Origin of the sequence: uncultured Hymenobacter sp. (genome assembly GCF_964242765.1) — a bacterium.
Taxonomy (GTDB): domain Bacteria; phylum Bacteroidota; class Bacteroidia; order Cytophagales; family Hymenobacteraceae; genus Hymenobacter.
On the sequence record NZ_CAXTBM010000008.1, the window covers coordinates 77,988 to 129,247 of the forward strand.

A 51,260-nucleotide genomic window follows, 5' to 3' on the forward strand; every position below is an offset into this window, starting at 1 on the left:
GTACAGGAGCCTACGCTGTTCGTTATCAAAAAAGGCATCCCCGGAGGCCGTAGCGGCCGGAGATGCCTTTTTAATAGATGCAAATTGCTGTTAAACTATCGGGCTCTACTTATGACTGCCAGCCGTAGAGCCCGTGATAGGAGGATTTTCGCCGCGGCGTAAGCCTTGCTTGTCGCGAGGTCCTTCGTCTATTTCGTCTTCCTCGTCGGTAGTGACGTATTCGTTGCTAATTGGGCCAAGGCCGCCGGTATTGGCACTCAGTTCGGATTCAGCTTGTGCGTGTTTAAGGTTGAATAATGGGTCGCCAGGTTGCAACTGATCTTCTTGGTTTTTCGACTTATTGGCCATAGACAGCAGATGTCAGCCGGAATGTGAACGGTTGACTTTAACTTGGTACGGCGGCACGGCACAGCAGGTTGATGCAGAATCTTGGCCTAGAGTGGAGCTTCTGGTATATAGCTGGCAAGAAGCATAAACGCGCCCCTGTCCCCACTAAAACCCTTTCTTTTAAGGCACCACGCTGGCAACCTTGGCAGGTTTATTTCCTTGCGCAAGGCTAGCAAATAGGAAACTTTCGATTCGGCCTGCGTAGAGCTTACAACAGCATTGGCAAAATAAAAGGGGCTGCCGCCTTCCAACGCAACAGCCCCTTTAATATAATTGCGTCGGATGATCATAAAAATCATCCACCCTACTCCTAGGACCATTCCGACGCTGCGCGAGCGAAGCCTTCCTTTCCACAAATACCCACCCGCGCTATAATTGAGTATGACAAAACTACTTACTATCAATCGGTTATCTACATACTTTTTGGTCAATCAGCCGATTTACCCGGTCAACTAGCTATTCTGCCCGATGGACACTAAAAACAGAGTACAGCCTTACCTTTAGCCTGAATTTCAATCTCTCTATCATCCTACTATGTCCACTTCTAAACCTCAACTAGACGAAAACCATAACCCTTGGCAAGTTTTGAGCACTGAGGTGAAATATCATAATCCCTGGATAAGCGTCCGCGAAGACCAGGTAATAAACCCAGGCGGTGGCCGGGGCATTTATGGTGTTGTCACGATGAAAAACAAGGCCTTGGGCATCGTACCGGTAGATGCCGAGAGCAATACGTGGCTAGTAGGCCAATACCGTTATCCGCTCAACGAGTACAGCTGGGAGATTCCTATGGGCGGCGGCCCTGTTGAGCTGGACATACTAGAATCTGCGCAACGGGAGTTACGAGAAGAAACAGGCCTCTTGGCTCGCCGCTGGACCAACATCGCTCGTCTCCATACCTCTAACTCCGTGACCGATGAAGAAGGCTTCGTCTTTCTAGCTGAAGACCTAGAGCACGGCGAAATAGAGCCCGAAGAAACCGAAGATCTCCGGCTTTGGAAGCTCCCGCTAACCGAGGCGGTGCGCATGGTGATGAACAATCAGATTACGGATGCCGTGAGCGTGGCAGGCTTGCTAAAAGCAGAAAAGGTAATCGCCAGTCGAGCAAACAACTAATGGATTGAGCTACGAATGGTCGCGGCCGCAGCTGCTCTCTTTACGGTAGCGGCTTAATCACTCAGCAAAACGTTCTTTAAACATCGTCACACAACTTCCTAACTTTGCCATATGCGGCACCTCCTGCGCTACATCGGCCATCGACTCTACACCACTTGGGCGACCTTCTGGTTTGTGACGCCGTTTATAGTGATGTATCCGGCGCAATGGGCGTTGAGTCGGCGGCCACAGTGGCACCGTCACTTGCACAGTCTCAACCGGGGGTGGAGCCGGCTCTTCATCTGGATGTGGGGCATGCCAGTGGACGTAATTAAGAAAAACCCACTGCCGGCCGGCCAGCCCTGCGTGTACGTAGCCAACCACAGCTCTTACATCGATATTCCGCTGCTGTTCAAAGCTATTCCCGGCTGGCTGAATATCATGGGTAAAAGCTCTTTGGCTAAAGTACCCATGTGGGGACCTATTTTCGGTCGGGCCTATATCGTTGTCGACCGGGATAATGCGATGAGCCGGGGCCGAGCCATCGTGCAAGCCCGCCGCTCCTTGGAAGCAGGTCGGCCAGTAATTATTTTTCCGGAAGGCTCTATTTCTAAAAAGCCCGGCGAGCAGTTGGAAGAGTTCAAGGATGGGGCTTTCCAACTCGCTATTGCAGCTCGTGTGCCCTTGGTGCCGATTACAATGACGCTGAACCACCATTTTCTGCCGGATGTTGGAGGACTGCGCGTGCGCTACTCCCCGTTGCAAATCATCCTGCACGAGCCCATTTCTACTGCTAGCCTCACGGTGGCTGATGCGCCAGCTCTCAAAAAACGGGTTGCCGACATTATTGCCAGCGCATTCCGGCCAGAAGCGGCCGGGATTCCGGCACCCAGCTTTTGGCGGCAGTTGAAGTCGCCGGGTGCTAGCGGTTCGGTGAAAGCTTCCGTGACTTCAACTGAAAATTCCTCGGAGTTGGCTTTACCCAATTCATAATTCATCATTCCTAACCTACCACTCCCTTGAGTACTGACCTTGCTACCTTGCGCCAACTAGCGCACCTTTCCCGCTTGGAACTCGACGAATCGAAAGAGCAACAGATGCTAGGGGCCCTTAACGAAATCTTGGATTGGGTGGACCAACTGCGTCAGCTCGACACCACTAATGTGGAACCACTGGTGCATCTGTCGCACGAAATAAACGTGCTGCGGCCCGATGAAGCGCAGAATACCGTTAGCCACCAAGATGGCTTGCGCAATGCGCCACGTAAGGATTCGGATTATTTCCGCGTACCCAAAGTGCTGGAATAACTGCTGGTGCCCACAACTTCTGCTTCCCGCGCCGCTAACTGGCGCAGTCCATTCCTGCTAGGCCTACTGGTGCTGGCTATTGGGGCTATTGTTTTAGCTATATATCATTATTTCACCGGCGATGATGCCGCGCTGCCCGTACAGGCAGTAGCGCAACTCAAGCCTGTGCCTACCACGTTGACGGCGGTCCGCGTAGGTCTTGCCGAATTGCCAATTCGGGTGAACAGCTACTTGCTTACCCAGACTTACGATATGGTAGGGCCTTACGTCCGTCCGGAGGCGGCGTGGGCGCTGCTAGGCTTGCTGGCGGCGGCACTAGCGGCCTTTCTGGCGGTGGTCAGCACGCTGGAAAGGCCAGCTTTTGTGGCGAGCATGGCTGGAGTAATTTTCCTACTGATGTCGCTTAATGCGGATTTGTTGGGTTTGTTCGATTCGCAGGAGCAGTATTTCCTAATCCTGACGCTAGCAGTGTTAGGGTTGCCCGCCTATGCGTTTCATGCCTTCTGGACAGAGGTACCGCTAGGGCGCCGTTTGCTTGTTTTTGGGGTGCTGGTTGCTGGCCTGAGTGCGCTGTTACTAACTGGCTCCAACTTTTCGCCGGATGAAACTGGGCTGCACCTCACCAGCTTTGCGACCCTTGGTGGCGCGGTGATAGTGGGCTTGCTGGTGCTGTGGGTGGCGTTCGAGAATATCCAGGGGTTGCTGTGGTTTAATACCCAAGCTGAAAATCCTGCCAGCCGTTTCGGACTACTCCCTTTCGTAGCTTCCAGCGTACTCTATTTGGGCATTCTGGGCATGTATCTATGGAATGGTGGGGAACTGCTGATTCTGCCCGGTGTGCGCTTCGACCCCTTAGTGTTGTTGCTGCCAGCCGTGGCAATTGGCTGGTTAGGCTTGCAGCGTCGGGCAGCTTCTTACGGTGAGGTGCTGCCTTATTGGCCTGCGGCGGCGCATTTGTATTTGATTTTTGTGGTATTGGCCGCTGGCTTTTTGGGCTATGCTTTTGCCACTGCCAACGACCCGTTGTTGTTGGCAGCCCGTCAGTTTACGGCTCTCGCGTTGCTAATTGGTGGGGCAGTGTTTCTGCTGTATGTGCTGGTCAACTTCGGGCCGCTTATCCGGCAACGGCTGCGCGTGTACCGCGTGGTGTATGAGCCGCGCCGCCTGCCTTTGTACGCGGTGTACGTGCTAACTATAGCTGGCTTAGCAGCCTTTGAATTTCGCTACAACCTCGAAACGCTGCACCAAGTACAAGCCGGCTACTACAACAACCTCGGCGACCTGACCCGCTTGCAAAGTGAGCTAGACCCTAAGGGCGACGCATTGGCTTTATTAGCAGAACGCTACTATGCTGAAAGCGACGTACTAGACGAGCACAACCACAAAGCCAGCCTGGGTCGCGCTGCCTTATATCGATACCGGTTGCAGCGCCAAAACGAAATCAACATTCTGCGTCGTGCCCTGAGCCGTCGCCCCTCCGAGAAAGTATCCTTGCGCCTAGCGGCTCTTTACAACGAGCCTGCCGATTTCTTCGACCGGTTGGCCGCCTTGCGTGAGGGCTTAAAAAGTACACCGACCAGCGCTAGCCTTAACAACGACCTTGCGCAGCTTTATACCCGCTCCACTCTCACTGATTCGGTGGTGTGGTACCTAAACCGGGCCGAAGCCGCTGCCCCCGCTAGCCTTGTAGTGCAAGCCAATCGGTTGGCTTATCTGTTGCAGCTCAAACAGTTTGAAGAGGCGCAAACGTTGGTGCAACAGCAGAGCAGAGTTACTGATGCCGCTTGGCAAAGCAATGTGTTGCTCTTAAACCAACTCTATCCAACCGGCACGCAACCCATGCCAGTCCGTACGCCTGACGCGGCCGCTAACCTCACTGTACCAGAGTTTGCTCGGCTCTACCACGCCACTTTGCGCCAAGTGCAACAGCAAGATACCAGCTACTTGCAGGCTCTCACGAGATTAGCGCAACGACCAAGCAACGGGGCTTATTTCGAACAGCTAACTTTTTTGAAGGCGCTCATGCAGCACTATGGCGGGCAGGAAGTACTCGCACGAGCCACCTTGCTGCCGCTTGCTGTAGGTGCCACACCTAGCGCCGCCTATTACCAGAACATACAAGGCCTGTGGCTTCTCGAACAGCGTGCTTATAGCTCGGCCGCTTCCCGCCTTGCCGAAGCCGGCCGCAATGGGTACACCGAAGCACGCTTGAACCGGGTATATGCTTTAGCCCTAAACGAACAGTTGGATTCGGCACGCGTAGCTGTTCGAGCAGTGGTTCAAGGACCAGATTCCAGCTTGCACCAGCCAGCTCAGCTACTGCAACGAGTGCTAACGTTAAATTTTAATTCAGAATATACTAGCACTCCTGATTCCGTTAAAACACAATTTGTTGTATTGCGCGGCAACTCGCCTTATCTTGATAGTTTACTACATTATGCTGTTAATCTAACAAATTCCCGATACCGAGAAGTGGCTTTGCTGGCGCAGTTGCCGCGGGCGCTACAAGCTGGCCAGTTGGCCGCAGTTCAGCAAATTTTAACACGCTTTTACCCCAAGACAGCCCAAGAGAAGGGACCAACTGCTTCCGCCTGGAATGTGGTGCGTGGCGAGTTGCTGCTACGCCAGAAGAAGGCAACAGAATTGCGTCAATTAGCTGCAAACAGCTTTTTTTCGCCATCTGATCAGCCTAAGCGGTTGTACTATCGGGCCGCGGCGGCAGTGTTGGAAAACCAACCAAAGCAAGCTCGACAGCTATTTACGCAGCTTGTGCAGGAAGCTCCGTTTGAAGAGGCCGGAATACTAGCCGCGGCCAACTTCTTTACGCAGCAGCTCGACTATCAAACGGCCTACTCTACTTTGCAAAGTGCAGTAGAATCTAACCCTGAGTCTATTTCTGTGTTAAAGGCGTATACGTTAGCTGCTATTCCGATGGGGTTGACGGAGTATGCCACTACCTCGCTCGACAAGTTGCGCACATTGCTTTCACCCGCCGAATACGCTACCTTTCGTACCATTTATGACGCCCGCCGTGCAACTCAGGACGCGGTGGTCGCTCCCTGGAACTAACCCGGCCGGCTATGCTGCACCCCGTTATCGAAACCCATAACATCTCGAAGATGTATCGAATGGGTACTGAGGAAATTCACGCCCTACGCTCAGTTACCATCACTATTCAACGTGGTGAGTATGTTGCCTTCATGGGCCCTTCAGGCTCCGGAAAATCAACGTTGATGAATATTGTTGGCTGTCTTGATACTCCTACAAGCGGCAACTACATCCTCAACGGCAAGGATGTGAGCCGTATGAGCGACAATCAGCTAGCGGATGTGCGCAACAAAGAGATTGGTTTTGTTTTTCAAACTTTCAACCTGTTGCCTCGCGCTACCTCACTGGATAACGTAGCGCTGCCCCTCATTTACGCGGGCTACAACAAGCCCGACCGGGAAGAGAAGGCAATGCAAGCATTAAGAAGTGTAGGCCTCGACACCCGCGCTAAACACCGCCCTAACGAGCTATCAGGAGGACAACGCCAGCGCGTAGCCATTGCCCGCGCCCTCGTCAACGACCCGAGCATCATCTTGGCCGACGAGCCAACTGGTAACCTCGACTCGAAAACCAGCTACGAAATCATGGACCTCTTCGAGGCCTTGTATGCCAAGGGCAACACCATTATCATGGTAACGCACGAAGAGGATATTGCTCGCTACGCGCACCGCATTGTGCGTTTGCGCGACGGCCTCGTTGAGTCCGATCAAGCAAATACTGACGTGGCCCTCCACCACGAGCAAGCTGCCAAGCAGCTATAATCTGGCGGCTTCCGAAGAGTAAGCCGCTCGTCTTCCAGCCAAGAAAAGACCTTTTTGCCGTTGGTGTGTTAACTTCCTTTACGTTGCACAACTACCGAAGAAAAGGTCTTTCCTTTTCTGGTAAGACGTTTCAATTCTAGTTGCAAGCGCAAGCTTGGAAGGCAGCGTTATTCAAGCGGCGATAACGCTAAACTATTCTTCATGAAGATTTACACCAAAACCGGCGACCAAGGCCTAACCTCCCTCATCGGTGGTACGCGGGTGCCCAAATCTAGCCTGCGCATCGACTGCTACGGCACTGTGGACGAGCTTAACTCCTACATTGGCCTGTTGCGTGATCAAGACGTGAACGCCCCGCGCCGAGACTTGCTGAAAGAAATTCAGGACCGACTGTTCACCATTGGCGCCTCGTTAGCTTCCGACCCTGAAAAGTCGAAAATGAAAATCCCTGACCTGCACGATACCGACGTGACGCTGCTGGAGGAAGAAATGGACCGTATGAACGCGCAACTGCCGGAGTTACGGGTGTTTGTTTTACCGGGCGGTCATCAGTCGGTGTCGTTTGCGCACGTGGCGCGGTGCGTGTGCCGCCGCGCCGAGCGCTTAGTCATTCACTTGCGGGAGGACTCGTTTGTAGCCGACTTGGTCGTGATGTATCTCAACCGGTTGTCTGACTACCTGTTTGTTCTCAGTCGTCAGATGGCCCACGACCTGGGAGCGGAAGAAGTAACTTGGCTGCCCCGGATGTAAATTGTTGGTTTCCGACTTTCGTTCCGTTAGGTTCGTAGTCGTTGAACGATAACCAAAAACCGGAAACGAGAACCCCATTTAGCTCGTTTCATTCATACCCTGGCTGCATTGGTCAGTGCTTCGCTCCCTCCTACTAAATTCCCCATCCCTACTCTTTTCCTCTGATTTTCATGCTCGACACCCTCACCATCCGGACTCAGCGTACCACGGCCTCGCGCTTGCAACAGCTGGACCCCGAACGCCTTGAGTTCGGCAAAACCTTTTCCGACCATATGTTTGTGGTGGATTACCGCGACGGGGAGTGGCAGGACGCACAAATTTTGCCTTACGGTGATATGCCCGTAAGTCCGGCCAATTCGGCTCTGCACTACGGCCAAGCCATTTTTGAGGGCATGAAAGCCTACAAGAACCCCGACGGGGATATTGCTCTTTTCCGGCCCTACGACAACCTCCGCCGCCTCAACGCTTCGGCCGAGCGGATGTGCATGCCGTTGGTGCCCGAAGAACTATTTATGCAAGGGCTCAGTCAGCTTATTCGGATTGATGGTGATTGGGTACCCGATGCGCCGGGCAGTGCCCTTTATATCCGTCCGTTTATGTTCGCCACCGATGGCTTTATTGGAGTACGTCCCTCCGACACATACCGTATGGTTATCTTTACTTGCCCGGTTGGCTTGTACTACAACAAGCCGCTGCGGGTACGCTTCGAAGAACGATATGTACGTTCTGCGGAAGGGGGCGCCGGCTATGCCAAGAATGCGGGCAACTATGGTGCAGCCATGTATCCAACCAAATTAGCGCAGCAGGAAGGCTACAACCAGCTTATCTGGACCGATGCTTCCGAGCACCGTTATGTCGAGGAATCGGGCACGATGAACGCTATTTTCGTAGTGGATGGCAAAGTGATTACGCCGGCTTTAAGCACCTCCATCCTCGATGGAGTAACGCGTCGTAGCGTGCTTCAACTGGCCCGCGACTGGGACATACCGGTAGAAGAGCGCAAAGTATCAGCCGTCGAGCTTATGGAGGCCCTAGCTGCTGGCAAATTAGAAGAGGCATTTGGAGTAGGAACTGCGGCTACCATTGCGCCCATTGCTGTTATCGGCTACCAAGGTCACGATTACGAACTGCCCACGCCGAGCACCGACAGCTTTTCTGCCCGTGCAACTTCCACCCTGCATGCCATTCGCACCAAACAAACGCCCGATACGCACAACTGGATGGTAGCAGTGTAGTATTGAAGGTGTAAGCGTATTTCTTGCGCAACAAAGGACCTCCTGCGGAAAATGTCAGAGCCTCATGCTGAGGCTCTGACATTTTCCGCAGGAGGTCCTTTGTTGTAAAAAAGCAAGTAACCCTAGATTTTGCCCCCGATTCAAGCCACTAATCCGGCTACCTTTGTTGCTTTCTCATACCCATTCACGCATACTATATTCCCGATGACCCAAGATCAGGTAAAGGAATTGAAGGGCCGCGCCGAGGCCCTGAGGAGGTACCTTTGACTACGACACCCGCAAAGCACAAGTAGTAGCTACTGAGGCCGAAACCACCGCTCCCGGCTTCTGGGACGATTCCAAAGCCGCCGAAACCACTCTACGCGAAATCAAGGCCGTTAAGACCTGGACCGACGATTATGAAGCCGTCCAACAAGCTATAGCTGATACCGAGGTTCTCTTTGATTTCTATAGAGAAGGCGATGTGCCCGAAGCAGAAATGCAAGCCGACTACGACGCCACTCTCAAGAAAATAGAGCAGTTGGAGTTCAAACGGATGCTATCCGACGAAGAAGACCAACTCTCGGCTGTCATCGACATCAACCCCGGTGCCGGTGGCACCGAAAGCCAGGACTGGGCCGAAATGTTAATGCGCATGTACATTATGTGGGCGGAAGGTCACGGGTTTGGTGTGCGCCAAATCAGCTACCAGCCTGGTGAAGGCGCCGGCATCAAATCTGCATCGTTGGAGATAGACGGCGACTTCGCTTATGGCTACCTCAAAAGCGAGATAGGAGTTCACCGCTTGGTGCGCATGTCGCCATTTGATAGCAGCGGCCGGCGCCATACTTCCTTTGCCTCGGTGTTTGCTTACCCAGTAATTGATGATACGATCAATATCGAAATCAATCCCGCTGACATCAGTTGGGATACCTTTCGGGCAGGTGGAGCGGGTGGCCAGAACGTGAACAAAGTGGAAACGGCCGTACGCCTCACGCACGCTCCTTCTGGTATTATCATCGCCGTGCAGATCGAGCGCAGTCAGCTCATGAACAAAGAGCACGCCTTGCGCATGCTTAAGTCGCGCCTCTATCAGATTGAGATGGACAAGCGCCATGCTGAGCGTGACAAAGTAGAAGCCACCAAGAAGCGTATCGACTTTGGCTCCCAAATCCGCAACTACGTGCTTCATCCTTATAAACTCGTCAAAGACCTCCGTACAGGCATCGAGCGCACCGACGTGCAGAATGTGCTGGATGGCGACTTGGATGAGTATATTAAGGGGTTTTTGATGCAGAGCTAGCGCACAACCTTCAGCTTGGCGTTATTTATAAAATGTTCTAAAAGTAAAAAGGACTCCATGCATTGCATAGAGTCCTTTTTACTTTTAGAACTACTACTATGGGTTGACACTGTCCCAGGCTTTCTCAGCAGCTGGCCTCGGCATTTTAGAAAATAAGATATATGGGCCTGTGCTGTAAGCAAGAGTCTGACCGGGGGAAACTATCGGTCTGAGACGACCCGTGCGACGTAAGTCGACAAAGTAATGCCCTTCATAAAACAATGAGTAACGACGCTGTTTGAGAATCTCGTTCGTAGCCTGCTCCACCGAACCGAAAGGCACGGTTAAGGCTGGCAACGAGCCTGAACGTGTGCGAATAACGTTCACATCTGCTAACGCACCAGCTAAGTCGTTGGTGTTAGCTTTGGCTTCAGCAGAAATTAGAATGAGTTCCTCGTTGCGCATAATGTCCAGTGAACTGGTATTCGAAGTAAATACCCTGGCCTCGTAATTAGCTGTGATTCCTCCTGTTACGCGCGGCGCACTGCGAAGACCGACTTTAACCAAACGCGCGTCACCGGTTTCTGCCTCCGTAACAAAATTGTCTGGTACACCTACCACATTGGTACCAGTATTATTAGTTACCTGGAAATAAGCATTGCCTTGATCACCCGCAATGGCAGGGTTAAAGACTACTTTAGGGCCTGCTGTCAGACTTCCTGTTGGGTTATAAAATGACGTAGCCAACGCAGTCTTAGCTCCAGCATAGTCTCTCTGATACAGCGCAACACGAGCAGCAAGGCCGCGGTTGAATTGCTTGAATGTAGCAGGAGTACTGAACCCTGTATAGCCGGCCGATAGCGGAAAACCGAAGCTGGTTCCGGCTGCATCTAATTCACTAGCTCCTTGATCAAGCAACTGGCGAATATTTGTAAAAGCTTCTGCTTCAGATACAAATTTACCTGGCTTCAGAGGATCATCCAAGTCAATGCGAATGCCTTGGTCGCCTTGCATATTGAGCAATAGCAGCTTGGCTAGTGCCTCGTAGGTGTGGGTAAAGCCTGCAACGCCTTGTTTTTGCTCATCTGTAAGAGCTTGGCTATTAGCAGCCGACTGCCGGAACACCTGTGCAGCTCGCCGCGTTTGCGCCAAAGGAATGTAATACGCGTTGTAATATGCAGCATCGTCGAGAGAGGGACGAGTGCCTTGTAGCTCCCCGTACCACCGCGACTCGGTAGCCGCCAACACAGTTATTTCCCGGCCTAGCGTTCCTGCTAGCCAGTTGTACGGAGCATTGGTAGTGTGAATGATGCGGTAAGAAGCTTCTACCCCTACTGCTAATGCATCTAACTGTGCTTTATTGGCATTAGAGAGGACGGCATCTAGACCTGGGTTGTTCGGGTCTTCTAATGGTTCTGTTTCGAAGTAACCGCAAGAAGAAGTACCAAGCAGCAAGCTTAGCGCAAACGCTGCCAGCTTGAACTTATGGTGAGAATATTGCATGACAAGTGAGGTCTGAAGTAAAATCCTGAATTAGAAGTCTATACCGAGGTGAAAGAATACCCGACGAGTGCTCGGATAAGCTGCCACATCTACTTGAGCGAAGTTAGCTGTAGAACCAAAGTTCGACACCTCAGGATCGTAGCCTACATAATCCGTCCAGGTTACCAAATTGTTCCCTGACACGCCAATGCGAATATTCTGCACGTAGTCTTTGAATATACTAGTTCGTATACTAGCTGGAAGCGAATAGTAGATCGAAGCCTCACGCAGACGTACGTAACCCGAATTTTGAATGAACTCACGGGCTGAGAGTGTCTGACGATACTCGCCGTTAGTAAGTGGTTCACCATCGGCATTCACCTGCCCACTTGGCTGGCTCCAGTCCTCGGTAGTACCACCCTCATCCTTCAATAAGCGAGTTAGGTTGCTGTTGTAACCATCCTTTTTCCAGTGAAACAGGAAAGACACCTCAAAATTACGCGCGACAGTAAACGAGTTCAGGAACGACATTTGAAATGTTGGCTGCGCATCTTCGTAACGCGTCAGGCCACTGAAGTTCGGGCTGTTCGGATCATTTGGCGTTCCATACCAGCGCGAAGGTGACTCTCCTACCACAAACACGTTGCGGCCGAAGGTTGCGCCAAAGCCCGAGCCCGTATTAAAGGGCGTCACAACTAATGGCTCTTCATACAACTTAGTTACTTCCGAGCGGTTGAGCCAAAATTGTGTTGTCGAGTTCCAATTAATAAGGTTGCTACGAACAGGATTTACATTTAAAGCCAATTCTAAACCGCGGTTACGCAAATCACCTATGTTATAGGCTCGGATTGAAGATAGGCCGGTGGCTGGTGCCAAAGCATACGTATTTACTAGGTCGAACACCTCTTTATTGTAGACCGATGCTTCAATACCAATTCGGTTTTCCAGGAAGCCCAAGTCAATACCAGCTTCTAGCTCGGAGGCACGTTCCGGCCTTACGTCTGGATTACCTAGCAAGGTAGAAGGCAGCAAACCCGGACGGTTGCCTGTCGAGATTGACGTCAACGGCGAGTACAAGCCGTTGAAAAACGCTGGTCCACCGGTTTCCCCGTACGCTACCCGCAATTTCAGCAGGTTCATCTGCTGTAGTGACCAGAAGTCGAATTTCGCTACGTTTACTGCCAGCGAGGCCTTGGGAAAGGCGTAATATTTTTCCGAGTCACCATTACGATTTGATTTGTCGAAACGAATACCAGCCGTGGCAATAATTTGGTCTCGAAAGTTTGCCTCTTGCTGAGCCACAAAACCCAAGTCAGCTTCTTCCGATATAAATGTTTCCTGCGTAGTTACCGTACCCCGGTTTGGAGTGTAGGGTGGGCCAGGCGACAGGTTCTGTCCTTGGTTGTAGGTTAGATTTTGTTTTTGCGATAAGCGCACTGTACCTACCTGTGAAGTTAGGTTGACATTGCTACCTATTTTCCAATCATAGATCAGGAAGCCCTGCAAATTGGAATTGAAGAAGTTATTCTTAGCTATGCGGGCGGCTCCTGGCAAAGCCTTAGCACGCTGCGACTGCATGTCAGCTGGTAGCGCTAGGAGCGCTTCACTGGCCGAGAAGTCCACTCCCCCCTGCCCTGCAAACCGCAGCGAAGAGGATTCGTTGTCGATAAGACGTACAACTATGTTACCGGTCTGAACGACGCGGTTAGTCGTTTCCTCATTAATAGCCCGATCCACTACTGCTAGTGGGTTGTCACCAGTGTATTCCGAATCAGGAAACTGGCCAGCTGCATTTGGATGCAATTCTGTATAGCTCGGGAGGTAGGCTAGGTTATATCCTAGCGCAATACCACTATTATCGTTGCCGGTGTAACCGCGTCTGTTTTGAGAATTAATGTAGTTTCCGCTCAGCCCAATATCAACGCGCTTACCAATCTTGTGGTCAATGTTTGCGCGGATCGAGTGACGCTCAAATCCTGTACGATTTACAATACCTTCCTCATTGGTAGTAGAGCCGGAAACAAAGAATTTTGTTTGGTCGTTACCACCGGAAACACTCAGTCCCGTGTTTCGCAGGAAGGCTGTATTGCCATAGATTTCCTTTTCGTAATCGTAGATTTTACCGGCAGCTTGCGCATCTGCTAACTTTTGCTTCTCTGCTACAGCACGCGGACCAGCATAGATCCGGTCAATTTTCTCCGGTGTCCAATCCTCCTTACCCAGAAGACGCCAGGCTTCGGCAAAACCTAAATCTTGGCTAAAGCTAATACGGGTTTTACCCGACGCACCTCGCTTCGTTTTAATAATGATTACCCCTGCATTGGCACGCGTACCATAGATTGCAGCTGCACTAGGACCTTTCAGAATCTCGATCGACTCGATATCACTTGGGTTAATATCTGACAGACGATTGATACCATTATCTTGTGTAGTACGTCCTGTGCCCGCGGCAGCACCCGAGAATGCAGCACCACCTGCTCCGTTACCAGTGTCGGAATTTACTGCATATACGCCATCAATGATGTATAGTGGCTGCGAGGAGCCATTGATAGTAGAAATGCCACGCAACTGCACAGAAAGGCCCCCACCAGGTGCTCCACTAGTTTGCGCGATATTGGCTCCTACTACCTTACCACTCAACGCTGCATCTACCGTTACGGGCCGCGTGCTCCCGACCAACTCCTTAGCGGAAATAGTGGTAACAGCATTAGCTAGGTTGGAACGTTTAATAGAGGTAGCCAAACCGGTTACTACCACTTCGTCTAGGTCCCGTGCTGATGCCGTTAGCCCTACACTAACAGTAGAGGCATCACCAATAACACGCTCTATTGTGCTATAGCCGATAAAGCTAAACGTAAGTGTGGTAACTGAGGCAGGTACACTTAACACATAAGAACCATCAGCGTTAGTAGAGGCACCGATAGTTGTGCCTTTAGCCAGCACTGTTACGCCAGGAAGTCCTTGGCCACTAGCCGAGTCTGTCACACGGCCTGAGATACTACGATCTTGCGCCACTGCCTGCTGCATCAGGATTGGTGAGGCCAAGAACGCACTGAGGAAAAGTTTTCTCATGTAGCTAAATGATTTGGTGAGTGAGAGGGAATAATTGAAGAATTCTTCTTTCAAACATAACGAATAAACTTGGCCTTATTATTCAAGACGACTGTATTGTTAAATCTCTCATAGCACTTCTGTAGACTTTAGTTAATTATCTATTTTAAGCTACATAAAAATAGTCTATAATCCTCTGACTCTAAACAGTATAATCAGCCTATACTAAGTGCGACAAAGTGGAAGCCAGCAAGGAGCGTATCGACTTTGGCTCCTAAATCCGCAACTAGGTATTGCACCTCTACAAACTTGTCAAGAAGCTCCGTATCAGCATTGAGCGCACTGATATACAAAATGTGCTTTATGACAATTTAAACGAATCCATCAGAGCCTATCTGATGCAGAGTTAACTTACAAGTTTATATATCGAGGAAGCCAGCAAAACCGGAATTATTTAAATTAATGCATTTGGGGATTAGCAGTCCTATATAATTATATATGTTAAAGGCTCGGACCCATTTGTTTCATGTTCTTGGCATAACTACTGCCTTCTGCAATGTTACTAAGGTAAGACCCCCTTTATTTTCTCTAATCATCAACATCATATAATGACGAGTTAATAGTAGCATTCAGTAGGTGTCGAAGAGTGAGTTGTGTAAACAGCGAGGCAATAAACACTAACAGCATGTTTTTGTGTTTTGCAACATATGAACTCAATAAAAAAGCCCTCCAGAATTACTGGAGAGCTTTTTGAAAAACATAGTTTGCTCCTGCTAGAGTTTGTCCCACCACAGTTTAGTAGTAAGTACATCAGAACCCTGATTTGCTACAGCCGCTGTATAGCTAGAGTTATTAGTAGACTGCTCATTTTGAGGATAGCGAAAGCGTACTGGTATTCGTCCCCCTGCAGCAGCAGCTGGAGAAGCTGCAACTTTCAGATTTGGGTAATCCAAGCGCCGCCACTCCGACCAAGCCTCGACACCTTGCCCGTAAAGCGCAATCCATTTTTGATTGCCAATAACTTGTTTGTAATTAGCAGTAGTAATGGTCATTTCTACTGAAGGCTGAGCCATATACGTTGCCGCATCAGTCGCACTAATACCGTACTGACTTAAAGATGCACGTATAGCATTATTGTATTCGGTCGTAGCATTGCCTGTTACCAAGCCTCGAGCAATAGCTTCGGACTTCAGAAACAAAACTTCAGAATACGTCATCAATACGCCAGGTGCATCTGCGGCAGTGAAAACACTACCAACTTTGGAAGTAGACGAGAATGGACCTAAAGCAGCAGCATTCGCATTTGTAAGGCCATTAGGAACTCCACGATAGAAAGCAGTGGAATCACCTGTCTCCGGGTGATCAGCATATATTCCTAAACGCGGGTCATTAAGACGTGACAGACGCGAGGTAATCGTTCGGCTAACACGATGGTCGTCTCGAGTCAATCTGTTAAAATAAACAGGATTTGTGTTTGAGGCACTAGTTAAAAACTCAAGTTGTGCATTATCGCTATTGCTCGACAATAATAGAGTAGTGCCATTTAGCACTTCACTAATATTAGTGCGAGCAAGAGATGCATCCGCATCAATAATACGCATAGCCAAGCGTAAGCGCAGTGAGTTAGCAAAGCGCTTCCACTTCGTCATGTCACCATCATAAATGGCATCACCACCTACCTCTGGACCGGTAGTTTGAATTAACCCATCAGCGGATTTCAAATCAGCAAGTATACCAGTATATACTTGCTGCTGAGTGTCATACTTAGGAGTCAGGATACTTTCTGATAAGCGAAGCGCTTCCGAGTAGGGTATATCGCCATATAGATCAGTCAATACGGAGAAGAAATAGCTCCGCATGATCAGACCAACAGCCTGAAGATTTGGGTTATTAGTTGTTTGACCTTGACGAATTAGCTCGTTGAAGTCCTGCAGACCATTAGCATAAAATCCGTCCCAAATACTCTGGTAAGACCCTGAGCGGAAAGCATAACGGTCCTCTTCTGTATATTGTACCTTTGCCCAATGCTGAACAATGAGTAATGCGCCATCTTGACTTACTGGCACATCAAAAAGACGATATATATTAGATTGCTCAGCGTTAGTAAGAATATACGCAGGGTTACCAACGGTTGCGTTATTAGGGTTTGTATTAAGCGCGTCAAAGTCTTTTTCACAGGCACCAAGGCTGAGAGCCAGAGGAAGTGCCAAGATGATTTTGCTGTATTTAGAAAACATGTTAAGAAATTTAGAGAGTAATAGAGTTGCCGGTTCGGCAACTCTATAATCAATTACAGCGTCAGGTTTACATTAAAACCAAGGCTACGAGTAGAAGGAATTTGAGTGGATTCCAAGCCTTGTGTATTGCCATTATTAAATGAAGTTTCCGGATCGATGCCAGGAGCATGCGAACTGATCAGCCACAGATTACGGCCTACAAATGAAACCCCAATGCCTTTCAGAAAAGTTTTCTCAACCAATGATTTTGGCAACTGATAGCCCAGGCGAACTTCACGTAGCTTTACGAAAGAAGCATCATAAACCGAGCTTTCACGAGCGTTATAAGCATAAGCGTAGAAGTAGTTTTGAGCGCTAACCTGAACATCATTCGGCCGGTAGGTACCATCAGCGTTACGTATCACGCCAGGAGCAATCAGCCCACCTTCACGCCCTTGAAGCGTCGATTCAAGCGCCCCAGAATACATACCCCACATGTTCGTTTCGCTCTGTAGCTCTCCTCCCTGACGCGTATCTATCGTAATGCTCAAGTTAAGGCCTTTGTAAGCAAACTGGTTGGTTAAGCCACCAACCCAGTCAGGGGTGTAATGTCCCAGGACTCTACGAGTCGGATCTACTAGTGGGGTTCCATCAGCACCATTAACTATCTGGCCGGCATACTCTCCATCTGGTACCCGCAGGAAAGCATCACCAAACAGTGCTCCATATTGTTCACCTACCCGAGCTTCAACGTTTACCCCAAAGCCCGATTGACCGATTACGTAATTCTTAATCTGGCCTGCTTCGTCAAACTCTTTTACTCGGTTGCGGTTTGCAGCGAAATTAGCCGTCAGATTCCATTGAAAAGCGCTAGTTGGCGCTAGTGCGGCGACAGTTAAAACAGCTTCGACACCACGGTTAGTCAGTGTTCCAGCATTGAGCACTGAAGCAGTATAACCAGAAGTAGCAGAAGTTAAAACTGTCAAGATCTGGTCAGTACTTGTTGCCTGATAAGCAGTAACATCAAGTCCAACACGGTCCTTTAAGAATCTTACTTCTACACCTACTTCACTAGAACTGGTTCGCTCAGGTTTCAGATTGGGGTTATAACGAGTATTATATACTGTCTGTACAGGACGAGTACCGAAGGCTGTACCACCAGTATAGATATCTGTTAGTCGGTAAGGATCAGTGTCATTGCCAACCTGAGCATAGCCACCTCTAATTTTAGCAAACGATAAAGCCGATTCTTGCAAGCCAAATGCATCAGTTAAAATTACCGAAGCATCGACAGAGGGATAAAAGAACGAACGATTGGCAGCTGGCAGAGTGGATGACCAGTCGTTACGTACCGTACCACCTAAGAACGCAAAGTTTTTGTAGCCAATTTTCGCCGAACCGTACACGCTGTTAATGCGACGATTTTGCTCTGGATTTAGAATTGCTGTATTGTTACTGTTACTGTTGACATCAAAGTTATTGCCAGTAACTAACCCCCCTGCAGCGTTGCCTAGTGAGAAAAGACCGGGTACAGCTAGATTAGGGGCAGCTACCTGACTTCTATCGAGTTGATTGTCCCGACGGTTGGCCCCTACCAACACATCAAGGTTGAAATCTTCTGTGAGGTTACGATTAGCAGTCGCTAAAAACTCTGTATTGCGCTCCAATACTCGAATGCGTTCCTCTGTATAATCATCCTGTTGTAGGTTGTTGATCGTTTCAGCGGGTACTCGACGCTGGTTCAGCTGATTGTACAGGTCATTGGTTGTACGCGCAGTCAGGTTCAACCAATCATTTACAGCGTACGTCAAGGTTAAATTACCAATTACCCGCTCACGCTTATCATCGTTAGTGGCTTCACCTAAAATGAAATAAGGGTTACTGTGGTAGTTAGAATTCCAATTAGTATTGCGCTGACCACTCTCGTAAAGGCTCTTTAAGTCCCGTACATCAACTTGACGGCCATACCAGGTGTACAGCTGCTGCATTACGTTCAATTCATCATAACCTTGGCCAGGACGACGGCCGCGAGTTTCTGAATAGTTAATGTTGGTGCTAATCTTAAACTTATTCGTGATGTCAGCGCCACCATTGACATTCACAGTATTGCGACGCAAGAATGTATTATATAAAATACCCTTGCTATCTAAATTGGTATAAGAGACTCGAACACCAGCCTTATCATTTCCTCCCGATAAAGCTAAGCTGTTTGTGAGGGTGCGTCCAGTTTCAAAAAAATGCTTTCTAACGTTATCTTTTCCAGGGCTTACCCAAGGGGTAGCCTCTCGTACACCGTTAACTATAGGTGAGTTATATTGAGGAATTAAACGGCCGTCTAATCTAGGTCCCCAACTCTCGTCGGTGCCGTCATTAGTACCACCACCTGCACCATCCACATATTCAAATTGACCATTACTGCCCTGACCGTATTGATCCTGCAAATCAGGCGTCTTCAGAGGTGATTCGAAAGAGGTGGTGCTATTGAAGCTAATACCGAGGCCCCGAGACTTACGCCCTGATTTAGTGGTAATGACAATTACGCCATTGGCTCCACGTGTACCATACAGAGCAGAAGCAGTTGCCCCTTTCAGTACAGTCATGGTTTCGATATCGTCCGGGCTAATATCAGAAACTGCATTACCGTAGTCAATACCACCACCTGAACCAGAGTTAGAAAAGCTCGAGTTATCAATTGGCTGGCCATCAATAACAAACAGCGGTTGGTTGTTACCGGCAATAGATTTTGCACCTCGTATTACAATACGGGACGAGCTACCGGCCGCTCCAGTGCTGTTAGAAACCTGCACACCAGCTACTTTACCAGCAAGTGAGTTTACTACGTTGGATTCGCGAGCCTGAGTCAGGTCAGCCCCCTGCACCTCCTGAACGGCATAGCCTAGACTTCGTTTTTGCTCCTCGCGTCCAAGTGCTGTTACAACTACTTCGCCTAGTTGTTTGGTATCCGTGGCAAGTGCTACATTGATGGTAGATGCGTCGCCGATAGAACGTTCGAGGCTCGTGTAACCAATAAAGCTATAAGTAAGCGTAGTTGTTGTTGCTGGAGCGCTTATTGTATAAGATCCATCAGCATTTGTGGAAGTGCCGATAGAAGTACCCTTAGCCAGCACTGTCACACCGGGAAGACCTTGACCGGTTGCCGTGTCTGTCACGCGGCCCGTGATGTTGCGATTCTGCGCCGCTGCCTGCTGCATCAGGACAGGCGACACTAGAAGCGCACTCAGGAGAATTTTTCTCATATAAACTGAGCGTTAGGTGAGTGAAGGTGAATAAATGAAGAAAATTTATCCCAAACTTAACAAATAAATTGTTCGCTCCCATGGTAAATCCTACTTACTCTGGCCTTATAAATTAACTATTGTTGACTGGCTCGCTTTTATGGCTAACCTCAATTAAGAGAAGTAGTCTTGAGCAGTAGCGGTCAATAATAATATTACCATGAAAAAACGTGGCCCTATATTATATAATGAGATTCTATGAATTTTTCAGTATTTTCCAAACGGTTATTCCTCTCTCACACCTTTATCATTCTCTATGAAGAAATCTTTACTGTTGATTCCCTTGACACTGACGGGCCTCGTGCAGCAAGCAATAGCACAAACCAAGACCGTTTCCGGCAAGGTCACGGACCAAGCCACCGGCCAAGGTCTGCCTGGGGTAACGGTTCTGGCTAAGGGTACTTCCAGAGGCACCTCAACCGGCGCTGATGGCGCATTCAGCTTGGACGTGCCTACTACCACTACTACGCTGTCGTTTAGCTTTGTTGGCTATAACACTATTGAGCTACCGGTTAGAAGCGGAGTACTCAACGTAGCCATGGAAGCTGACACCAAACAACTCAGCGAAGTGGTGGTGTCGGCACTTGGGATAAAAGAAAACAAAGACGAGTTAGGTACGGCAACGTCTCGCGTGACGGGAGCAGCCGTAGCCCAATCGGGTGAGACCAGTGTAATCACGGGCTTGTCGGGCAAAGCTTCCGGAGTGGCAATCACTCGCTCTAATGGTGATCCTGGAGCAGGAGCCTATATCCAGATACGAGGCCAAAACACCATCTATGGGGAAACGCAGCCGCTGATTGTCATTGATGGCGTGCCCATGTTCAACACATCTTCGGGGGTGGGCTCACAACTCACTTCCACTGCGGGTGTGGCGCAGCAGTCCCGCTTGAATGATATTAACCCCAATGATATTGCCTCCGTGCAGGTCTTGAAGGGGGCCGCCGCCGCTGCTTTATGGGGGTCACGCGCGTCTAATGGCGTACTTGTTATCACCACCAAGCGAGGTAACACGGAAGGCGGGAAACTGAGTGTGACGTATGGCGCTACCTACTCCATCGACCGAATTTCTTATAAGCACGACTTACAGGACAGGTACGGGCAAGGTTCAGGCGGGCTGTTTAGTGCGCCTACCGACCCCAATACAAATACGGGTTATACATGGGGCGATATTATTGCCAACAGAAGTGGCGAACCAGACGAAGTGGATACGCAGTCTGAAGCAGGCTACTTCGTAGCGGCCGACGGCGACATTTATCGTCCTATCATCCGGAAGAACAGCCAACAAACGTTCTTACAACAAAACTTCGACGAAGTATTTCACACGGGCCATTTCTTAGAGAACAACCTAAGCTTGAGTGCTGGCACCCGCGAGAGCAATATTTTTGTGAGTTTGTCTGACTTGAATCAGAAGGGTATTGTTCGCACCAATCAAGATTATCGCCGTTCAACGGCCCGCCTTAATGCCGAGAAGCGCTTCAACAAAGTAGTGCGCTTGGCTGGCAACTCCACCTACAGTCGCGTCAACTCCAACCGTATTCAGCAGGGTTCTAATAGAAGCGGCCTGTACTTAGGACTGCTGCGAACATCCCCCGATTTCGATCAAAGTGATTATATCGGCACCGCTTTCAGTCCGAACGGTGACGTAAACAACAACCGGCAACGCTCCTATCGCAACCCCATTGGGGCGGCGGCCAATCCAGGCTACAACAACGCGCTCTGGACAATGAGAGAGCAGCTCACGCCCAACACCGTTGACCGTTTTATTGGCTCCACGGAAGTAGGGCTAGATCCTTTGCCCTGGCTGAGCTTAACGGCCCGCTTCGGCGCTGATTTTTATTCTGAAATCCGCAAAGACCTCTTCCCTATCAATTCAGCCGACAACGATGGGCTAGGGTTGGCGACAGAGGAATCGTTTTCGGAAACGCAGCTCAACAGCGACATCTTTGCTCGGGCTACCCACTCTTTTAGCGAAAAGCTGAGTGCTACGTTGCTGGTGGGCATGAACTTAAACCAGCGGACTGAGTTCAACTATGGCGCAACCTATGGCCGTTTTGTGCAAGACTTACGCGGCCAAAGCTTTTTTGGAAATGCTTCTTTCGAAAATACGCAAGCCTTCGACTACGAATCCAAGCGTCGAAACTCAGCCGGCTATGCCACGCTGAATCTGGTGTACAACGAACAGCTCTTCCTCAATGCGTCGGGCCGTCTGGAAAATGCGTCCACTTTCGGCGCTAGCACCCAAAGTCGATTCTTCTATCCTTCGGTGGATCTGGCTTGGCAGTTCTCGAAATTACCTTTGCTGCTAGACAACAGCGTTTTGAGCTTTGGTAAAGTGCGGGCGGCGTTCGGAAGAGTGGGATTGGAGCCCCGCCTCTACGTAGTCCGCGACGTGTATGTGCCTTCTATCAGCGCGGATACCTACGGGGTAACAGCAAATCCGGGGGCATTCAATGCTTCTTTTCAGCGCAGTTCGGTACGCGGAAATCCGTTTCTTAAGCCAGAACGCAAAGACGAGGTAGAGGTAGGCATGGACTTGCGCTTCCTGCAAGACCGTATTACAGTTGGTGCCACGCACTATCGGAACCTCAACTCCGATGTATTGATTGCGCGGCCGGTTTCCGTAACAAGGGGCTACTCCTCGGAGTGGGCTAATGCCGCCGAAATTCGGAATAGAGGCGTTGAGGTTGATTTAAACGCCGATATAGTAAAGCTCAATGACTTCACTTGGAACGTTGGGGGCAACTGGACACGCAACCGCAACAAAGTGCTAAGCGTGTCTGGCGCAGAATCCATCTTTCTCGATGGCTTTGTTGGCACTTCGGCACGTGTTGTAGAAGGATATCCTTTTAGCGCCTTATGGGGACGCAAATTCGAACGAGACCCAGAGAATAACAACGATTTGGTTATCGATCCAAACAATCCAGGGTTCCCTAGATCAGCAGTTGAAGAAAGTGTAATAGGCGACCCCAATCCTGACTGGCGTTCGGGCCTCAATACCACGTTCAGCTATAAAGGATTGCGGCTTTACATATTGGTTGAGCGTCAGCAAGGTGGTGACATTTGGGCGGGCACAGAAAGTATTCTGCGCAATTTTGGCGTATCGAAGTACACAGACGTTGAAACCACACTTGGGGCCGATGAAGCCCGCGCTACTCGCGTGTATGGTGCTCCAGCTAATTCGACGGTCGCAACTCGCTACACCCCCGATGCCGATGGCAATTACACGTTTCGAGGTCGCCTCGACAATTTTGGTGGTGGCCCGGTAGCCTTAGATGAAGCTTGGTACCGAGGCTTGGGAGGTGGGTTTGGTAATGTCAGTGAGCATTTCATCCAGGACGCTACCTGGATGCGGCTACGGGAAGTTACGCTAGCTTATAATCTGAACTCGGAGGGGTTTCGCAGCTTCACCAAGCTAAGCAACCTAGAACTAACCCTTACAGGTCGTAACCTGGTGCTTTGGACCAAGGAATTTAAAGGAGTGGACCCGGAGACAAATCTTACCGGTCAAAGCGCGGGCCGCGGATTGGAATACTTCAACAATCCAAGTACCCGCTCTTTCCTGATTGGCTTGCGTGTCACCTACTAGTTTACTCTTGGCCCACAAATCAACTCGTCATGAAGATTGCCTTTAAATATACCTCCGCTTTACTCGTAAGCGTCGGAATTGCACTTGGTTCATGCCAAGATTTCGTCAACGACCTCGACGTAGATCCGAATAATCCTGCTCTCGCTGACGCCGCTACTATGCTGCAAGGCATTGAGTTAGCTGATGCCTTGCTTCACGAAGGAGAAGCAGCCCGGATTTCCGCCATGTGGACAGCTCAATTTACCGGCGCCAGGGACCAGTACACCAGCATAGGAAGGTATGATGTCGCGGCCAGTAACTTCGACAACATGTGGTCTAATACCTACTTAGAGATAGTAACGCAGAGCCGCATCGCTGCCGCTGCGGCTCTGAATGAACGCAACCCACGCCTGGCAGGCATTCTGCAGGTTTTGGAAGCCCACGCCGTAGGAACCACCGCCAGTCTTTTTGGCGACATACCGTTCCGGGAAGTGAATGATCCTGTTGCTTTTGCTAACCCAGCCTATGATCCACAACAGCAGGTATATGAAGACCTGCAACAGCAGCTTAACGCGGCTATTAGCAAACTAGCTGGCGGCGGCGGCTCACAACGTGACATCTTCTACCAAGGTGACGGAGGACGCTGGACAGAAGCTGCCTACACGCTAAAGGCTCGCTACTTTTTGCACACGCAGCAATACGATTCGGCTCGCCGGACTGCCTTGCGCGGTATAAGCAATTCCGGCAATGACTGGCTCATGCCTCATAAGGAAGTGGACGGCGCCGAAAACTTTTACTACCAATTCAACTCAGAGCGTGTAGGTTACTTGTCGGCCACCAATTCTTATGCGGCACGCCTACTCGACCCAAGCCGTCAGACAACAGTCTCGGGCAACCGCAACAACGCCAAAACCAACGAATCCGCGCGGTTTTCCTATTTCTTTACTCGCTCTCCGGCTTCCAACCGCGAGAATTACGGACTGCTTACCAACTCGGGCTACGCCGAACCTGCCGTTGCTTTCCCGATCCTTACGTACTCCGAAAATCAGCTAATCCTGGCCGAAACGTATGCACGTGCCGGTGACTTAAGCACGGCACTAGTTCATTTGAATCTTCACCGGAACGCGTTGGCAGTACAATATGGAGGCCGGTATGATGACTATGTCTTGGCCGACATCCCAGGTGGTGCTACCTCCACTAATATGTTGAAGGAGATTCTGACCGAGCGTTACCTTAGTTTCATTGGTCAGATAGAACCTTTCAACGATGCTCGACGCACAAAAAACCTAATCAATCTGCCAACTTTCGGCACGCAAGGCCTGCCTCAACGTTTCCTGTACCCACAGTCGGAGTTGAATACCAACAGCATAAGTGTCCCAGATCCTCTCCCCACGTTATATAGCAAGACATCTATAAATCCACTATAATCAATTTCAACTCGGTTATAATAGTATAAGTAATGGTGTACGTTGCACTTACTCAAGCTATTATGTACTTATAGAGGGAATTATATTTATTAAATTATACAGATGGTCAATAATTAAAATTATTAGCTCTTGAAATTTGTCATTTTTAAAATTCAGGGGCTATTTTTCAAAATATGGTTGTAGATTGTGATTTAAAACGTTCTTCATAGTTCTTTAAATAAACCTTTTCTCTTTCTTCACTCACACGCTATTCATGAACAAAATCTTACTCATGAGTCCTGCACTCATGGTCGGCCTGTTGCAGCAGGTATCGGCACAAGACCGGAGCATATCTGGTAAAGTAACTGATCGGCAAACTGGTGAAGGCTTGCCTGGCGTGACAGTGCTGCTGAAAGGTACCACGAATGGTGTATCCACTAATTCAGACGGCACTTATTCATTGAATAATGTACCTACTAGTGGAGGCACACTCATTTTCAGCTCGGTTGGTTATGTATCGGTAGAGCGCGCTATTGGTACAGAGAATTCACTCAGCATCGGTTTAGCTACAGATTCCAAGCAATTGAGCGAAGTAGTTGTAACTGCACTTGGAATTGAGCGGGATACTCGCTCCCTAGGCTATGCTACACAGCAAATTAAAGCTGATCAGATTTCGCAGAAGTCGGAGCCAAACGTGTTAAGTGCATTGCAAGGCAAAGTAGCTGGTGTAAATATTGTTACATCCAGTGGTTTACCAGGATCTTCATCTAATATTAACATTCGCGGTATAACTTCTTTGGGAGGCAATAATCAGCCTTTGTTTGTAGTAGACGGTATTCCTATTAGCAATGATCTAGACCGAACATCTAGCACACTATTTGGAGCCCAGCAGTCTAACCGGGCCGCAGATATTGATCCAGAAAACATTGAAAGTATAAACATTCTGAAAGGTCCGGCTGCGGCGGCACTTTATGGTTCGCGAGCTTCATCTGGCGCTGTTATCATTACTACCAAGTCCGGCCGCAACGTCAACAAAAAGTTGGAAGTGACCGTCACTTCAGGTCTTTCACTACAGCGCGTGTATGGCCTGATGGATCTACAGAATGATTACGGCCAAGGCACCATGGGTGCGAACGTACTAGTCAATGGTGACCCTAACACGGGATCTACCAACTCTTGGGGCCCACGTTTTGGCACTACTCCTACACTAGCCAACGGCCTATTATACAGAGCCACCGATGGCAGCACCCAAGAACAAGACTACCGTGCTTACCCCAATAACATAAAAGACTTCTATCGGCAGGGCACTATCCTACAGAATGGGGTGAACATTGCGGGTGGCAATGCCGAGCAAAACTTGTCGTTAAGTGTTAACAACACAAGCCAAAAGGGCATAACTGAAAATTCTAAATTAAATCGCACTAGTGTGCAGCTAGGTGGCAACACAACGCTACTGAACAAACTACGTGCAGGTGGTTCAGTAAACTTTATTCAGACTAATCAACTAGGGCCTCAGCAAGGAAACGGCGGTTCGCCCTTTGGTCGCTTGAACGTGGTGCCGCGCAGCTATAATCTGCAAGGACTGCCTTACATAGATCCAGTTACAGGGCGTAATATTCCACTTGCCGGCGGTGAAAACCCACTTTGGAGCTTGCTGCGAAATTCTTCTACGTCCAACCTAACTCGGTTTATCAACATAGCCAACTTAAGCTATGAGATTGCTCCGTGGTTGAATGTAGCGTATCGTGCAGGACTGGATACCTACACCGACCGCCGCAAGCAGATATACGACATCAGTTCGACGCGTGCCGCAGCCGGCCAGGTGATTGACCAGACGCTCTTCCGCAGCGAAATTAACGGTGACTTATTGGTAACCCTGAAAAAGGACAATATTTTTGCTGAGGGACTCAACGCCAATTTACTGTTGGGCCAAAACATCAACCAGCGACGGAGGCAGGAAGTATTTGCGCAGGGTGATAACCTAATTTTCCCCAACTTCTATAATCTTTCAAACGCTACCACTTTTTCTAACGGCACAAGCGAAACTAACAGCACTCGCCGTTTACTAGGTTACTACGGGCAATTGTCATTGTCCTACAACAATTATTTGTTTTTGGAACTGACGGGCCGAGCCGACCAATCCTCGACATTACCTAAGGAGAATAATACTTTCTTCTACCCGTCGGCTACGGCTAGTTTTGTGTTCACAGATGCATTCAAGATTTCCAATGACATCTTCTCATATGGTAAAATTCGGGGCAATGTGGCCCGGGTAGGTCGCGATGCCGATCCGTATCTAATTGACCAATACTACGTTGTAGGTAGCCAAGGAAACAACGTTGCTAGCATCAACTTTCCATTCATAATTGGCGGTGCTAGTTTCGCTGGGTTTGATATTGGAAATCGTCTAGGCGGAGGCCAAGTGTTAACGCCAGAGTTCACTGAGTCGTACGAAGTAGGCACAAACTTAGGCTTCTTTAATAACAAGCTGACTTTCGACTTGACATACTTCAAGACTACTAGCGAAAGTCAGATTCTTGATGTGTCGACAGCTCCTTCTTCGGGATTTTTGACACGAACTACTAACGTGGGTCGCGTAGATAACAAAGGCTTCGAGGCCTTAGTAAACATTACACCAGTAAAAACGACAGACTTTCGCTGGGATGTGAGTGTTAATTTCACTCGTATCCGCAATAAAGTATTGGAAATATCTGAAGGTGTAACGCAGTCACAAATTGCTGGAGCTACTTTCACGGGCACAAGCCCATCCTTTGTCATTGATCAGCCATACGGGGTTATACGAGGCCAGAAAAAGCCGCGTGTAACCGACCGAAATAGTCCTTACTACGACCAATACATCATTAATCCAGCTACGGGTTTATTTGCCCCTGAATTAACCAATCAAATTATTGCTGACCCTAATCCAGAATGGCAAGGTGGTATCAGCAACACAGTTAGCTATAAGGGGCTTACTGCTTCGTTCTTGGTTGATGCCGTTTATGGGAGTGATGTAATATCCTTTACTGCTGGCACCTTTAAGGGCAACGGTTCCTTAGAGGAAACTGGGGTAAATCGGGAAGCTCCTCGCGTAATTCCGGGTGTAATTGCAAACGCTGATGGAACGTATAGCCCAAATAATATTCAGGTTGATGCTCAGTCCTATTGGGGGAGCTTTGGCTTGCAAAGCGACCTAAACGTGTACGATGCTACTGCCTACCGCCTGCGCGAAGTGACGTTGGGATATTCACTTCCAAAAAGCTTACTGGAAAAGACTCCGTTTGGCCAAGCAAACATCTCATTGTCAGGTCGCAACCTATTCTATTATGCTCCCAACGCTCCTTTCGACCCGGAGGTAAATACCCAAGGTGCAGGTAATATTCGTGGCCTAGAATTGCAAGGTTCGCCTAACGCTCGCAATTACGGCGTTAACCTGCGTTTCACTTTGTAATATAGCTTTAAGAAAGCTTTTCGACTTCAAAACATGAAATATCAGAAATACATTGGTCTTGCGCTAGCAGGAGTGGTGGCACTTAGCACCGCAAGTTGCGTTGACGACTTCCTTGACGTGAATACGAGTCCTAATAACAGCACCACTGCCCCACCTAGTGTGTTGCTTACCAGTTCTATAATCACTACAGGCTTTTCTAACGGCAATGAGATTAATCGCATTACGTCGTTACTTGTGCAGCACGTAGCTGGTACTGCGAACCAAGCATCGGGTCAGGATGTGTACAACATCCGTGGCGGTCTAGACAACCAGTGGCAGTTTGAGCAATACGCTGGGGTGCTGGAAAACACCAATACCCTTATCAATGTAGCCTCTTCAACTGCCAGCCCTGCTTACTCAGGAATTGCTAAGCTGCTCAAAGCATACAATTTCGCAATGGTAACGGACCTGTGGGGAGACATTCCGTATTCAGAAGCGCTTCAGGGTCTTGCAAGGTTGCAACCGCGTTTCGACCGACAGGAAGACATATACAAAGGCACTGCTGATGTTCAGAGCCTTGATGCATTAGTGAAGGAAGGATTAGCTGAATTAGACCTGCAGAGTGCATTGAAGCCTTCGGCTACTGATGACCCAGTGTATCGGGGCGACTTGGCTAAATGGAAGCGTATGGGCAATACATTACGGCTAAAGTTAGCTAATACTATTAGCCGTAAAGAGCCTGCCTTGGCCACTACCATCATAAACGAGGTAATTGCTGCGAATAATTACATTGCTACCAATGCAGATGACTTCCAAGTTCCGTTCGGTGGTACAGTAGGTAACCGCAATCCGATTTATGATTTTAACGGGGTTAACGTTACTGGCTCCGTTGCTGGACAGCGCCCACTCGACATAACGCTGAGCCAGCGTTTACTGGACAGTATGCGAGTGAAAAATGACCCGCGCTTGCCTATTTATTTCAACACTGTCCCCGCAGCTACTGTTGGAGCTACCAATACTCCATTAGGAGTATTTTATGCTTACCAAAACGGTAATACTGTACCAGTAGAGCCTTTGCAGGCTAACCGCTCTAAATACAATGTGTATTTCACTGGTAGCACGGGAGATGCCCCCATTCGTCTCCTCACGAACTTCCAGCGCTTGTTCATTATGGCTGAGTCGGCCCTTATCTTAGGTACATCTACAGGCAGCGGTACAGTACAGAGCTTGTATCAAGATGCTATTCGTGCCTCGATGCTTAAGGCTGGTATAACAGATGCAGCAGTAACAACCTACTTAGCGGCTAATCCTTCAGTAGCAATCTTACGAGGGACGACGCAGCAGAGATTGAATCAGATTATAACGCAGAAGTGGATAGCGTGGGTAGGCAACGGCTATGAGGCTTACAACGACTACCGCCGGACCGGCTACCCTCGATTAGCTCTGGCCTTGAACGCACAAGGTGATGATCCTAATGTTATCCCCAAGCGTTTCGTGTACCCAGCTTCCGAAAGCTCTGGCAATGCAGTCAATGCACCTAACCCGGTTCCCGGTACTATAGTACCAGTGTGGTGGGATGTCGATTAATTGTCCATTTCGACCACACTTCTCATTTTGTTTCTTATGAAAAAGCGTCTCATAAAACTCTGCACTCTGGTGCTTCTTTCAGCTAGCATTTTCTCTTGCGAAAAAGATTATGGTGTAAATCTTGGTCCAGTAGAAGATAGTCAAGCTGACATTCCCGTCACGGTAACTAACGCCACTTACTTCGAACGTTTTCCTGTAGTCACGACTTCAGTTGCTACAGGCGGTAACATTACCATCGAGTTTACAATTCCTGCTGAGAAAGGAAGAATTAAGCAAATCACGAAGGTGGCGACAAGTAGTGCAACAGCCCTTAATTTTGGCAACCTTAACTCCACTGCTGCTTCTACTGCGTTAAACACAGCACCTATTGTGGGCAATGGTTCTAATACGATTACTTACACTACTACTCTTGCTGACTACTTGCGCTACCGTGTGCGGGTTGGCACTTCTGCTGGTCCAATTGGCCCAGCTGCTGGTACTCCCCCTGCACCCACCATTCCAGTACCTAGCACAACCGCAGTACCAACAGACATTGGGTACTACTTCTTGATAGAATTGGAAGATGGCACTACAATTATTCCTATGCCGGTGCGCGTTCGAGTGATTCAGTAATCTTTGCTGTTTAGAGCACAAAACCCCTTTACATATCGTAGAGGGGTTTTTTGTTTAATAATACATTAACAATGTTCTACCACTCACTATTGAGTGGCTAATACGAAAACGCCGTGGATACTCATACGAGAAATAGGTAGAAGAACTACAATTCGTTTAGCACTTACATGATCAAAGCGAGTAACAGTTATTAACTACTTAGTCTATGCTAATTTTTAGTTCAAGTTTCATTTGAATGCCGAAACTTGAACCAAAATTATCGTTGTTGACTAATACTTTAAAGTAATAACAATCTTATATATTCCGTAGTTGTAATACAACTTCTCCTTCTAAAAATGGCCTTTGTAACCAAGTTAATACTCTCTGTGCTGTTACATTAGGCTCTGCCAACTTACCTTCTGAGTGTAAAGCAGCGAACTTAGAGGCTTCACTAAAGCTGTTTGTATCAGCGTTGCGGATGTACTCCTGCATAGCGGTATCCAATACGCCGGGAGATAAACTGCGCAGCCGTATACCTGAGCCGCGTAGGTCCTGCTCTTTCTGAGCGGTACGGGTGAGGGCATCGAGAGCCGCTTTAGAAGCGCTGTAAGCTCCCCACCCATCGATAGGCCGCTGAGCAGCGCCACTACTGATGTTCAAAATAGTGCGAGGTATGGCAGTCTGTGAGCTATAAGCGCCGATGAACATGTTCATGAGCATAGCTGGCGCAATTACGTTGACGCTGAACACAAACTCGAAATGCTCGTTCTCATGCTCTCCTAAGTAACCAATGTCACCTAGAACTGCGGCATTATTGATGAGAGTGATGCCGGCCGCATTAGGACAAGCGGGAAACACCTTGTGTAGATTGTTCTCGACCGCCGTAATATCTGACAAGTCGAGAGGCTGGTGCTGATACCGCTCGTGCTGAATAATAGCATGGCGCGACACACCCAATACATGCGTATCGGGTTGACTTAGAATAGCTTCAGCTAACGCCTTACCAAGCCCGCGGCTTGCTCCAGTAATGATGTAGTAATGCATCCGTAAAAAAGTGAAATAAGTAGTGCCGCTCAACGATAAAAGAAAGCCCCGCATCAGATACGGGAGTTTTCTCTTGCCGTTGAGCGGCACTACTTATTTCACTGCCTCAGCGATGCTCCCTCAGAGAATATACTGAGATACGTCGCGGTTGCGGACCATACTTTGCAGGCGCTCATCCACTAGCTCGCGGGTGATGAGGATGCGCGCATTAGGTCCAATCAGGTCCGGGACATCAAAGAGGATGTCGTTAAGCAAGCGGCTCATAACGGTGTGAAGCCGACGAGCCCCGATGTTTTCAACTTCGGCATTCACCTCAAAAGCAATTTCTGCTAACCGCTCCAGGGCTGAATCCTCGAAACTCAAAAATACTTCTTCAGCTTGCAGAAGGGCTTCATACTGCTTGGTAAGGGCATTTTTAGGATCTTTAAGGATGCGGAAGAAGTCGTCTTTGGTGAGGCTCTGGAGTTCCACCCGGATGGGGAAACGGCCTTGCAACTCCGGAATCAGATCGGAGGGCTTAGCTACGTGGAAAGCCCCGGCAGCAATGAACAAGATGTGGTCGGTGTTGATGACGCCGTACTTGGTGCTCACTGCCGATCCTTCTACAATAGGCAGCAGGTCGCGCTGCACACCTTCGCGGCTCACGTCGGGGCCACCACCGCCTTTGCCGCTGCGGCTGGCTACTTTATCTATTTCGTCGATGAAGATGATACCAGCGTTTTCAGCTTGCCGAATAGCTTCGTCTTTCACCTCGTCCATATCGATGAGTTTGGCGGCTTCTTCGTCGAGCAGGATTTTACGCGCCTCGGCAATGGTGACTTTACGCTTGCGGGTTTTCTTGGGCAGCATGGAGCCCAACATATCCTGTAGGCCAGCCAAAGAGGCTTCATCCATGCCCGGAGCACCACCTACTACCCCAATACCAGGAGCGCCCCCTTGCTGCACTTTGATTTCAATTTTGCGGTCGTCGAGTTCGCCATTACGAATCTTTTCGCGGAATTTCTCACGAGTGCGCTCATTCAACTCGTAGTCGGAATCGGGTACAGTAGAGCCATCCGTTAGGCCACCGAAACCAACAGAAGCTTTGCTCATGGCCCCAGCACTACTTACCGGCGGAATCAAAGCATCCAGAATCAAGTCTTCCACGGCTTGCGCAGCCTGTGCTTTCACGGCCTCCTTGCGGCGTTGCTTCACTTGGTTCACCGATTGCTCAACCAAGTCGCGCACCATGCTTTCTACATCGCGGCCCACGTAGCCAACTTCCGTGAACTTAGAAGCTTCCACTTTCGTGAAAGGAGCATCGGAAATAGCTGCTAAACGGCGAGCAATTTCTGTTTTCCCGACGCCCGTGGAGCCTATCATCAGGATATTGTTAGGCACAATTTCACGCTGCATGTCGGCCGGAGCGTGCAAGCGGCGCCAGCGGTTGCGCAGGGCAATGGCCACATGACGCTTGGCTTCGTGCTGACCAATAATGTACTTATCAAGCTCGGCCACAATCTGGGCCGGGGTAAGAAAGTTGCTGGAATCAAGCATAGGAAAAGGACTTCAACAAAAAAATAGAACAGCATCCCGTCTCACTTAGTGCTGAACAGGGTGCTGTACTTATGAAACAAAAAGCGAATCCGAAGCAACTGTGGACTACTGCGATTTGGTGAACAGCGTGTTCAAATTGCGGGCTACGGTGAAGTAGTTGGCCGCGCCGCTAGCGTGCAGCCCGGCACGTGTGTAATCGAGCTGAAACTGACTGATACGCAACATCACGCCGAAAGAGATACCAGCTCCCCCACTCGTGTTGTCTAAGCGCAATTCACGGCGCTGTAAATGGTTGTAACCCACGCGCACATTCAGGTTTTTACCTAACAGTAGTTCCCCACCCACCGCGAAATGACGGGCAATTTTGTCTCCCAGCGTTTTCTTCTTTTTGATTTCCTCGCCACTTTCGTCGAGTTGGCCGCGTTGGTTAGGGTCCAGGTATACAATATCAAGTTGTTGAAGGTGGTGAGCCGTAAGGGAGAAGCGTAACGGCATATGCTCGGGCTTGATGGAAGCCCCAATTTGCACATCGAGTGGCATTGGCTCCCGACCAGCGCCGGCATAGGGCTTAAGTTGGTAGCCAACGTTGCGCGCTGTCAAGCCCACCGTAAAGTCTTGCTCGGGGTGCTTAAATACAGCTCCCACATCAGCCAACGCTGCCACCGAATGGTTGCCGGAAATACCCGATACGGCCAGTCGGGCCGTGCCCGCCAACGTGAAATTGCCTTGCGTGTAAGAATCAGCTACACTCAAGGAGTACTCGTTCACCGAGAACTCGCCGAGCGCATTACCAGCCGCATCGTACTGCTGAAAATTGCCATAGCTCAAGTAGCTCAGGCCCACGCCAAAACGTCCAGCTTTCTCGGTGTTGAAAGCATAAGCCACGGTGCTTTGCTTGATGTCAGATACGTAATCGACGAAGCTTAGTGCCAACCGGCCTTCCATCTCAGAATTGAGCAGCGCCGGATTGCTCAGGAACATGGTCGGGTCAGAGTCGCGGGACGATACGTTGACGCCACCTAAAGCGGCTGTTTTGGCGCCAGGAGGTAGGTTCAGAAAAGAAAAAGCCTGTTGGCCTCCAATCTGAGCCATTGCCACCGGAGTTAAGCCCATTCCCAACCCAACAGATAGAATAACAATAGCTCGGCAATGTAACAGTCGAATCATAAGAACAAGATACAGCGTTTGTGAAGCATTCCAGGGCTAACACGCTTACTACGGCGTTTTATTGCACATCCCAAATGAGTTACTAGTTACCCGCTGCCAGGCAACACGCAATTCAATTTGTTTATAGCTTGGCCATGTAGGGCGGTTGTCCTTCCGACGCAGGAGAAGCTGAGTTAAGTTGTTCAACCAGCTAACTCAGCTTCTCCTGCGTCGGAAGGACAACCGCCCTACTTGAGCAACTTGCTTCACTGAACTTCTACGCTCGGCACTGGAGCAGCCAGCGGCTCGTCACGGACTATCAATTTCAAGGGGTGCTCGACTAATTCATCCAGCAGGGCTACTTTCAACACCTCGTCTACCCGGTCGGCATAATGCACCGTTACTTCCTTGAGGTATTCGGCGGAGATTTCCAGAATGTCCTTGCGGTTCTTGCTACACAAAATAATGTCGCGGATACCGGCGCGCTTGGCGGCCAAGATCTTTTCCTTGATGCCACCCACAGGCAGTACCTTGCCCCGTAGCGTGATTTCGCCGGTCATGGCCAAGTGGCTGCGGACCTTGCGTTGCGTGAAAACCGAGGCGATGCTGGTGAAGATGGCAATGCCAGCGCTCGGTCCGTCTTTGGGCACGGCACCTTCGGGGAAGTGAATGTGCAGATCGTACTGATCGAAGAGGCGGTAATCTATACCGAGTTCCTCGGCCCGACTGCGCAAATAGCTTAGCGCTGTAATGGCCGATTCCTTCATTACATCCCCGAGTTGGCCCGAGAGGGTGAGCTTGCCACGGCCCCGGCTCAGCAGGCTTTCAATAAACAAAATATCACCTCCAACCGATGTCCAGGCCAAACCCGTAACGACACCGGCTGTATCGTTGTCTTGGTAAATATCCCGGTCGAAGATGGCGGGACCGAGAATGCGCGCAATGTCCTTGGGTTCGAGAGCAGCCGGGAAGCCTTCCTTCATGGCCTTGCTCTTGGCAATATTGCGCACCACGGCGCCTAGCTTGCGCTCCAAGCTGCGCACCCCCGACTCGCGGGTGTAGTCGTCGATTACGCGCTGCAAAGCGGCCGTGGTGATGGCTACATCCTTGATGCTCAGGCCGTGGTCGGTGAGCAGCTTGGGCCATAGGTGCTTCTTGGCAATCTGGCTTTTCTCTTCCAGCGTGTAGCCGGTCAGGTCGATGATTTCCATTCGGTCGCGCAGGGCGGGCTGAATGGTATCGAGCGAATTGGCGGTGGCAATGAACAGTACCCGGCTCAAATCGTACTCCACTTCCAGATAGTTGTCGGTGAAGGTGGAGTTTTGCTCGGGGTCCAGCACTTCCAGCAGCGCCGACGAAGGGTCACCACGAAAGTCGGAGGCCAGCTTGTCAATCTCGTCGAGCACGATGACGGGGTTGGAGGCGCCGGCTTTCTTGATTTGCGAAATGATACGGCCCGGCATAGCGCCGACGTAGGTTTTGCGGTGCCCTCGTATTTCGGCCTCGTCGCGCACGCCACCTAGGCTCATGCGCACATACTTACGGCCCAGGGCCTTGGCAATGGACCGTCCTAAGCTAGTTTTGCCTACGCCGGGCGGGCCGTAGAGGCACAAAATGGGCGCCTTCAAGTCCTGCTTCAGCTTAAGCACTGCCAAATACTCGACAATGCGCTCCTTCACTTTCTCCATGCCGTAGTGGTCGGCATCCAGAATCTTGCGGGTGCGCTTGAGGTTGAAGTTGTCTTTGGTTTGCTCGCCCCAAGGCAAGTCCAACAAAAACTCCACGTAGTTGACCGTGAGCGGATATTCGGCGGCCTGCGGGTTTACGCGGCTCAGCTTGTCCAGCTCCTTGCTGAAGTGCTTGGCAACGGCCTCGGGCCATTGCTTCAGCTTGGCCCGCTGCCGAAACTTGTCAACGTCCTGGTCGGGTCCTTCGGAGCCGCCTAGCTCGTCTTGCAGCACTTTAATTTGCTGGCGCAGGAAGTAGTCGCGCTGCTGCTGGTCGATGTCGGTGTGGACCTTGCTCTGAATTTCGTGCTTGATTTCCAGGTGCTGAATCTCTTTCATCATCATCTCCAGCAACAAAGTGCCGCGCTCCACCCCATCGTTGATTTCAAGCAGCTTCTGCTTCTGCCCTACTTCCACGTTGATGTTGGAACTCAGAAAATGCGTGAGAAAGGCCGGCGACTCGATATTGTCGAGGGCAACCTGGGCTTCCTGCGGAATTTCGGGATTAAGCCGCAGCATCTTGGCAGCGGCATCTTTCAACGAGGCTACCAAGCCTTTCACCTCCTTGGTGTTCTTGGTAGGAAACGTCTCCGTAAAATAATTGACGCGAGCCGTGAGATAGGGCGTGGCCTGGGTTTGCTCTTCGATATGAAAGCGGCTCTGGCCTTGAATGATGATGGTGGTGTTGCCATCGGGCAGTACCAGCAGCTTCAGAATGCGAGCCATGGTCCCCACCTCGTACAAATCGGTGAGGCCGGGGTCGTCCTGCTGATTGTTTTTCTGCGCTACCACCCCTACTAGCTTATCACCGCGGTACGCTTTGCGCACCAAGCGCACACTCTTTTTGCGCGTCACGGTGACGGGCAGTACCACTCCCGGAAATAGCACGGTGTTGCGCACGGGCAACAAAGGCAGCGTGGAGGGCGCCTCCTGTAAATCGAGAGGATACTCAGGATCGGTTGCCACAATAGATACTACTTCAGCAGGGTTATCGGCCATCAATAAAAGAGACGAAGAAAAAGCGGGGAAACAGCGGACACGGCAACGTAGGAGAGCGGAGGGCAAATAGGCGGTGCCAGAATGACAGGAACCTACTGAGCGACTTCGCTCATACGCAGGCGAATTTCCGAAGATACTAGTTTGACAAGTGTTGTGCCATGCTACGTTGGTCGTTCTCTGGCAGGCCCCACCCCAAATAGCTAGACTTGTGCACCGTCACTCCGGCAGTTCCGGCATGCTGTTGCCTAGCAACAAGAATAAAACTGTGGGTACCTGAAAATTCCTATTTTTGAGCTTTACCGCGCCACGCCGTCTGGCTCCGGCGCAATTTATCGTTATGCTTAGTTCTCTACGTACGTTTTTGCTGCTATTGCTGATTGGATTGCCGGGTGTGCTGTGGGCACAGCAAAAAAGCACTGCGCCTCTGCGGCAACGTAAGCTTCCGAGCCGCATGACGCGGCAGATTCGGCTGCGGGCTGATGCCACGCCAGTTTTCCCCAATATCAACCGCATTCCTTACTACGAAAATAAGAAGGAGCTGCGCGCTATTCAGAAAGCGGAAAAGCGCCGTAACCTGGCGCAAGCTCGGGTGTTGCTGGATGCCTACGTGCGCAAGTTCGGCATCGAGAATTTTGCCAAGGATACTCCCCTGCTCTGGCGCCTGGCTCAGCTTTGGGAGAAGGCCGGCAAAGAAGAGCTAGCCAAAGCCTATTTCCGCCTCGCCCTTAAGCACCACCGCCAAGACATCCAGAAAATTCAGCTCTACTACGACTCGTTGGAGCAAAAAACTGCTGACCTCTACGTCCCGCTGAAAACGTATTACAATTTAGTGGAATACCGCAAGGGAATCGTGGCCTTCCGGCCGCCCAAAGGCGTGTACACCAACATGGGCGACGCCATCAACTCGAAGGCCGAGGACTACGGTCCTACCTTGAATTCGACGGCCGGCATGATGCTTTTTTCCTCTAAGCGTAAGATGCGCGGCATCAACGGCGTGGTGGACGAAGATCTGTACGTCTCGCGCAAGGACGGCGAAATGTGGACCGAAGCTGAACCGCTGCCCAAACCCATCAACTCACTTTACAACGAAGGCTCGGCCTGCTTCACCAAGGACGGTAAAACCATTTATTTTGCCCGTTGCGAGTGCCCTAGTTGCCACGGCAACTGCGACCTGTTCACCTCTACCTTCAAGGACGACCAATGGACCGTGCCGAAAAGCTTGGGGGCCCTCGTTAATTCGACTGCCTGGGATTCGCAGCCAACCCTTTCCCTCAATGAAGACACGCTGTACTTTGCGTCCGACCGGCTTGGGGGTTTTGGCTTGGCGGATATCTGGTACACTTACAAAAACAAGAACAACCAGTGGGCGAAAGCCGAAAACATGGGCCCCGTGGTGAACACGCGGGAAAGCGAGGTTAGCCCGTTCTACCACCCGCTCTACAACGTGTTGTATTTCTCGTCGCGGGGGCAACTGCTTAATTACGGCGACTTCGACATCTACAAAACGTACCGCGTGCAAAGCCGTTGGCAGGAGCCCAAAAACATTGGCCCCTTGGTAAACGGCAAAGGGTCCGAGTACTACTTCACCATCGACTCCGACTCGCAGAACCTGTACTATGCCCGCTCCGAGGAAAAGGACATGAAGAATCTGGACCTCTATTCCTTCCCGTTGCCCATGGAGGCGCAGCCCCTGGCCACCACGCACATCGAAGGAACGCTGGTTGATTCTGTTTCGCAGAAGCCATTGAACGGCATCATCACCATCATCGACACCGACGACGGCATTGAAGTGGCCGCCAAATACCTCCGGCCCGACGGCTCCTTCGATTTCGACCTGATTGAAGGCTCGCACTACGTGATGCTCATTCAGAGCCCTGAGTTTTTCAGCGTCGAGAAAAAGTTTGAACTGAAAGGCGACACCGTCATGAAGCTCATGACGAACTCTATCGACTACGGTTTGCCCCTGATTTTCAAGAACATTGAGTTCGACCAAGACAAGTCCAACATCCGGCAGTCTATGCACCCTATCCTCGACCGGATTGCTCTATTTATGGTGGACCACCCGGAGTTCCGCCTCAACATTTCTGGCCACACCGACTCGAAAGGTGACCCCGATTTCAACGAGAAACTTTCGCAAGATCGGGCGGAAGCTATCCGAAGATATATCGAGCAAAAAGGCAAGCTGCAACCCAACCGCATTGAAAACCAAGGCTTCGGCAGCACGAAACCCCTGAAGGAAGAAGCGACAGAAGAAGACGCCAAAACCAACCGCCGGGTGGAGTTCCGCTTGATAAAGCCCGACGAAGGCAAGAAGGAAGCTGGCGGGGCGGATTGGAAGTAATCCAATGCACCTGATTTCTGTTCTATCTAATATAAAGAGCGCCTTTCACTGAGTGTGAAAGGCGCTCTTTTTAATTGAAGCTTGGAGCGATTCTCAAGTTAGCGTAGAGGCTGTAGCGCGAAGCCTGAGCTTCGCGTATCGTTGCTGAGGTTGAACGACTGGCCTCTATGCGGTACTATTTGCTCAACGATACGCGAAGCTCAGGCTTCGCGCTACAGCCTCGGTCAGCTGGTACACGAACCCGAGAACTGCTTTAGGTCAAGCTCTTACCAGTTGATCTTCTGCTCTTGCTCACCATCCCGAAACAAAACGCTTTGCTTTTTACTGCCAGCTTCCACGTTTACGATGTTCATCTGGTCAGGGAAAGTGGGGAGCAACAAGGAGGGGCGCAAAGTAAAACTGGTAACCGGCTTCGCTAGTTTAACGGTGCAATACAGCCAATGCGCGTCGTTCTCCTTTTGCATGCCCAGCAACTGCAACGGCAGCACCTCCCCCGGCTTAGTTGCGAAAGCCACTGATTTGCGTAGCAGATCCGTTGTTAGTTGCGTCACCAGCGGCTTAGGCGACTGGTCGAGGCTAATAGACGCCGGCCGGCCAGTGGAGAGGGCCGCTTCGAAGTCATCGGTGAAAACTTTAAGCGCAATTTCCAACTGCTGCTTCTGCGCGTTGTAGCGCACGTCCATGATGCTCGCATGATAAGCGTGCGCCCACGCCGTTAGCGTAGCGACGAATAGCAGCATGTGAACTAGAAGCAGTTTGCGGAGCATGAAAAGGTGGCTAGGGTACTCTGTACTTTTTAGGTTTCAAGAAATAAAGGCACTAGAGTTTAAGCTGTCAATTAGGAACCTGAGTTGAACGCTCCTAGAACTGGCTTAATCACCAGCACGAATAACATTAAACTTAAAATTAGAAGAGTACCCACTTTTTGGGCGTTTTCTAGAAAAACATCGGACGGCTTGCGGCCGGCTATCATCTCGTAAAGCAAGAATATAACGTGGCCACCATCGAGGGCAGGAATAGGCAGAAGGTTCATGAAGGCCAATACCATCGATAGTGAACCCGTCAATATCCAGAACCGCTCCCATATCCATTGCCCACCATACTGCTGCGCAATTTCAATTGGGCCACCCAGCGACTTCATCGCAGAGATTTCATTTCGGAAGATCTTACCGAAGGCCTTTATCTGTCCCGTAATAACGCTAAAGGCCTTCTCGGCACCTCTTGGTACCGATTCCAGCAGCCCATACTTATGCGTACCCGTTTTGATCAAGCTCTTAGGTAAAAACCCAATAGTGCCTGACTCATCTACTTGTACTTGTAGTGTTACACGCTGGCCACCGCGTTCAACAAGCAAAGAGGTGGATTTTGGTGGCACTGGCGGCACGGATATACCGCGCAGCCAGTTAGTGAATTGTTGCAGCCGTGAAATATCTTTTGCCTCCGGCTTAAGCGAAGTTAAAGCCTCCTTGAAATCGACATAAAACGGGGTGGGCTGGTTGCCTACTTTTACGATCCTGTCGCCTTCCCTTAGCCCTGCTTTCATTGCTGCCGTCTTTGGCACCACGGAATCTACAACGAAGCGCGTGAGAGGACTCACAAAACCTTGATTTTCGCCGAGACGAGTGGCGAAATCAGGAGGAGTGGAAATATCAATGAACTGCCCAGCCCGCTCGACCGTGTAATAGGTATTTTTATCTAGTACTACATCTTGGTCATACACCTGATCGAAGTCATCGTATGGCCGCCCGTTGATTTTGATGATTTTGTCGCCTCGTTTGAACCCAAGCTCTTCCCCAAATGCATTAGGTTGGATTCCATCACGGACTTCCGACGCGGGTATGTAGCTCTCGCCATAAACAAAAACAACCAAAGCGAAGATTACTATGCCCGTTATGACATTCATAATAATGCCTCCCAGCATCACGATAAGCCGCTGCCAAGCTGGTTTGGCCCGGAACTCGTTCGGCTGCGGCTCCGCGGCCAGCGCTTCGGCGTCCTGCGTTTCGTCGATCATGCCGTGAATTGCCACGTAGCCGCCTAAAGGAAACCAGCCTATGCCGTACTCCGTGTCGCCGATCTTTTTCTTCAGCAGCGCAAAGTTGAGTACGCTAGGCAGTGGAAATAGGAAATCGAAGAAAATATAAAATTTATCGACCCGAATCTTAAAGTATTTCGCTGTTGCGAAGTGACCAAATTCGTGAATGCCAACCAGAATCGAAAGGCCCAGCAGCAGCTGGCCAATCATGGTGAGAATTTCCAAGACTATTTAAAACTGATGTGAAGTGATTATGTAACTGTTCTTCTTTTTAAGTAGCAGTGCTGCATCAACAGGAACAAGACAGAGAACGTGCCCCTGGTAGTGCAGCACTGCTTTCGTTCGCTCATCTCCTAATATCGCGCCAGCCGTTCCTGCGCTATGCGGCGTGCCTCCTTGTCAGTCTGCACGTAGTCGTCGAGCGACGGTTCCGCAAGGTACAAAACGCGCGAAAGGCAATCTTCCACTAGTTCCGACATTTCCAGAAAGCCTACTTCGTCGCGCAGGAAGGCCGCAACGGCTATTTCGTTGGCGGCGTTCAGTACGCACGGTGCGTTGCCGGCCCGGCTCATGGCATCGAAGGCGAGGGCCAAGTTGCGGAAAGCCGTTTTGTCGGGTTGCTCGAAAGTGAGCTGCGGATAATCAAGAAACGAAAAGCGGGGGAAGCTGGCCGGCAGCCGGTGCGGATAACCTAGCGCATACTGAATCGGCAGCTTCATGTCGGGCAAGCCGAGCTGCGCTTTCAGAGAGCCGTCTTCGAACTGCACCAGAGAGTGAATAATGCTTTGCGGATGCACTACTACGTCAATCTGGTCGTCGCGGAGCCCGAACAGCCATTTGGCTTCGATTACTTCCAGCCCTTTGTTCATAAGAGAAGCCGAATCGATGGTGATTTTGGCGCCCATATCCCAGTTAGGGTGCTTGAGGGCCTGTGCTTTCGTAACGGAGGCTAGTTGTATTCGAGAGTGGCCGCGGAAAGGCCCCCCCGAAGCCGTCAGAATTATTTTCTCGATTGGGTTGCGCTCCTCGCCTACCAGACACTGAAAAATGGCGGAATGCTCGGAGTCAACCGGGTACAACCCCACCTTGTATTCTCGCACCAGCTGCGTAATCAACTGGCCGGCCACTACCAAGGTTTCCTTGTTGGCCAGGGCTACGTCTTTGCCCGCCCGAATGGCCGCTACCGTGGGCAGCAGCCCGGCGTAGCCCACCATGGCCGTTAAAACAATGTCGGAGTCGGGACGGCCAGCTACTTCCGTAAGGGCCGCAGTACCAGCCAGCACTTCCGTTTCCGGCTGTCCGGCGAGGGCCGTTTTCACTACTACATATTTTGTCTCGTCGCCGATGACGACGGCGGCGGGCCGAAACTCCCGTGCCTGCTGAATTAGCAATTCGGCGTTGGAGTGGGCCGATAAGACTGTGATAGAGAAGCTAGTAGGATTGGCGCGGACCACATCGAGGGCCTGAGTGCCAATAGAGCCGGTGGAACCGAGCAGGGCAACGCGTTTGGTTAAGGCAGAGGGCATTGATTGGAAAGCTTGCACGACGAAGGTACGGCAATCCGACTGGGCCTGCTACTTGCATCGCCCAAGCCGTTGTATCAATCTCCTTCTCTGGCGTCATGGACCCATACCTGCAACGGTTCATTACAGGTAATGTTTGACTCCGTCAACCGTGCGCAACTGTATAGTGAGTAAATGTGTGCAAACACGTACACTATTCAATACGCTGTATTTGCAACTTTTTCCCATTAAATACCACTTCCTCGCCCGCCCGCTTGCCAGCCAAACTTGCCGCTACCGGCGCGGCGGCGGATACAGCAAAGTAGTCTTGGCCTTCTAACGTAAGCTTCCCGGCACTGATGCTGATGAAGAAACACCCGATGTTAGTATGCACCAGCGCCCCTGGTCGCACGGACTCGGCGGCTACTTCCGGGTTGATGCGCGCCAGTTCTCCCTGTAACTGTAGAGCCTGCTGAAGCTGGACAGCGTTGCGGTTACGCTCCTCCTGGGCCATCGCACGGCCCGTTTCATACTTGTCGCCGGCGCTACTCTTGGTTTCGGAGTTGGCTGATTCTTGCGCGGTGAGCATAGCAGCCTGGGCTGCCTCAATACGCTGCGTTACAAAGGCAGCACAAGCCGCGTGAAGCAAAGCCTTGATTGTAGAAAGACGCTGTATCATTAGTAGTTTAATTGGAAGCGCGTACCACTGTCCTCTGATTCTATACTCCCTCAGCAATTTTGGTACTGCGCGTTATTAGGATAGGTTGGCAGTCCAAACCTAACCGAATAGGTACAACCCAAAACAACTCGGACTCCGGACAGCATTTTAAGGCCATCAACATAGTACAGCTAGCCAAAGAACCGACTGCAACTTACTGCAAGGAAGCCATAATATAACGGCTACAACTGATGCACAGTAACCTGATGATACTCCAAGTTTGCAACCTTACTTAGCGTATTAAGAGCTTATTTTATATAAAATACGCACATGAATTAAATAAATAAAATACCATTTTATCAACGAAGCCATAAATCTAACGTCGACGCTTATGCGTATATAAATGTGCTACTTTCCATTATACAGCTTGAACTACAGGTGTTTGTTTATAACGTGTTTTTAGTTTCAATATATTTCTCATAGAGTGAGCAAGGGCATATCAAAGAATAAGACAATATTGTACATTTGGGCTTTTATTTAGCTATACAATGTCTACTGCTACCATTTCTGTTGCCTCTGATGAAGCTTTAGCTTCCCACATGCTGGCACAAAATCCTAATCCAATATTGCGGCTTTCTTCAACAGCTGAGGTGCTATACGCAAATCTTGCTGCCAAGAAGGTACTCCAACAATTAGCGGCAATAGAAGGTGATTGTCCTATGCAGTATTTGCTGGACTTGGTAAGTCATTCCATTGTTAAGTCAACTCAAGAAATCGCACTGGCCGGACACCATTATTTACTTACCATAGTGTCTGAGCTACAGTCCCATTCCTTTTATTTCACTGACATTACCGAGCGGTATAAGGCCGAGCAACGCCAAGCGGCAGAGCGAGACTTTTTTGAAACGGTTCTGTATCATCTTCCTACCGGAGTAGCCACTTTCGACGTAAAGCACCGCTTCCAATATCTAAACCCTAGCGCAATTCGTAACGACGAAATTCGGGAATGGATAGTCGGCAAAAATAACTTCGAATACTGCACACATTTCAATCATCCAAGGGCGTTGGCTGTATTGCGGCAAGAGATGTTTGAGCGTGCCGTACAGGAAGAAACGGAAGTGAGATGGGAGGAAACCTTTCAAAGCTCAAGCGGTCCTCGGCACTGGCTCCGACTCTACACGCCCATATTTCACCCCAACGGCACGCTACGCCTAGTAGTGGGCTCTAGCGCCGACATCACCGAACAGTACTTAGCCGAGCAGACCGTGCAGCAAGCCCAGTACGAAACCAAAGCAACCGTGCAAGTCCGGGAATCCTTCTTGACGAATACGAGTCATAAAATTAGAACTCCTATGGTTGGAGTACCAAATATAGCGAACTGTCAAGCCCTTCGATAAGGCTAAATTGCTGATTGATAGAACAGTTAGCGCGATGGCGAGTGCGAGCTAACGCGCAACCGTTTGGCTACTCGGTGCACAGCCTGCGCAAAACGGACGTAGTTGAAAGGTTTTATCAAATAATCGGCCACTCGGAGCTCGAAAGCATCCCAGGCATAGTTTTCGTAAGCGGTTGTTAGCACTACTTGAGGTGGTTCCGGCAACAGACGCAACATGTCTAACCCATTCAGGCCAGGCATTCCTACGTCCAAAAAGAGTAGGTCGACGCGCCGCTCAGTGCTAAAGAAATCCAACCCTTCCATGCTGCCCGAAAGTGAAGCTACTAATTGCAAGGAGCCGCTAAGGCGGATATAATGCTCGAGTATAAGGCGGTTTATTTCGTCGTCATCTAATACTGCGCATGTTAAAACTGGCAACGAATCAGTGTAATTGTGCGTCATCTAACGTGGATATTCTTTTATGAAAAAGCAACCAGTCAACAGCAGGTAAGAGCGAAGAGAATTTCTTACGCCCATAAATCGTCGAATACAAATATATAATAATAAAAAGAGGCTTTAACTTTTTATGGTATTGCTTATATAATGTGCCGGCACCCTCTACTATTGGTTGCAAGTCCTGTGTTACTGGAATGCTTCTGTGCGAAGTGATGTACACCCATACTTCTCATTCGCGCTGGTAGCAGTACTCAATAGCACTACAGTGTCCTTGCGCGGCGACTCACTACCAAGCAGCTTTACCCATAATTGGCGCCGGGGCTGCTCCAGCGGGAAATTGTAGGCACACCCCACCAATGTATGCCGAGGTCGAAAACACTGCGCATAGGCCTTGAATAGAGGAAGCTACGAGAACTTTTAGCTAGTTACGGCCTGCCATATTATTTGCGAGCCGTCACTGATCTGCCAGCCGGACAGAAGTTGCCCTAACTTATTAATAGATGCTACTTCAGCGGGCAGTGAAAAGTCTAACCGGCAGCGATACGGATGTGCTTCATTAATATGAAAAACTACTTGTATGGCAGCATGACCTAGCGGGTCGTAGCAGTAAGATTTTAGAGTAAGCTGAGCTGCGTAAGAGGGCGTATCAAATAATACGTAATCCTTGGTAGTTTGTGAGAAAGCTATGAGCCGCTTTCCGAACCACTTCCAAGTGGCCATGTTCCCATAGAAATGCATATGCATTTCTATGGGAACATGGCCACATCAAATGTGTAGTCTGAGCTTTGATCTACACTAGCAGCAATCTTTATTGTCCCTATTACCATTTACACGCTGATTCAGATAATGAGTTTGATAGTTCCTAGCCAACACTTACTAGCCCGTCGGCCACCGCCCGATCATTGCTGAGGCGCGGCACTTTGTTTTGACCACCAAGTTTGCCTAGGCTTTTCATGTAGCGCTGAAAAGCTCCGGTTGGTAATAGGGTGAGTTGCAGCGGGGCCAGAATGCTGCCCGTAAGCAAATCGTCGTAGTAGACGTTGCGGCGGCGCAGGCCGGCTTCCAGCGCAGCGGAAAAGGCAGCGGTATCGTGCGGCGGGCGCGCAAACTCTATCAGCCATTCGTGGCGTGACGGGATGGCAGGGTCATCGCTGACGCGGGGCGCGACGGTGAATTCCACAACTTCCGCTTCCGGGTGCTGCTGCATAGCTTCGCGCAGGGTTTGCTCCACTTCTTCTCCAATGACATGCTCGCCGAAGGCCGATAGAAAATGCTTGATCCGTCCGCTCACGACCACTCGAAATGGGTATTTCTGCACGAAGCGCACCGTGTCGCCGAGGCTGTAGCCCCACAAGCCCGCATTGGAGTTAAGGACCAAAGCGTACTGCTTGTCCAGCTCTACCTCGGCCAGGGAAAGGCGGGGCGGATTGGGTTCGAAGAACTGCTCGGCCGGAATGAATTCATAATAAATTCCGGCATCAAGCAGCAGTAGCAGGCCAGGGTTGCCGGGTTCGTCCTGGAAAGCTAGAAAGCCCTCGGATGCCGGAAACAACTCGATGCTGTCCACGGGCCGTCCAATGGTGTCGAATAGCTTTTTGCGGTACGGCTCAAAATTGACGCCGCCGTACACAAACAAATTAAAAGCAGGGAATACTTCCCCTACCGGCCGGCCCGTGCGGGCCACGATTCGGTCGAAGTACATCTGCACCCATGGCGGAATACCCGAAATCAGCGTCATGGGCGCTGTTAGCGTTTCATCTACGATATGCGCTAGTTTGGTTTCCCAATCGTCGATGACGTTGGTGGCGTAGCTCGGCAATTGATTGCGGCGCAGGTACGCCGGCACATGGTGGTTGACAATGCCCGACAGCCGACCCGTTGGGATGCCTCCCACTTCTTCTAGCTCCGGACTTCCCGACAGAAAAATCAGCTTCCCGTCCAAGAAGGTGCTCTTACCGGTTCGGCGCACGTAGTGCAACAGCGCATCGCGGGCTCCGTTGATGTGGTTAGGAATACTGTCTTTGGTGAGCGGAATGTACTTGGCCCCGGAGGTAGTACCACTGGTTTTGGCCAAATACAGCGGCCGGCCTGGCCAAAGCACATTCGCCTCTCCGTGCTTCACCCGCTCGAAATAGGATGCGAGGCCCTCGTAATCGCGCACGGGCACCTGCCGGGCCAGGTCCTGCGCCGAGAAGATAGCGCCGAAGTCATGCTCTCGGCCAAAAGAGGTACCGCTGGCCTTCGCCACAATGCTACGGAGCACCCGCTGCTGCGTACCAATGGGGTCCTGCTGCCACCGTGCGTACTGGTTGGTAATATAAGCGGCTAGCGGGCGGCTCAAGGCAGATTTCAGGCCCATACAGAGGAATGCGTAAGGATAGAGCGTAAATGTAGAGGCTATTGATTTACGCGCTGCCAGCCCGATGCGTCAAAGTGAGCTGTGTCTACCGGCTCAACCAGTTGTCATGCGCCTAAAAAAGGCGTTATTTTCACCACTCCATGCCCCCTGCTTGTCGCCACAAATATATCTCGGTACTGGACCGCTACGCGGACATCTGGACTGTCATTCGCTCTATATAGAACCTGCTCATCCTGCCAAGCATTGTTGTTACTGGTAATTAGTATGAGTAAGAACCAGGGTACAGTTAACGCTATACTTAGTCCGGCAAAGACACCCCAACTAACTGATTCTTGACTTTTGTATAAAGCTGTAAGCTAACTGCCAGCGGCCACAAAATTCCTGCTCCAAGCCTCACATAGATGAGACTAACATCCAGTTTCTTTACCGTGGCTTCTATAGGCAGCTCTTCCGCAATCCAGGATGCCACAACTATTCCAAAACCTAACCACCCAATTCTAAATATCCAGCGAGTAATTCTAATATAAGTTGAGTTGTTTGAATGCTGAAATTTAGAATTTACTGTCATATACTGATACTTGCCACATAGTTGCTGAACAACTTCAAATAAAACTTCCGATCAAGCTACTCGTTGTAGCTCTAAGCTCATCACTCAACCAACCACATTATGATCAATCAACGCGGAAACGCTGTTTGGAACGGCGACATCAAAGGCAGTGGCAACATCACCACCCAAAGCGGAACGGTTTCGGCTCCTTATTCAGTAGGAGCCCGGTTTGAGGGCCAGAAAGGCACCAACCCCGAAGAGCTTATTGGCGCGGCCCATGCCGGTTGCTACACGATGTTTCTGACCAGCATTTTGACCAAGGACGGCAAGCAAGTGAAGCAAATCAGTACGGAGTCGAAGGTGACGTTGGATACGTCGGGCGAGGTGCCGAAAATTGTCAAGATTTCCCTGACCACCGAAGGAGAAGTGGATGGTGTTTCGCAGGAAGAATTTCAACAATACGCCGAAAAAGCCAAGGAAAATTGCCCGGTTTCGCAAGTGCTAAGTGCCGTTCCGGAAATGGAGCTAGCTTCGGCTACGCTCAAGTAAGCTGATGTTCTTGTCGTGCACTCCGCAGATCAAACGGCGAGAGAAATTTAAAACAACTTGTTCAGTGTTCTTACGCAGATCCTCCCTTGTTGGGATGATAACGTCAATTGAGTGCCTTCCAAAACCGGCTGCGCTCCACGCGTTGCCGGTTTTTCGCTTTCTTTGCCCTTTGTTGCGACTATTCCCGCCGCTATGCCTACAGCTTCTACCCGCATTCGTCTTCAACCAGCTAACACTTCCCGTATTCCATTCTGGGGGCAATTGTCTTTCGGGCTTATTTGGGTAGCCTACACTATAGCGCTGATTGTTAGTGACAGTGGGCTTAATGACATGCATTTTCTGCATTACGTGTTCTTGGTTTTTAGCTTGGTTTATATTGGCTATGTGCTCGTGCACAACGCTCCAGTGTTTGGCACCCAGAGCTATCTGGAATTTACGCCGGGCTACATTGTGCACAAGAATGGCTTATTCCGCGCCAAGCAAGTATTTGCTGCAGAGGCCATTAACCGCTTGGAACTAATGCAACAGCAAGTCCGGGTGCACACCAAACAAGATGGCACCTACTCCTTAAGCCTTCGCGAGGTGCGCGGCCGTAAGCGTAAACGTCAGCTTCGGGAGCAACTCCGCAGCTTTGCCAGCCAGTATCAAATCCCGTTGCATGACGCGCAACCTAATCTGTAGTATAGGCTTTAGTTTGTGCTTTGAATTCTTAAAAACAAAAGAAGGACGCTCTGAAAAGGGCGCCCTTCTTTTGTTTTTATTACCGAGGACTACTTTAAGATAAATATCAGCAGCAAAGATTCACCCTTAACTTCTATTGTCCTTCTGCTATTCGGTGCACCATGCGAAGACAGGAATCTAAGTGAAGTTGTCAACTGTTTAAGCCAGCTTTCTGTCTGCGCAGGTTACGCGAATAGGTGACAAGATTTATTCAGGTATTTCCCAGGATGAGGTGGCGCAAACTGAAACCTGTACTATGCAGCTATTTGCCGGCGAACTTCTTGCGCAGCTCCACAATCTGGTTGCGGAAGCTCTTATCGGAATCGATTAGGTCCGAAACGGTCTGCACAGAGTGGATAACGGTGCTGTGGTCGCGGCCGCCGAAGTGGTGGCCGATGCTCTTGAGCGAATGACTGGTGTGCTCTTTGGCGAAATACATAGCCACTTGCCGCGCCGTCACCACTTCTTTCTTGCGGGTTTTAGCTTTCAGCAAATCCAACGGTACGCTGAAATATTCGGCGCAGGTTTTCTGAATGAAGTCAATATTGACTTCGGCCTCTACTTCCTCAATAATGTGCCGGAGTGCCTGCTTGGCCATCTCCAGGTCGATTTCGCGGCGGTTGAGGCTACTTTGGGCCACCAGCGAAATAAGCACGCCTTCCAGTTCGCGCACGTTGGTATTGACCGAATGTGCTAGGTATTCCACCACCTGCGGCGGAATGTCGATGCCATCCTGCTGCATTTTGTTTTGAATGATGGCCATGCGCGTCTCGAAGTCGGGGCTTTGCAGGTCGGCGGTGAGGCCCCACTTGAAGCGGGAAAGCAACCGGTCTTCCAGCCCTACCAAGTCGCGCGGGGGCCGGTCGGAGGTCATCACAATCTGCTTGCCGGCTTGGTGCAAGTGGTTGAAGATGTGGAAGAACATCTCCTGCGTCTTGTCTTTGCCCGACAGGAACTGCACGTCGTCCAGAATCAAGATATCAACCAGCAAGTAGAAGTTGGCGAAGTCCTGCACGGCATTGGCGCGCAGACTTTCGATGAACTGGTTGGTGAACTTCTCGGCCGACACATACAACACAAATTTGTCGGAGTTGCTGGCTTTGATATGGTTGCCGATGGCTTGCACCAAGTGCGTCTTGCCCAGTCCTACGCCGCCATAAATCATGAGCGGGTTGAAGCTGGTCGTGCCCGGCTTGTTGGCCACGGCTAAGCCGGCTGAGCGCGACAGGCGGTTGCAGTCACCCTCGATATAGTTCTCGAAAGTATAGCTGCCATTGAGCTGCGAGTGCAGGTAGTGTCGGTCAACGGCCTTGGTGGCCTCGAACGGGTTGCGCAGCATGGTTTGTGCCGCCGGCGCCGCTGCCGCCGCCGCTACGTTGCGGGCCGAGGACGACATAGGACCAGCAGCCAAGGCGGCGGCGGGCGTCTCAACCGGCGCCGGACCCGCCACCTTACGGGTAGTGGGCAGGTTGAGGGTGCGGGGCCGGTTCTGGCTGTTGCCTTGGTCCACTACAATGCTGTACTCCAAGCGGCCGTCTGGTCCTAATTCCTGGTGAATAGCGCGCTTCAGCTCCTCGACGTAGTGCTCTTCCAGAAACTCGTAGAAATAGGTGCTCGGTACCTGAATAATGAGCACGTTGTTCTGCAATGCAACCGGAACAATAGGCAAAAACCATGTTCGGAAGCTCTGCTCACCAATGGTAGCTTGGATGACGCGAAGGCAGTTGGCCCAGATTGTATGGCTATCCTTCAACATCAAGTAGTTACGACAAAAGCAGCAGGTGCGTGAGTGGAATAGAAG

Annotated in this window: 34 protein-coding genes and 1 pseudogene; 18 read left to right on the forward strand and 17 right to left on the reverse strand. The window is 50.3% G+C overall.

Annotation, left to right across the window (positions count from 1 at the left end):
* Nucleotides 1–105: 105 nt before the first annotated feature.
* Nucleotides 106–348, reverse strand: a complete 243-nt coding sequence (locus tag ACFE7X_RS05100; protein WP_375434583.1) for a hypothetical protein — start codon at nucleotides 346–348, stop codon at nucleotides 106–108.
* A gap of 573 nt (nucleotides 349–921) precedes the next feature.
* Here ACFE7X_RS05100 and ACFE7X_RS05105 point away from each other — a divergent pair.
* From ACFE7X_RS05105 to prfB (ACFE7X_RS05140), 8 genes are all read left to right on the forward strand, one after another.
* Entirely contained in the window at nucleotides 922–1,503 is a 582-nt protein-coding gene (locus tag ACFE7X_RS05105) for an NUDIX domain-containing protein (protein ID WP_375434584.1), read from the forward strand.
* Nucleotides 1,504–1,614: 111 nt separating this feature from the next.
* Nucleotides 1,615–2,475: a lysophospholipid acyltransferase family protein gene (locus ACFE7X_RS05110; protein WP_375434585.1), complete on the forward strand. Its 861-nt coding sequence runs from the start codon at nucleotides 1,615–1,617 to the stop codon at nucleotides 2,473–2,475.
* A 26-nt stretch (nucleotides 2,476–2,501) separates the two neighbouring features.
* Complete coding sequence (gene gatC, locus ACFE7X_RS05115) at nucleotides 2,502–2,789, forward strand: Asp-tRNA(Asn)/Glu-tRNA(Gln) amidotransferase subunit GatC (protein WP_375434586.1); 288 nt, start codon at nucleotides 2,502–2,504, stop codon at nucleotides 2,787–2,789.
* A 6-nt stretch (nucleotides 2,790–2,795) separates the two neighbouring features.
* Complete coding sequence (locus tag ACFE7X_RS05120) at nucleotides 2,796–5,858, forward strand: tetratricopeptide repeat protein (RefSeq protein ID WP_375434587.1); 3,063 nt, start codon at nucleotides 2,796–2,798, stop codon at nucleotides 5,856–5,858.
* A gap of 11 nt (nucleotides 5,859–5,869) precedes the next feature.
* Nucleotides 5,870–6,598 carry an ABC transporter ATP-binding protein gene (locus ACFE7X_RS05125; RefSeq protein ID WP_375434588.1) on the forward strand — a complete coding sequence of 243 codons (729 nt, stop codon included), beginning with the start codon at nucleotides 5,870–5,872 and terminating at the stop codon, nucleotides 6,596–6,598.
* A gap of 201 nt (nucleotides 6,599–6,799) precedes the next feature.
* Entirely contained in the window at nucleotides 6,800–7,348 is a 549-nt protein-coding gene (locus tag ACFE7X_RS05130) for a cob(I)yrinic acid a,c-diamide adenosyltransferase (RefSeq protein ID WP_375434589.1), read from the forward strand.
* A 170-nt stretch (nucleotides 7,349–7,518) separates the two neighbouring features.
* Nucleotides 7,519–8,583 carry a branched-chain amino acid aminotransferase gene (locus ACFE7X_RS05135; protein WP_375434590.1) on the forward strand — a complete coding sequence of 355 codons (1,065 nt, stop codon included), beginning with the start codon at nucleotides 7,519–7,521 and terminating at the stop codon, nucleotides 8,581–8,583.
* 204 nt (nucleotides 8,584–8,787) lie between these two features.
* A protein-coding gene (gene prfB / locus ACFE7X_RS05140) for a peptide chain release factor 2 (RefSeq protein ID WP_375434591.1) occupies nucleotides 8,788–9,865 on the forward strand; the annotation gives its coding sequence in 2 pieces (ribosomal slippage) (nucleotides 8,788–8,847 and nucleotides 8,849–9,865; 1,077 coding nt in all).
* A gap of 96 nt (nucleotides 9,866–9,961) precedes the next feature.
* Here prfB (ACFE7X_RS05140) and ACFE7X_RS05145 read toward each other — a convergent pair.
* Together ACFE7X_RS05145 and ACFE7X_RS05150 are read right to left on the reverse strand one after the other, a co-directional pair.
* Nucleotides 9,962–11,347, reverse strand: coding sequence for a RagB/SusD family nutrient uptake outer membrane protein (locus tag ACFE7X_RS05145; protein WP_375434592.1), 1,386 nt, complete (start codon nucleotides 11,345–11,347; stop codon nucleotides 9,962–9,964).
* 30 nt (nucleotides 11,348–11,377) lie between these two features.
* Nucleotides 11,378–14,452, reverse strand: a complete 3,075-nt coding sequence (locus tag ACFE7X_RS05150; RefSeq protein WP_375434593.1) for a SusC/RagA family TonB-linked outer membrane protein — start codon at nucleotides 14,450–14,452, stop codon at nucleotides 11,378–11,380.
* A gap of 158 nt (nucleotides 14,453–14,610) precedes the next feature.
* Here ACFE7X_RS05150 and prfB (ACFE7X_RS05155) point away from each other — a divergent pair.
* Nucleotides 14,611–14,787, forward strand: a pseudogene (gene prfB, locus ACFE7X_RS05155) (peptide chain release factor 2); the annotation flags it as partial.
* A gap of 363 nt (nucleotides 14,788–15,150) precedes the next feature.
* Here the strand turns inward: prfB (ACFE7X_RS05155) and ACFE7X_RS05160 are convergent.
* Together ACFE7X_RS05160 and ACFE7X_RS05165 are read right to left on the reverse strand one after the other, a co-directional pair.
* Nucleotides 15,151–16,614 carry a SusD/RagB family nutrient-binding outer membrane lipoprotein gene (locus tag ACFE7X_RS05160; RefSeq protein ID WP_375434594.1) on the reverse strand — a complete coding sequence of 488 codons (1,464 nt, stop codon included), beginning with the start codon at nucleotides 16,612–16,614 and terminating at the stop codon, nucleotides 15,151–15,153.
* 53 nt (nucleotides 16,615–16,667) lie between these two features.
* Complete coding sequence (locus ACFE7X_RS05165; RefSeq protein ID WP_375434595.1) at nucleotides 16,668–19,850, reverse strand: SusC/RagA family TonB-linked outer membrane protein; 3,183 nt, start codon at nucleotides 19,848–19,850, stop codon at nucleotides 16,668–16,670.
* Nucleotides 19,851–20,145: 295 nt separating this feature from the next.
* Between ACFE7X_RS05165 and ACFE7X_RS05170 the strand changes: the two genes are divergently transcribed.
* From ACFE7X_RS05170 to ACFE7X_RS05190, 5 genes are all read left to right on the forward strand, one after another.
* Nucleotides 20,146–23,475: a SusC/RagA family TonB-linked outer membrane protein gene (locus ACFE7X_RS05170; RefSeq protein WP_375434596.1), complete on the forward strand. Its 3,330-nt coding sequence runs from the start codon at nucleotides 20,146–20,148 to the stop codon at nucleotides 23,473–23,475.
* 29 nt (nucleotides 23,476–23,504) lie between these two features.
* The gene (locus ACFE7X_RS05175; RefSeq protein WP_375434597.1) at nucleotides 23,505–24,881 is read left to right on the forward strand and encodes a SusD/RagB family nutrient-binding outer membrane lipoprotein; all 1,377 of its coding nucleotides are present in this window, start codon (nucleotides 23,505–23,507) and stop codon (nucleotides 24,879–24,881) included.
* Between the two features lie 253 nt (nucleotides 24,882–25,134).
* Nucleotides 25,135–28,308, forward strand: a complete 3,174-nt coding sequence (locus ACFE7X_RS05180) for a SusC/RagA family TonB-linked outer membrane protein (RefSeq protein WP_375434598.1) — start codon at nucleotides 25,135–25,137, stop codon at nucleotides 28,306–28,308.
* A 33-nt stretch (nucleotides 28,309–28,341) separates the two neighbouring features.
* On the forward strand, nucleotides 28,342–29,874 hold the full coding sequence (locus tag ACFE7X_RS05185) for a SusD/RagB family nutrient-binding outer membrane lipoprotein (RefSeq protein ID WP_375434599.1): 1,533 nt from the start codon (nucleotides 28,342–28,344) through the stop codon (nucleotides 29,872–29,874).
* A gap of 36 nt (nucleotides 29,875–29,910) precedes the next feature.
* The gene (locus ACFE7X_RS05190) at nucleotides 29,911–30,486 is read left to right on the forward strand and encodes a hypothetical protein (protein WP_375434600.1); all 576 of its coding nucleotides are present in this window, start codon (nucleotides 29,911–29,913) and stop codon (nucleotides 30,484–30,486) included.
* A gap of 294 nt (nucleotides 30,487–30,780) precedes the next feature.
* Here ACFE7X_RS05190 and ACFE7X_RS05195 read toward each other — a convergent pair whose 3' ends face one another.
* From ACFE7X_RS05195 to lon, 4 genes are all read right to left on the reverse strand, one after another.
* A complete protein-coding gene (locus tag ACFE7X_RS05195) occupies nucleotides 30,781–31,509 on the reverse strand; it encodes an SDR family NAD(P)-dependent oxidoreductase (RefSeq protein ID WP_375434601.1) in 729 nt (242 codons plus the stop codon).
* Between the two features lie 120 nt (nucleotides 31,510–31,629).
* Complete coding sequence (gene hslU / locus ACFE7X_RS05200) at nucleotides 31,630–33,045, reverse strand: ATP-dependent protease ATPase subunit HslU (protein ID WP_375434602.1); 1,416 nt, start codon at nucleotides 33,043–33,045, stop codon at nucleotides 31,630–31,632.
* Between the two features lie 105 nt (nucleotides 33,046–33,150).
* The gene (gene porQ, locus ACFE7X_RS05205; protein WP_375434603.1) at nucleotides 33,151–34,212 is read right to left on the reverse strand and encodes a type IX secretion system protein PorQ; all 1,062 of its coding nucleotides are present in this window, start codon (nucleotides 34,210–34,212) and stop codon (nucleotides 33,151–33,153) included.
* A gap of 245 nt (nucleotides 34,213–34,457) precedes the next feature.
* Nucleotides 34,458–36,917: an endopeptidase La gene (gene lon / locus ACFE7X_RS05210; RefSeq protein WP_375434604.1), complete on the reverse strand. Its 2,460-nt coding sequence runs from the start codon at nucleotides 36,915–36,917 to the stop codon at nucleotides 34,458–34,460.
* Nucleotides 36,918–37,254: 337 nt separating this feature from the next.
* On the opposite strand from lon, the gene ACFE7X_RS05215 reads away from it, so the two are divergent.
* Entirely contained in the window at nucleotides 37,255–39,258 is a 2,004-nt protein-coding gene (locus ACFE7X_RS05215; protein ID WP_375434605.1) for an OmpA family protein, read from the forward strand.
* A gap of 266 nt (nucleotides 39,259–39,524) precedes the next feature.
* On the opposite strand, the gene ACFE7X_RS05220 is transcribed toward ACFE7X_RS05215, so the two are convergent.
* The 4 genes from ACFE7X_RS05220 to ACFE7X_RS05235 form a co-directional block, all read right to left on the reverse strand.
* Entirely contained in the window at nucleotides 39,525–39,998 is a 474-nt protein-coding gene (locus ACFE7X_RS05220) for a DUF6702 family protein (protein WP_375434606.1), read from the reverse strand.
* 98 nt (nucleotides 39,999–40,096) lie between these two features.
* Nucleotides 40,097–41,518: a site-2 protease family protein gene (locus ACFE7X_RS05225; RefSeq protein ID WP_375434607.1), complete on the reverse strand. Its 1,422-nt coding sequence runs from the start codon at nucleotides 41,516–41,518 to the stop codon at nucleotides 40,097–40,099.
* A 128-nt stretch (nucleotides 41,519–41,646) separates the two neighbouring features.
* Complete coding sequence (locus tag ACFE7X_RS05230) at nucleotides 41,647–42,819, reverse strand: 1-deoxy-D-xylulose-5-phosphate reductoisomerase (RefSeq protein ID WP_375434608.1); 1,173 nt, start codon at nucleotides 42,817–42,819, stop codon at nucleotides 41,647–41,649.
* Between the two features lie 190 nt (nucleotides 42,820–43,009).
* Nucleotides 43,010–43,474, reverse strand: coding sequence for a 3-oxoacyl-ACP synthase (locus ACFE7X_RS05235; RefSeq protein WP_375434609.1), 465 nt, complete (start codon nucleotides 43,472–43,474; stop codon nucleotides 43,010–43,012).
* A gap of 527 nt (nucleotides 43,475–44,001) precedes the next feature.
* Between ACFE7X_RS05235 and ACFE7X_RS05240 the strand changes: the two genes are divergently transcribed.
* On the forward strand, nucleotides 44,002–44,850 hold the full coding sequence (locus tag ACFE7X_RS05240; protein WP_375434610.1) for a PAS domain-containing protein: 849 nt from the start codon (nucleotides 44,002–44,004) through the stop codon (nucleotides 44,848–44,850).
* A gap of 26 nt (nucleotides 44,851–44,876) precedes the next feature.
* Here ACFE7X_RS05240 and ACFE7X_RS05245 read toward each other — a convergent pair whose 3' ends face one another.
* The 3 genes from ACFE7X_RS05245 to ACFE7X_RS05255 form a co-directional block, all read right to left on the reverse strand.
* The gene (locus tag ACFE7X_RS05245; protein WP_375434611.1) at nucleotides 44,877–45,290 is read right to left on the reverse strand and encodes a LytR/AlgR family response regulator transcription factor; all 414 of its coding nucleotides are present in this window, start codon (nucleotides 45,288–45,290) and stop codon (nucleotides 44,877–44,879) included.
* Between the two features lie 856 nt (nucleotides 45,291–46,146).
* Nucleotides 46,147–47,643 (reverse strand): GH3 auxin-responsive promoter family protein, encoded by a 1,497-nt coding sequence (locus ACFE7X_RS05250; RefSeq protein ID WP_375434612.1) that lies wholly within the window; start codon nucleotides 47,641–47,643, stop codon nucleotides 46,147–46,149.
* 298 nt (nucleotides 47,644–47,941) lie between these two features.
* On the reverse strand, nucleotides 47,942–48,211 hold the full coding sequence (locus ACFE7X_RS05255) for a hypothetical protein (RefSeq protein WP_375434613.1): 270 nt from the start codon (nucleotides 48,209–48,211) through the stop codon (nucleotides 47,942–47,944).
* Nucleotides 48,212–48,310: 99 nt separating this feature from the next.
* On the opposite strand from ACFE7X_RS05255, the gene ACFE7X_RS05260 reads away from it, so the two are divergent.
* Nucleotides 48,311–48,739 (forward strand): OsmC family peroxiredoxin, encoded by a 429-nt coding sequence (locus ACFE7X_RS05260; RefSeq protein WP_375434614.1) that lies wholly within the window; start codon nucleotides 48,311–48,313, stop codon nucleotides 48,737–48,739.
* A gap of 192 nt (nucleotides 48,740–48,931) precedes the next feature.
* Nucleotides 48,932–49,420 (forward strand): hypothetical protein, encoded by a 489-nt coding sequence (locus ACFE7X_RS05265; RefSeq protein ID WP_375434615.1) that lies wholly within the window; start codon nucleotides 48,932–48,934, stop codon nucleotides 49,418–49,420.
* Between the two features lie 301 nt (nucleotides 49,421–49,721).
* Here the strand turns inward: ACFE7X_RS05265 and dnaA are convergent, their stop codons facing one another.
* Nucleotides 49,722–51,215 carry a chromosomal replication initiator protein DnaA gene (dnaA, locus tag ACFE7X_RS05270; RefSeq protein ID WP_375434617.1) on the reverse strand — a complete coding sequence of 498 codons (1,494 nt, stop codon included), beginning with the start codon at nucleotides 51,213–51,215 and terminating at the stop codon, nucleotides 49,722–49,724.
* Nucleotides 51,216–51,260: the final 45 nt, after the last annotated feature.

Coding starts and splice junctions, on each gene's coding strand:
- ACFE7X_RS05220 (WP_375434606.1), bottom strand. CDS start 39,998: ATGCTGCTATTCGTCGCTACGCTAACGGCGTGGGCGCACGCTTATCAT.
- ACFE7X_RS05265 (WP_375434615.1), top strand. CDS start 48,932: ATGCCTACAGCTTCTACCCGCATTCGTCTTCAACCAGCTAACACTTCC.
- ACFE7X_RS05100 (WP_375434583.1), bottom strand. CDS start 348: ATGGCCAATAAGTCGAAAAACCAAGAAGATCAGTTGCAACCTGGCGAC.
- ACFE7X_RS05165 (WP_375434595.1), bottom strand. CDS start 19,850: ATGAGAAAAATTCTCCTGAGTGCGCTTCTAGTGTCGCCTGTCCTGATG.
- ACFE7X_RS05185 (WP_375434599.1), top strand. CDS start 28,342: ATGAAATATCAGAAATACATTGGTCTTGCGCTAGCAGGAGTGGTGGCA.
- ACFE7X_RS05190 (WP_375434600.1), top strand. CDS start 29,911: ATGAAAAAGCGTCTCATAAAACTCTGCACTCTGGTGCTTCTTTCAGCT.
- ACFE7X_RS05245 (WP_375434611.1), bottom strand. CDS start 45,290: ATGACGCACAATTACACTGATTCGTTGCCAGTTTTAACATGCGCAGTA.
- ACFE7X_RS05125 (WP_375434588.1), top strand. CDS start 5,870: ATGCTGCACCCCGTTATCGAAACCCATAACATCTCGAAGATGTATCGA.
- ACFE7X_RS05180 (WP_375434598.1), top strand. CDS start 25,135: ATGAACAAAATCTTACTCATGAGTCCTGCACTCATGGTCGGCCTGTTG.
- lon (WP_375434604.1), bottom strand. CDS start 36,917: ATGGCCGATAACCCTGCTGAAGTAGTATCTATTGTGGCAACCGATCCT.
- ACFE7X_RS05170 (WP_375434596.1), top strand. CDS start 20,146: ATGAAGAAATCTTTACTGTTGATTCCCTTGACACTGACGGGCCTCGTG.
- dnaA (WP_375434617.1), bottom strand. CDS start 51,215: ATGTTGAAGGATAGCCATACAATCTGGGCCAACTGCCTTCGCGTCATC.
- ACFE7X_RS05195 (WP_375434601.1), bottom strand. CDS start 31,509: ATGCATTACTACATCATTACTGGAGCAAGCCGCGGGCTTGGTAAGGCG.
- ACFE7X_RS05215 (WP_375434605.1), top strand. CDS start 37,255: ATGCTTAGTTCTCTACGTACGTTTTTGCTGCTATTGCTGATTGGATTG.
- ACFE7X_RS05105 (WP_375434584.1), top strand. CDS start 922: ATGTCCACTTCTAAACCTCAACTAGACGAAAACCATAACCCTTGGCAA.
- ACFE7X_RS05110 (WP_375434585.1), top strand. CDS start 1,615: ATGCGGCACCTCCTGCGCTACATCGGCCATCGACTCTACACCACTTGG.
- hslU (WP_375434602.1), bottom strand. CDS start 33,045: ATGCTTGATTCCAGCAACTTTCTTACCCCGGCCCAGATTGTGGCCGAG.
- ACFE7X_RS05135 (WP_375434590.1), top strand. CDS start 7,519: ATGCTCGACACCCTCACCATCCGGACTCAGCGTACCACGGCCTCGCGC.
- ACFE7X_RS05160 (WP_375434594.1), bottom strand. CDS start 16,614: ATGTTTTCTAAATACAGCAAAATCATCTTGGCACTTCCTCTGGCTCTC.
- ACFE7X_RS05260 (WP_375434614.1), top strand. CDS start 48,311: ATGATCAATCAACGCGGAAACGCTGTTTGGAACGGCGACATCAAAGGC.
- ACFE7X_RS05230 (WP_375434608.1), bottom strand. CDS start 42,819: ATGCCCTCTGCCTTAACCAAACGCGTTGCCCTGCTCGGTTCCACCGGC.
- ACFE7X_RS05250 (WP_375434612.1), bottom strand. CDS start 47,643: ATGGGCCTGAAATCTGCCTTGAGCCGCCCGCTAGCCGCTTATATTACC.
- ACFE7X_RS05145 (WP_375434592.1), bottom strand. CDS start 11,347: ATGCAATATTCTCACCATAAGTTCAAGCTGGCAGCGTTTGCGCTAAGC.
- ACFE7X_RS05235 (WP_375434609.1), bottom strand. CDS start 43,474: ATGATACAGCGTCTTTCTACAATCAAGGCTTTGCTTCACGCGGCTTGT.
- porQ (WP_375434603.1), bottom strand. CDS start 34,212: ATGATTCGACTGTTACATTGCCGAGCTATTGTTATTCTATCTGTTGGG.
- ACFE7X_RS05240 (WP_375434610.1), top strand. CDS start 44,002: ATGTCTACTGCTACCATTTCTGTTGCCTCTGATGAAGCTTTAGCTTCC.
- ACFE7X_RS05130 (WP_375434589.1), top strand. CDS start 6,800: ATGAAGATTTACACCAAAACCGGCGACCAAGGCCTAACCTCCCTCATC.
- ACFE7X_RS05255 (WP_375434613.1), bottom strand. CDS start 48,211: ATGACAGTAAATTCTAAATTTCAGCATTCAAACAACTCAACTTATATT.
- ACFE7X_RS05175 (WP_375434597.1), top strand. CDS start 23,505: ATGAAGATTGCCTTTAAATATACCTCCGCTTTACTCGTAAGCGTCGGA.